Genomic DNA, 54,399 nt, shown 5'->3' with positions numbered 1-54,399 from the left:
GTGGGAGGGGGCTTGCTCCCGATGGCGGTGTATCAGCGACTCTATTTGGTGACTGACATATAGCTATCGGGAGCAAGCCCCCCTCCCACAGTTTGGATTTTCACTTGGAGATTGATTGTCACCAGATAGTGACATTTCTTCTCCCCTTCGTTACTTGCCCCTCCTGCGCCCTTGTTTAGACTCCGGTCATCCCACAAAAAACAAAAAGGGCCACCCATGACCATGCAACCACTGCCTGCCGGCAGTTGGCTGAACGCACCTGCCCATCACGCCTGGCTCGCCGCTGAAGGTCAGCGCTTGCTGACGTTTGCCAAGGCTTCGCAGTTGCCGGACGGTTTTGGCAACCTGGACGATAAAGGCCAGTTGCCCGCCGATGCCCGCGCCGAAACCATGAACACCGCCCGTATGACCCACAGCTTCGCCATGGCCCATGCCATGGGGCTGCCCGGTTATGCGGAGCTGGTGGCGCATGGCGTGATGGCCCTCAGCGGGCCGTTGCGTGACAGTGAGCACGGTGGCTGGTTCGCCGCGCCCCAGGCCCTGGACGGCAACACCGGCAAGGCAGCGTACCTGCATGCATTCGTGGCTTTGGCCGCCAGCTCTGCCGTGGTGGCGGGCGCGCCGGGCGCGCAAACCTTGTTGAACGACGCCATCCATATCATCAACCAGTTCTTCTGGAGCGAGGAGGAGGGCGCCATGCTGGAATCCTTCGCCCAGGACTGGAGTGGTGTCGAAGGCTATCGCGGTGCCAACAGCAACATGCACGCCACCGAAGCCTTCCTGGCCCTGGCCGATGTCACCGCTGACAGCCGTTGGCTGGACCGTGCGCTGCGCATCGTCGAGCGGGTGATCCACACCCATGCCGCCAGCAACCAGTTCATGGTGATCGAGCATTTTGACGCGCAGTGGAAACCTCTACTGGGCTACAACGAAGATAACCCCGCCGATGGTTTTCGCCCCTACGGCATCACCCCCGGCCATGGTTTTGAATGGGCGCGGCTGGTCCTGCACCTGGAAGCTGCGCGCCTGCAGGCCGGGTTGCAGACGCCGGATTGGTTGGTTAACGATGCCAAAGGGCTGTTCGCCAGCGCCTGCGAATATGCCTGGGCCGTGGATGGTGCGCCGGGCATTGTCTACACTTTGGATTGGAACCGGCGCCCGGTTGTACGCGAGCGCTTGCACTGGACCCACGCAGAAGCCAGCGCCGCAGCTCAGGCACTGCTCAAACGTACGGGTGAACTGCATTACGAGATCTGGTATCGACGTATCTGGGAGTTTTGCGAAACCCATTTCATCGACCGACTCCATGGCAGCTGGCACCACGAACTCAGCCCGCACAACCAACCCAGCAGCACAATCTGGGGCGGCAAACCTGATCTGTACCATGCCTGGCAAGCGGTCGTGCTGCCTGCGTTACCCTTGGCACCCAGCCTGGCCAGTGCATTGGGCAGCGGGCGCTATGTCACCAAGTGGTGACATTTGTGCGTCCCTTTGTTACCTGCACCAGGAAAATCCCTGTTTAAACTCCGTGCAGCGCAAGCTCTAGACTTGCATGCATAACAACAAAAAAGGTACTCAGATGAACGCGATTAATCGCCTCGCCGTTGCTGTTTCCATTGCCTCGATGTTTCCCCTCAGTGCATTTGCCGCCGACTCCAAAGGTACGGTGGAAGTGGTGCATTGGTGGACTTCCGGCGGTGAAAAAGCAGCTGTGGATGTGCTGAAGGCCCAAGTTGAGAAAGACGGCTTCACCTGGAAAGACGGCGCTGTTGCAGGTGGCGGTGGCGCCACTGCCATGACCGTGCTGAAAAGCCGCGCGGTTGCCGGCAACCCACCTGGGGTTGCCCAGATCAAAGGCCCCGACATCCAGGAATGGGCGTCCACTGGCCTGCTTGATACCGACGTGCTCAAAGACGTCGCCAAAGAAGAAAAGTGGGATTCCCTGCTCGACAAGAAAGTCTCCGACACCGTGAAGTACGACGGTGACTACGTAGCCGTACCGGTGAATATCCACCGCGTGAACTGGCTGTGGATCAACCCGGAAGTCTTCAAGAAAGCCGGTATCACCAAGAACCCGACCACCCTCGAAGAATTCTACGCAGCCGGCGACAAGCTCAAGGCTGCTGGCTTCATTGCGCTCGCCCACGGCGGCCAGCCTTGGCAGGACAGCACCGTTTTCGAAGCGGTAGTGCTCTCGGTCATGGGGGTTGACGGCTACAAGAAAGCCCTGGTTGACCTGGATAACGACGCCCTGACCGGTCCGCAAATGGTCAAGTCCCTCACTGAGCTGAAGAAAGTTGCGACCTATATGGACGTGGACGGCAAAGGCCAGGACTGGAACCTGGAAGCCGGCAAGGTCATCAACGGCAAGGCCGGTATGCAGATCATGGGTGACTGGGCCAAGTCCGAATGGACTGCCGCCAAGAAAGTCGCCGGCAAGGACTACGAGTGCGTAGCGTTCCCGGGCACCGACAAAGCCTTCACCTACAACATCGACTCCCTGGCGGTGTTCAAGCAGAAAGACAAAGGCACTGCCGCAGGTCAGCAGGACATCGCCAAAGTCGTGCTGGGTGAAAACTTCCAGAAAGTGTTCAGCATCAACAAGGGCTCGATCCCTGTGCGTAACGACATGCTGACCAAGATGGAGTCCTATGGCTTCGACTCCTGTGCCCAGACCGCCGCCAAGGACTTCCTGACCGACGCCAAGACCGGCGGCCTGCAGCCAAGCATGGCGCACAACATGGCCACCACCCTGGCGGTGCAAGGTGCGTTCTTCGACGTGGTGACCAACTACATCAACGACCCGAAAGCTGACCCGGCCGATACCGCCAAGAAGCTTGGCGCGGCGATCAAGTCGGCCAAGTAACGTAGCTGTCTGTAGGAGCGAGCTTGCTCGCGAAAAACTCAAGGTCACCGCGTTCATCCTGTATGCACGCGTTATCGTTGAAGTCCTTCGCGAGCAAGCTCGCTCCTACAGGGTTCGGTTCAGATGCTAGTCCTTTTTCCCTGTACTGGATTTTCCCATGAGTTCTGTTGCTGTGTTCAGCAAGGCCTCGCCGTTCGATGTGCTGCAACGCTGGCTGCCCAAACTGGTGCTGGCGCCGAGCATGTTCATCGTGCTGGTGGGCTTTTACGGCTACATCCTTTGGACGTTCGTGCTGTCGTTCACCACCTCCACGTTTCTGCCCAGCTACAAGTGGGCGGGCCTGGCTCAGTATGAGCGTTTGTTCGACAACGACCGTTGGTGGGTGGCGAGCAAGAACCTGGCGCTGTTTGGCGGGATGTTCATCGGTATCACCCTGGTGATCGGCGTGACGCTGGCGATTTTCCTCGACCAGAAAATTCGTCGCGAAGGCTTTATCCGCACCATTTACCTGTACCCGATGGCGCTCTCGATGATCGTCACCGGTACCGCCTGGAAATGGCTGCTCAACCCGGGCATGGGCCTGGACAAACTTTTGCGGGACTGGGGCTGGGAAGGCTTCCGTCTCGACTGGCTGATCGACCCCGACCGCGTGGTTTACTGCCTGGTGATCGCCGCTGTGTGGCAAGCCTCGGGCTTTATCATGGCGATGTTCCTGGCCGGCCTGCGCGGGGTTGATCAGTCGATCATCCGCGCTGCGCAGATCGACGGTGCCAGCCTGCCGCGCATTTACTGGAGCGTGGTGTTGCCCAGCCTGCGTCCGGTGTTCTTCAGTGCGGTGATGATCCTGGCGCACATCGCGATCAAGAGCTTCGACCTGGTAGCGGCGATGACCGCAGGCGGCCCGGGCTACTCGTCCGACCTGCCGGCGATGTTCATGTACTCGTTCACCTTCAGCCGTGGCCAGATGGGCATGGGCTCGGCCAGTGCAATCCTGATGCTCGGTGCGATCCTCGCGATCATCGTGCCGTACCTCTACTCCGAGCTGAGGACCAAACGTAATGACTAGTCTCGCCTCCAAACCTGCCATCAGCCTGAGTCGTATCGCGATCTATGCGGTGCTGATCCTCGCCGTGCTGCTGTACCTGGTGCCGCTGGTGGTGATGCTGCTCACCAGCTTCAAGACCCCCGAAGACATCAGCAGCGGCAACCTGCTGAGCTGGCCGACCGTGGTATCCGGTATCGGCTGGGTCAAGGCCTGGGCCACTGTGGACGGTTACTTTTGGAACTCGATCAAGATCACTGTTCCAGCCGTGCTGATTTCCACCGCCATCGGGGCCTTGAATGGCTATGTGCTGTCGTTCTGGCGCTTTCGTGGTTCGCAACTGTTCTTCGGGTTGTTGCTGTTCGGCTGCTTCCTGCCGTTCCAGACCGTGCTGCTGCCCGCGTCGTTCACCCTCGGCAAGATGGGCCTGGCGAGCACCACTACCGGCCTGGTGTTTATCCACGTGGTCTACGGCCTGGCGTTCACCACGCTGTTCTTCCGTAACTACTACGTGAGCATCCCGGATGCGCTGATCAAGGCGGCACGCCTGGACGGTGCGGGTTTCTTCACCATCTTCCGTCAGATCATTCTGCCGATGTCGACGCCGATCATCATGGTCTGCCTGATCTGGCAGTTCACGCAGATCTGGAACGACTTCCTGTTCGGCGTGGTGTTTTCCAGCGGCGACTCCCAGCCCATCACGGTGGCGCTGAACAACCTGGTCAACACCAGCACAGGGGCCAAGGAATATAACGTGGATATGGCGGCGGCGATGATCGCCGGGCTGCCGACCCTGCTGGTCTATGTGATCGCAGGCAAGTATTTCGTGCGCGGCCTTACGGCTGGCGCGGTCAAGGGGTAATCATGGCTACGCTTGAACTTCGCAATGTAAACAAAACCTACGGCGCCGGCCTGCCCGACACCTTGAAGAACATTGAACTGTCGATCAAGGAAGGCGAATTCCTGATCCTGGTCGGCCCTTCGGGGTGCGGCAAGTCCACGCTGATGAACTGCATCGCCGGCCTTGAGACCATCACCGGCGGCGCGATCATGATCGGCGACCAGGACGTCAGCGGCATGAGCCCCAAGGATCGCGACATCGCCATGGTGTTCCAGTCCTACGCGCTGTACCCGACCATGAGCGTGCGTGAGAATATCGAGTTCGGCCTGAAGATTCGCAAAATGCCGCAAGCCGACATCGACGCCGAAGTCGCCCGCGTGGCCAAGCTGCTGCAGATCGAACACCTGCTCAACCGCAAGCCGGGCCAGTTGTCCGGCGGCCAGCAACAGCGTGTGGCCATGGGCCGTGCCCTGGCGCGTCGGCCGAAGATCTACCTGTTCGACGAACCGCTGTCCAACCTCGACGCCAAGTTGCGTGTCGAGATGCGTACCGAAATGAAGCTGATGCACCAGCGTCTGAAAACCACCACCGTCTACGTCACCCACGACCAGATCGAAGCGATGACCCTGGGCGATAAAGTGGCGGTGATGAAGGACGGCATCATCCAACAATTCGGCACGCCGAAGGAAATCTATAACGACCCGGCCAACCTGTTTGTGGCAAGCTTTATCGGTTCACCACCGATGAACTTCGTTCCCATGCGCCTAAAACGCCAGAACGGCGGTTTGGTCGCGCTGCTCGACAGCGGCCAGGCGCGTTGCGAGCTGCCGTTGAGCATGAATGACGCAGGGCTTGAAGATCGCGATGTGATCCTCGGCCTGCGCCCGGAGCAGATCGTGCTGGCGGCGGGCGAGGGCAATGGCTCGTCGAGCATTCGTGCCGAAGTGCAGGTCACCGAGCCGACCGGCCCGGACACTCTGGTGTTTGTGCAGCTCAACGACACCAAGGTCTGCTGCCGTTTGGCGCCGGACGTCGCGCCGCAGGTGGGCGAGACGCTGACGCTGCAATTCGACCCGGCCAAGGTGCTGCTGTTTGACGCCAAGACCGGTGAGCGATTGGGGACTGCTGGCTCACTGGGGGCATCTGTGGGAGCCGGGCTTGCCCGCGATGGCGTCACCGCGTTGTAACTGCAGGACCGAGGCGGCTGCATCGCGGGCAAGCCCGGCTCCCACAGGAAAAAGAAGATAACTGGTTGTTTTAATTAAAAAATGTAACCCGCGTTAGATAAAAACAGTTTAATAACAATAAAGACGAGGATGTAGGGATGAAAAAGCAACACAACAACACCCGGCTGATCTGCCAACTGTCAGCAGTAGCAGCCCTGGTTTTGTCCGCCAATGCGATGGCGGATGAAGCCTTCAGTGCCGATTCCAAATGGATGACCGGCGATTGGGGCGGTGAGCGTACCAAGCTGATCGAGCAAGGTATCGACATCAAGGCCGACTACGTTGGGGAGATGGGCTACAACGCTCACGGTGGTTACAACGACGACAAGACCGGTCGCTACTCTGACCAGTTTGGTCTTGGCGTGGCACTGGACCTGCAAAAACTGTGGGGCTGGGATAACACCCAGGCCAAGATCCAGTTGACCAATCGTAATGGCGAGAACATCTCCAATGATCGTATTGGTGACCCGCGTGCCGGCACCTTGAGCTCGTCGCAGGAAGTGTATGGCCGTGGCCACATGGTGCGTCTGACCCAACTGTGGATCCAGCACCAGTTCCTCGACGGCAAGCTGGACGTAAAAGCCGGTTACTTCGGCGAAGGCGAAGACTTCAACACCTTCCCGTGCGAGTTCCAGAACCTGGCGTTCTGCGGTTCCCAAGTGGGTAACTGGGCTACCAACATCTGGTACAACTGGCCAGTCAGCCAGGCGGCTCTGCGTGTGAAATACCACATCACGCCTGAGCTGTATGCGCAAATTGGCGCATACAACCAGAACCCGTCGCAAACCGAAATGGGCAACGGCTTCAAACTCAGCGGCAGCGGCACCAAAGGCACCGTGTTGCCAGTTGAGTTGGTGTGGTCGCCGAAGGTCAATGGCCTGCCGGGCGAATACCGTGTGGGTTACTACAAGAGCACGGCTGACGCCAATGATGTGCGTGAAGACGTCAACGGCGGCGACGCTGGCGCCACCGGCGATGCCCTGCGCGTTCGCAACAGCAAAAGCGGCTACTGGGGCGTGGTGCAACAGCAACTCACCACCCACAACGGTGATGCCTCCCGTGGTCTGAACGTTGCAGCTAACGTCACCTTCCACGACAAGGACACCAACTTCATCGACAACTACCAGTCGCTGATGTTTGTGTACAAGGGCCCGTTTGATGCCCGTCCAAAAGACGACATCGGCATCGGTTTTGCCCGTATCCATGTCAACGATGACGTGAAGAAAACCGCAGAGCTGCGTAACGCGGCCGCTGGTTTCACTGACTACAGCCAGGCGGGTTACATGCCGCTGCAAGGCACTGAGTACAACTACGAAATCAACTACGGTTTCCATGTCACCAATTGGCTGACCGTACGCCCTAACCTGCAATACATCACCCACCCAGGTGGTGTGGATGAAGTCGACAACGCCTTGGTCGCCGGCCTGAAAATTCAGTCTACGTTCTAACGCTGTTGCGATAAGCTCCTCTCTCTGTGCGCATTTGCGGGTAGCCATGGCTATCCGCTTTTTTTTGGCTTGCACTGTGATATTCAGGACCTGTGCACATGCATGAGCAACCGCTGCAACGCTTTTTCAAATCCCTGCGCGAGCGGCCGGTGTTCGCCTGGGAGCGTTTTCAGATGCGCGACGTGTTGGTGATCGACCATCCGCTGTGCCAGGCGGTGTTCAGTCGCCAGGGCGCGCAATTGCTGCACTTTCAGCCCACCGGCCAAAAGCCCTGGCTGTGGTGTGCCGCCAAATGGCCGCAAGTCGGGGCGATCCGTGGTGGCATACCGGTGTGCTGGCCATGGTATGGCCGTCATCCCAGCGAAAACGCATGGCCGTCCCATGGCTGGGCGCGCTTGATCGACTGGAAGTTGCTCGACAGCAGCACCGATGACGAGGGCGTTCGCCTGCACTGGCAATTGCAGTTGTGCGACTGGCAGGTGGACTTGCACGCACACCTGGGCGAAACCCTGGAACTGCGCCTGAGCACCGAGCACCAGGACGAGCTGCCGTGCCAGCTGAGCCATGCTTTGCACGCTTACTGGCGTATTGGTCACGTTGATGAGGTAGCGCTGTCTGGGCTCGACGGCGCGCAGGGTTACGACCAACTCAATCGTCAGGTTTGCCAGCAGGAAGGCGAACTTCGAGTTGATGGCGGTTGCCAGCGAGTGTTCCAGCACGAAGGCGAACTGCAGCTCAAGGATCACGCCTGGCAGCGCGAACTGTGCATCGACACCGGTGACAGCGCCGACACCGTGGTGTGGCACCCGGGGAGCCGGCCATTATTGGGTGTGAGCTTTAACGAAGCGTCGGGGTTTGTGTGTGTGGAATCGGCTATGGCCGGGGCGAGCCTGGCGCCGGGGGAGAGGGCGCACTTGAGTTTGCAGGCCAGGGCAGGGGTTTAGCGGTGTGGCTGATGGCGCTATCGCAGGCAAGCCAGCTCCCACATTTGGAATGCATTCCCCTGTGGGAGCTGGCTTGCCTGCGATAGCGCCGGTACTGCTGGTAGAGCTGCCTGCTAGTTGAATTCATCCCCCACCGGATACCGGCTGTCATTCAGGCTCTCTTTGATCTTGCGCAAATGCGGCTGGAAATCCACCCCGCGACGCAGGGTCATACCGGTTGCCAGCACATCCAGCACCGTTAGCTGGATGATCCGCGAAGTCATCGGCATGTAAATGTCGGTATCTTCCGGCAGCGGAATATTCAGGCTCACCGTGCTGGCCTTGGCCAGCGGCGAGTTCTCGGCGGTCACGCCCAGTACCGACGCACCGTTTTCCCGGGCGATACGCGCTACTTCCACCAGCTCGCGGGTACGCCCGGTATAGGAAATGATCACGAACAGTTCGCCGGTATGGGCCACCGACGCGATCATGCGTTGCATCAGCACGTCGGCGTGAGCGGTCACCGCCAGGTTGAAGCGGAAAAACTTGTGCAGCGCATCCATCGCCACTGGCGCCGAGGCGCCCAGGCCGAAGAAGTGGATCTGCCGCGCCTGGATCAACAAATCCACGGCCTTGCTGATCAACGCCGGGTCCAGGGCCTGGCAGGCGCTGTCCAGGGACGCAATGGCGCTGCCAAAGATCTTCTGGGTGTAGGCCTCGGGGTTATCATCGGCCTCTACGGCACGGCTGACATACGCGGCGCCACTGGCCAGGCTTTGCGCCAGTTGCAATTTAAGTTCAGGGTAGCCGCTGACACCGAACGAACGGCAGAAGCGGTTGACCGTCGGTTCGCTGACCGAGGCGGCCTGGGCGAGGGCGGCGATCGAGAAGCGTGTGGCCTGCTGCGGGTTAAGCAGGATGACTTCAGCGACTTTGCGCTCGGCCTTGTTTAATTCTTCGAGGCGGTTCCGGATCTGTTCCAGAAGATTTCGCACGCGGTCCATTCAGTCTTTCCTTCGGGCGACGATGCAAATAAAGGGCGGCAACCAATCGACGACTGGCTTTTCGCGGTGGCCTATCCTACTGAGGGTAGCTGAACACCACCACTCGCAATGCGTATTTCCGGAAAATGTTGTGGTTATTACTACATTTTTCCTTGAGTGATGCCTTGAAAAAAGGTATTTGTAGCTTAACTTGATAAAAGAACAAACATCATGCCTTCGATAACCGTAGAACCCTGCACCTTTGCCCTGTTTGGCGCCTTGGGTGATCTGGCGCTGCGCAAGTTATTTCCTGCCCTCTATCAGCTCGATGGCGCCGGGCTGCTGCACGACGATACGCGCATCCTGGCCCTGGCCCGCGAAGCCGGCAGCGAGCAGCAACACCTGGCCCATATCGAAAAAGAATTGCGTAAATACGTCGGCAAGGAACTCGACGAAGCCGTGGCCGTGCGCTTCCTGGCGCGCCTGGCCTACGTGCATGTCGACTTCATGAAGGCTGACGACTACGTCGCCCTTGCCGAAAAGGTCGGCAGTGATCAACGCCTGATCGCCTACTTCGCCACCCCCGCGGCGGTGTACGGGGCGATCTGCGAGAACCTGTCCAAGGTCGGCCTGGCGGACAATACCCGCGTGGTCCTGGAAAAGCCCATCGGTTCGGACCTGGAATCCTCGCGCAAGGTCAACGACGCCGTGGCGCAGTTTTTCCCGGAAAACCGCACCTACCGCATCGACCACTACCTGGGCAAAGAGACCGTCCAGAACCTGATCGCCCTGCGTTTCGCCAACAGTTTGTTCGAAACCCAGTGGAACCAGAACTACATCTCACACGTGGAAATCACCGTGGCCGAGCAGGTCGGCATCGAAGGCCGTTGGGGTTACTTCGACAAGGCCGGCCAGCTGCGCGACATGATCCAAAACCACCTGCTGCAGCTGCTGTGCCTGATCGCCATGGACCCGCCGGCCGACCTGTCCGCCGATAGCATCCGTGACGAGAAGGTCAAGGTGCTCAAGGCCCTGGCGCCGATCAGCCCCGAGGGCCTGACCACCCAGGTGGTACGTGGCCAATACATCGCCGGCTACAGCGCTGGCAAAGCGGTGCCGGGTTATCTGGAGGAAGACAATTCCAACACCCAGAGCGACACCGAAACCTTCGTCGCCCTGCGTGCAGATATCCGCAACTGGCGTTGGGCCGGGGTGCCGTTCTACCTGCGTACCGGCAAACGTATGCCGCAAAAGCTGTCGCAGATCGTCATCCACTTCAAGGAACCGTCCCACTACATTTTCGCCCCCGAGCAGCGCTTGCAGATCAGCAACAAACTGATCATCCGCCTGCAACCGGACGAAGGTATTTCCTTGCGCGTGATGACCAAGGAGCAGGGCCTGGACAAGGGCATGCAACTGCGCAGCGGCCCACTGCAACTGAATTTTTCCGACACCTATCGCAGCGCACGCATCCCGGATGCCTACGAGCGGTTGTTGTTGGAAGTGATGCGCGGCAATCAGAACCTGTTTGTTCGCAAAGATGAAATCGAAGCCGCGTGGAAGTGGTGCGACCAGTTGATCGCCGGCTGGAAAAAGTCCGGTGATGCGCCCAAGCCGTATGCGGCGGGGTCCTGGGGGCCGATGAGCTCGATTGCACTGATTACGCGGGATGGGAGGTCGTGGTATGGCGATATCTGAATTGAAACTGCCTCAGGGCGTCACTGCCCATGAGTACCGTACGCCCACGCTGCTGGCCGATGGCCTGGCCAATGACGTGGCCGAGCAACTGCGTGCTGCCATCAGCGCCCGTGGCGAGGCGACCCTGGTGGTCTCCGGTGGCCGCAGCCCCGTGGCGTTCTTCCAGAACCTGGCCAAGCAGGGCCTGGACTGGTCCAGGGTCACCATCACCCTGGCCGATGAACGCTGGGTGCCGGTCGAACATGCCGACAGCAATGCTGGCCTGTTGAAGCAACACTTGCTGCAAGGCCCGGCGGCCAAGGCGAAGTTCTTGAGCCTGTACAGCCCCGCTGCCAACCTTGAAGACGCTGCCGAGCAGGCCGATCGCCTGCTGGCCGAACTGCCTCGCATTGATGTGCTGGTGCTGGGCATGGGCGATGACGGTCACACCGCCTCGCTGTTCCCCAACAGCCCCAACCTGGCTGAAGCCCTGAAGACCGACGGTACCCGCCGTTGCTGGCCGATGCTGGCGCCGACCGTACCGCACCAGCGCCTGACCATGAGTCGTGCGCTGCTGGCCACGGCCAACTACACCGTGCTGTCGATTTCCGGCAGTTCGAAATTGACCACCTTGAGCGCCGCCCTGGCCAGCGACGATGTTGCTGTCATGCCGATTCGCGCGTTTTTGCAACCTACTCTCGAGATTTACTGGTGCCCATGAGCCAAGGATCAGCCGCTATGAAAAGCCCTCAACCGACCGTGTCCATGGCGGATAAAGTTGCCTTGATCGACAGCCTCTGCGCCAAGGCGCGGATCCTGCCGGTGATCACCATCGCTCGCGAGCAGGACATCCTGCCGCTGGCCGATGCCCTGGCAGCCGGCGGTTTGACCGCGTTGGAAGTGACCCTGCGTTCCGAGTTCGGCCTCAAGGCCATTCAGGTTTTGCGCGAGCAGCGTCCTGAGCTGTGCACCGGTGCCGGTACCGTGCTTGATCGTCACATGCTTGAAGCGGCCGAAGTGGCGGGCTCGCAATTTATCGTCACCCCTGGCATCACCCGCGACCTGTTGGAAGCCTCGGTGCACAGCCCGATCCCGCTGCTGCCGGGCATCAGCAACGCCTCCGGCATCATGGAAGGCTATGGCCTGGGTTATCGCCGCTTCAAGTTGTTCCCGGCCGAAGTGAGCGGCGGCGTCGCGGCCATCAAGGCGCTGGGCGGCCCGTTTGGCGAAGTGAAATTCTGCCCGACCGGCGGCGTTGGCCCGGCCAATATCAAAAGCTACATGGCGTTGAAAAACGTGATGTGCGTGGGCGGCAGCTGGATGCTTGATCCCGAGTGGGTCAAGAACGGCGACTGGGCACGCATCCAGGAAGTCACCGCACAGGCGCTGGCGCTGCTGGACTGAGCTGATTTATCGAATCGTTGTTGCTGTGCTTAACGGCATTTTTGCGGCGCACTTGGTCGGTGCGCCGCTTTTTTTTGCCTGTAAAAAACCTCAAGCACATCGCCGCTTTGAAGGTGGGAGCTGGCTTGCCTGCGATAGCTATTTATCAGTTAGCCCATCTTTGGCTGATACACCGTTATCGCAGCATAGGTATCTACACAACTTCGGCGCGACGCTAAATCTGTGGCGAGGGAGCTTGCTCCCGTGACGGCCTGGCAGCCGACACAGATATAACTGATGCCCCGCGATCCAATGTGGGAGCTGGCTTGCCTGCGAAGACGGCCTGACAGTCAACACAGTTGGACCGTGTACATATCCATTCCTGCGGTAACGGCCACTTAGGGTTCCGCTCTGACAGCGGGTCACTTTGGAAAAGAGCCGGAATGCCGGCCCAGCCCAAAGTAACCAAAGGGCTCTTGCCCCACCACTCGGCACCTCGCTTAGGCTCGGTGTGCCCGTAATCCGCCATGGATTTGGGGGGGGCGCCTAAGATCAAGATCAAAAGCAGATCAAGAGCGGCTCGCTTCGCATCGTGGTTTGTGTAGATACCTATGGTTATCGCAGGCAAGCCAGCTCCCACAGTTTTACACGGTGTTTAGTTGGGTAATCGCGTGGACCAGCGCATTGATGTCCGCCGCTGAGGTCACCAGCCCCGGCGTCACCCGAATGCAGGTGCCAAATGCCGCCCCCGTGCGCGTGGTGGTGAACAGGTCGTGCTCCTTGAGCAGCCTGTCTACCATCGACTGCTGATCGCGCCCGATGAACTTGAATGCAGTAATGCCGCAATACAAGCGCGGATCATCCGACGTCAGCACTTCAATCCCCGCCAATGGCCTGACCTGGCTTACCCACAGATCGCGCAGGTAATTGACCCGTGCGCCCTTGGCTGCCGCGCCACCCAGGTCTCGATGCTCTTCAAAGACCAGCGGCAAGGTCATCAGCGCCGGGAAGTTGGGTGTGCTGTAGGACGTACGAGCACGCACGTCAGTGGCCGGGTAGTGAAACTCGCCCATGTCCGGGTCGATAGCGGCCAGGCGCTCCGGGGCGATATACATAAAGCCCAGCGTCAGCGGCGCGCCAATCCATTTGTGCAGGTTGAACCCCGCAAATTGAATGCCCAGTTCGGCGAGGTTGAACTCAATTTGTCCGAGGGCGTGAGCGCCGTCGAGGATCACGTCGATTCCCTGTTCCCGCGCAGCCAGGGCGATGGCGGCAACGGGCATCACCAGGCCGGTGCGGTGAGTGACGTGGGTCAGGGCCATCAGTTTAAGGCGCGGATACTGCGCGAACGTCTCGGTATACGTCTGCACCAGGCTGTCGAAACTGGCCGGGTGGCTGTGCGACACCTCGATCACCTCCACGCCGCGAACATCGGCTAGCCAACGCATGGCGCCCTTGACCGTGTCGTATTCCAAATCGCTGATCAGCACCTGGTCGCCCGGTTGCAGGCGGTTGTAGTTGCGGATCAGTGACTGCAAGGCTTCGGTGGCGTTGCGAGTGAAGGCGATCGACTCGGGGTCAACGTCCATCAGCGCAGCCAGGGCGCGGCGAATCTCGATGTTTTCACCTTGTTCAAAACGCTGGCGCACATGCACCGAGTTGCTGCGGTTGATAAAGCTGATGTGCTCAAGGTACTGCGCCTGCACCGCACGGCTCATGCGCCCGAAGTAGCCGTTTTCCAGGTTGATCGGCCCGGGTTGCAGGTCATAGCGCTGAGCGATGGCGTGCCAGTGGGATTCGTTATCGGCATTCCTTGGCATGGCAAATCTCTCAATGGCGAGGGGCAGGTTTACCGTGTTTAACGCGCAGCGGTTCGAGCAGTTCGGACAGGCCGTTGTGGTCAATTTCCTGCATCAAGGCCAGTAAACCGCCCAGCTCACCGTGAGGGAAACCTTCACGAGCGAACCAGTTCAGGTAGGGGCCGGGCAGGTCGGCGATGATCCGACCCTTGTATTTGCCGAAGGGCATTTGGCGGGTGATCAGCAGTTCGAGCTTTTCAGGATTCATGAGCTTCGTGGGATTGAGGCGAGGTCTTCGAAAATACAGGCATTCTGCATGAAGGCCAAATGACAGATCATGCAAATAACGCACATACAGATGGTTCAATATTTCGTAACTTATTGAGTTTAAAAGATAAATTAATTTTTAAAACCTGGCACGGGCGCTGCAATAACCAAGTCAACCTTCTAACCCGTACAAGGAATTGAAAAATGACTGACATCAATAAAGAATCGATCTCCGTACTGAACGACCTGATCGAGACCAGCATCGACGGCCAAAAGGGTTTCAAGGAGTGCGCTGAAGATATCAAGCATCCTGAGCTCAAGGCACTGTTTGCCAAGCGTGCTGTTGATTGCGGTACGGCTGCCGAAGAGCTGAAAACCGCTGTACGTGCTTTGGGTGGCGACCCTGAAGATTCCGGCAGTATGGCCGGCGCGCTGCACCGTGGCTGGGTCGACGTTAAGTCGATGGTCACCGGCAAGGATGAAGAAGCAGTATTGAACGAAGCCGAGCGCGGTGAAGACCACGCGTTAAAGGCTTACAAGGAAGCGATCGAGAAGATCAACAAGCACAACCTGCTGGGTATTCGTGATCTGGTGGAGCGTCAGTACCACGGCGTACAGCGCAACCACGACCAGGTAAAAGCCCTGCGTAACCAGGCTCGCGCTCAGTCGTAAGACCTGCACAGTAACAATTGTGGGAGGGGGCTTGCTCCCGATAGCGGTAAGTCAGTTGACACTATTGAGTGACTGACTCACCGCTATCGGGGGCAAGCTCCCTCCCACATTTGTATTGTGTAAATGCAGAGATTGCAGTCAGCCTCAGCCAATGCTGATCGGCGGCAACTCGGTCAAGGTCACCACCTGCTGCTTACGCGGCGCCAGAATCTCTGCCTCGCCATCCACTACCAACTCATCACGCTGGTTGAATACGCGTGTCGCGATGCGTACGCGAAACTTCGGCAGCTTCTCGAGAATTTCCAGGCGCACCGTAAGGGTGTCGCCAATCTTGACCGGCTTCTGAAAGGTCATCTGCTGGCCGATGTAGATAGTGCCCGGCCCAGGCAGCTCGCAGGCCACGGCAGCGCTGATCAGCGCACCGCTGAACATGCCGTGGGCGATGCGCTCCTTGAACATGGTCGCCTTGGCGTATTCGGCATCCAGGTGCACCGGGTTGTGGTCGCCGGACATGGCGGCGAACAACTGGATATCACGCTCTTCGACGGTTTTGCTGAAGCTGGCGGTCTGGCCCACTTCGAGCGCCTCGTACGGGGTGTTGGTTACCTGGGTCATCTAAAGGTGCATCCTGTGGCTTATCGATAATTTAATTGGCTGATTTTAAAGCAAAAACTATTCGCAGCGGGTTGGTCTGCGCAACGCCAGCGCTTGTTCCAGCCAGCTCAGAAGGTCGGCGGTGACTTCATCACGGTTGGTTTCGTTGAACACTTCATGCCGCGCCTGCGGATAGAGGTTCAATTGCACGTTCTGGCAGCCGGCCTCACGCAGTGCATGGGACAGGTCCTTGAGACGCTTGCCTTCGCTCACCGGATCACATTCGCCGCCCATCACCAGGATCGGCAAGCCCGGGTCGATCTGCGCGAGATTGGACGCTTTGCTGATTTGCTGCAAGCCGCCCAGCAGGTCGATCCACAACTGGTTGGTGCAACGAAAACCGCAGAGCGGGTCGTTGATGTACTTGTCGACTTCGTCCGGGTCGCGGCTCAGCCAGTCGAAGGCGGTGCGGGTGGGTTTGAACGCTTTGTTGAACGAGCCGAATGACAGGAACTCAATCAAAGCACTGCGACCGCGCAACCCCTGGCGCAGGCGTTCGATACGCGCGATCAGCCGTGCCGCGCTATACAACGCCACCGGCTGGAAATTCGAACCGCTGAGAATCGCGCCATGCAGGCTGGCGCTGTGGTGCAGCAAATAACCCTGGGCGATGTAGCTGCCCATGCTGTGGCCGAGCAAAATAATCGGCAGGTCCGGTTGCTGCTGGCCGATATGCTGGTTGAGGCTGGCCAGGTCGCCGACTACTTTGTTCCAGCCATCCTTTTCAGCGTACAGCCCCAGGGTGCCCTCATCGGCCGTACGCCCATGGCCGCGCTGGTCCAACGCATACACGCCGTAGCCGGCGCCGCACAACGCGTCGGCCAGGCGAGCATAACGACCACTGTGCTCGGCCATGCCGTGGGAGAGCATCACTACCGCCCTGGGCGCGCTGTCTGGCAGCCATTGGTTGACGTACAGGCGGCTGTGGTCATTCGTGGTCAGCCAGAAGGTGCTGTGGTTCATGGCGGCTTCCTTTGCTCAGATCGTTGCAGTGTATCGCTCATCTGCATATTGGCGAGGCATCTACCTACACGTTAGGCGCAAGATTCATACAATCAATGACACGATTTAGCGTATTTGCGTGTTTGCTTATAGCTGCTAACGTCGCCAAAGCTCCGCTTTTTATAAACGCTTAAAGCGGCCGGACACACTCAGGTAAGAGGACAAGAATAATGCAACCTGATTTCTGGAATGACAAACGCGCGGCGGGCGTTCCCAATGACATCGACCTCACCACCTACAAGTCTGTGATCGAGGTTTTCGAACGCTCCTGCAAGACCTTTGCCGACCGTCCGGCGTTCAGCAACATGGGCATCACCCTGACCTACGCCGAGCTTGAACGCCAAAGTGCCGCGTTCGCCGGTTACCTGCAACAGCACACCGACCTCAAGCCCGGCGAGCGCATCGCGGTACAGATGCCCAACGTGCTGCATTATCCCGTCGCGGTATTCGGTGCACTGCGTGCCGGACTGATCGTGGTCAATACCAACCCGCTGTACACCCCGCGCGAGATGCGCCACCAGTTCAAGGACGCGGGCGTGCGTGCGCTGGTGTACCTCAACCTGTTCGGTTCGCGGGTGCAGGAGGTTTGTACCGACACCGAGATCGACTACTTGATCGAAGCCAGGATGGGCGACTTCATGCCCGCCGCCAAGGGCTGGCTGGTCAACACGGTGGTCGACAAAGTGAAGAAGATGGTTCCGGCCTACCACCTGCCACGAGCCGTGTCGTTCAAGCGTGCGTTGCGCATGGGCGCGGGCCTTGGGGTGACGCGCCATCCGGTAACCCTGGACGATATCGCCGTGCTGCAATACACCGGCGGCACCACCGGCCTGGCCAAGGGCGCGATGCTCACCCACGGCAACCTGGTGGCGAACATGCAGCAGGTGCGGGCGTGCATGTCGCAACTGGGTGAAGACGGCCACCCGCTGATCAAGGAAGGGCAGGAGGTCATGATCGCGCCGCTGCCGCTGTACCATATCTATGCATTCACGGCCAACTGCATGTGCATGATGGTGTCCGGCAACCACAACGTATTGATCACCAATCCACGGGACATCGCCGGGTTTATCAAAGAGCTCAAACAGTGGCGCTTCACCGGATTGCTGGGGCTCAATACGCTGTTCGTGGCGCTGCTGGATCACCCGGATTTCAAGAGCCTGGATTTCTCCCATCTGAAAATCACCAACTCCGGCGGCACCGCTCTGGTCAAGGCCACGGCAGAACGCTGGAAGGCGCTGACCGGTTGCTCTATCGGCGAAGGCTACGGCCTCACCGAAACCTCGCCGGTGGCCAGCACCAACCCGTACGGCGGGCTGTCACGCCTGGGCACCGTGGGCATCCCGGTGCCGGGCACGGCCATGAAAGTGGTTGATGATCAAGGGCTCGAACTGCCGTTGGGTGAGCGCGGCGAGTTATGCATCCAGGGCCCGCAGGTAATGAAGGGCTATTGGCAGCAACCGGTCGCCACCGCCGAGACCCTGGACGCCGAAGGCTGGTTGAAGACCGGTGACATTGCGGTGATCGACACCGACGGTTATGTCAGCATTGTTGATCGCAAGAAAGACCTGATTATCGTCTCCGGCTTCAACGTCTATCCCAACGAAATCGAAGATGTGGTGATGGCCCACCCGGCCGTAGCCAACTGCGCGGTGATCGGCGTGCCGGACGAGCGCACGGGGGAGGCGGTGAAGCTATTTGTGGTAGCGCGGGCCCAAGGCGTGAGCCTTGAAGAACTGAAGGCGTACTGCAAGGCCAACTTCACCGGGTACAAGGTGCCCAAGCACATTGTATTGAGGGAGTCTTTGCCGATGACGCCGGTGGGCAAAATTCTGCGGCGCGAGCTTCGCGACATCGCCTGAATTGAAATAGGGTACAAAACTGTGGGACCCGACAAGCCAGCTCCCACAGTGTATTTTCGCCCTTGAGAGCTTGTTCCAGAGCCATTTCTGGCGTTATAGAATTTTTGCTCTAAAAGTGACCACTGGATATTCTTGAGTCATGTTTATGACTGTAGGGCCCTCTTTTGGCTCTAGGCGGCCCTTGGCAAAGCTGCTACTCTCGGCGCGCTTTGTGACGTCTCGGCCTGCTTGAAAGCGCCAGATTCACCTAAAAACATACACCAATAATAATCGCATCAAATGCGATGATGAATTCGCGTCGCTGAGGAGTGGGCTTCCATGAATGAAGACTTTTGGAAGGATAAGTACCCCGCCGGGATTGCTGCACAGATCAATCCAGACGAGTATCCGAATATTCAGGCGGTACTGAAGCAGTCCTGCCAGCGCTTCGCCAACAAACCGGCTTTCAGCAACCTGGGCAAGACCATCACCTACGGTGAACTGTACGAATTGTCCGGGGCATTCGCCGCGTATCTGCAACAGCATACCGACTTGAAGCCCGGCGATCGAATCGCCGTGCAACTGCCCAACGTTCTGCAATATCCGGTCGCCGTGTTCGGCGCCATTCGTGCCGGCCTGATCGTGGTCAACACCAACCCGCTGTACACCGCGCGGGAAATGGAACATCAATTCAATGATTCCGGGGCCAAGGCCCTGGTTTGCCTGGCCAATATGGCGCACCTGGCTGAAAAAGTCGTGCCCAAGACCGCCGTCAAACATGTGATCGTCACTGAAGTCGCCGACCTGCTGTCGCCGTTCAAGCGCCTGCTGATCAATAGCGTAATCAAGTACGTGAAGAAGATGGTTCCGGCGTATCACTTGCCCAAGGCCATCAAGTTCAATGACGTGCTCGCCAAGGGTCATGGCCAGCCGGTCAATGATGTCAGCCCGGCCAGCGGCGATGTGGCGGTGCTGCAATACACCGGCGGTACCACCGGCGTGGCCAAGGGCGCGATGCTGACCCACCGCAACCTCGTCGCCAACATGCTGCAATGCAAGGCGCTGATGGGCTCCAACCTCAATGAAGGCTGCGAGATCCTGATCACACCGCTGCCGCTGTATCACATCTATGCCTTCACCTTTCATTGCATGGCGATGATGCTGATCGGCAACCACAACATCCTGATCAGCAACCCGCGCGATCTGCCGGCAATGGTCAAGGAACTGTCGAAGTGGAAGTTCAGCGGGTTCGTTGGCCTGAACACCCTGTTCGTGGCGTTGTGCAACAACGAAGCCTTCCGCAAGCTCGACTTCTCCGCGCTCAAAGTCACCCTGTCGGGCGGCATGGCCCTGCAACTGGCGGCCGCCGAGCGTTGGAAGGCCGTGACCGGCTGTGGCATCTGCGAAGGCTACGGCATGACCGAAACCAGCCCGGTGGCCACGGTGAACCCGATCCAGCATATCCAGATCGGCACCATTGGCATTCCGGTGCCTTCCACCGCGTGTAAAGTCATCGCCGACGACGGCACTGAGCTTGCACTGGGCGAAACTGGCGAGCTGTGTGTGAAAGGTCCGCAAGTGATGAAGGGCTACTGGCAGCGCCAGGAAGCTACCGACGAGATGCTCGACAGCGAGGGCTGGCTGAAGACCGGCGACATCGCGATCATTCAGCCAGACGGCTACATGCGCATTGTCGACCGCAAGAAGGACATGATTCTGGTCTCCGGTTTCAACGTCTACCCCAACGAACTGGAAGACGTGCTGGCAGGCTTGCCGGGCGTATTGCAGTGCGCAGCCATCGGCGTGCCGGACGAGAAGTCCGGAGAGCACATCAAGCTCTTCATCGTGGTCAAGCCCGGCGCTACCCTGACCAAGGACCAGGTGATGGAACACATGCGTGCCAATGTCACTGGCTACAAGGTGCCCAAGGCCGTTGAGTTCCGGGATGCGTTGCCAACCACTAACGTGGGCAAGATCCTGCGACGTGAATTGCGTGATGAAGAACTGAAGAAACTCGGCCTGAAAAAATAAGCAGGCAATGGTTTTATTCAAACCCGTACTTACTGAAGTACGGGTTTTTTTTATCTGTTATTTCTTGAATTCAGTGATTTCATATCGCTACTAGTGCGGAAAAATTCTATAAATAAGTACGCTTTCGTTGGGCGAATAATGGAGCAGGTCGGCAGTTTAAATGCCCATGTTCATTGGCGATGAAGGCACTGTCGAAAAAATTAGCGCTGTGGCACTACAAAATCTTGTAGTTGAGTGTGATCGCGCAGTGCTCTAAAACTCTTCTTGCTGTTTCAGGGACGACACAATGTCGCATGGTTAATAAATGCGCCACGCCCCTGAAAAGTGATAGCCGATAACGGCATTCAGTTATTCAAGGAGAACACCATGAACGCAACTAATGAAACCTTCGCACTTGACGCCTCTGCTGTAGAAGCCTTTGCCGATATTCTGAATGACGAAGGCCAAATGCGCGCCGGGTTTGTTATTCACGAATCCAATAACAATATCTCCGCTGATATTGAAGACGCCGGCAAGTAATACAGCGCGTGCTATTCGAGTGTTCGAATAGCACGCACTTATTGATCAGGATTTCAGCAGGCAATTACATGTATCGCATGACCTCTAGTTTGCGCAAGGCATCACTGTCCGACACACTGGCCCATGCCAGAGAACTTGCCGTGCAATTGGGTATCACGCGGGTCACCAATACCACTTGGCTGGACAAGATCGGTATTCCGGTATTTGCCAGTATCCGTCCCGATGCGGTGGAAGGCTCGCTCTGTGTGAGTGCCGGCAAGGGTATGCGCGCCGAAGAGGCCCAGGTCGGTGCCTACATGGAGGCCATCGAGTTTGCCGTCGCCGAATACCGTAATCGCAACATTGACGTGTTCATTTCCACGCCACGCAAAGTCGCGGCACAAGCTGGCTTTGCCCACGATTTCGTTGATTTTTGCCCGATACTCGGCGCACCGATCGACCCCGATGGCCCCTTGGTGTGCGTGCATGCGCAGGACATCGCCACCGGGCAACAGTTTGCAGTGCCTGCCGAGCTGATTTTTTCGCCCTTTAGCGAAAACCAGGGGCAGCGCATTTTCGGCACCAGCACCAATGGCCTCAGCTCAGGCAATAGCGTGGACGAAGCCAGCGTGCATGGCATTGCCGAAATCGTCGAGCGCGACGTGCAAGCCTTTAACTTCATGAAAGACACCTCGCGCCTGATGTTGCGCGATTGCCCGGTCGACACTCTGGACCCCTTGTTCAACCGCGTCGAAGCCGCCGGGTTGAGCGCAGTGGTGCGCTACACCCCTAGCGTGATCGGGTTGCCCTACGTCCAAGGGTTCATCATGGAGCCTTCCGACGACGCGCCTATCGCCATCTCCTGTGGCTCCGGCCTGCATCTGTGCCGCGATATTGCGTCAGTCAGGGGCCTGGCCGAGGCGGCGCAATCAAGGCTGTCTTATATCCATGGTGGCCGGGATGATTTGATTGAGCGCTTCAAGTACTTCTCCGCCAGCGATCGCCAGGCGGAACTCGACGCCGTTGCGCGCTTGCGCAGTCATGTCAACGACCCAACTGAGGCTATCGCCTACTCCACGATCGAGGATGCCAATGCGCAGATCAACAGCATTGACTCTGCTCTTGAGTGTTTGCTCGGGCGCTTGCGTGAGCAGGGATTCGGCCAGGTCTTGCGGGTGGTGTTGAGCAAAAACGACTCACCGTTGGCGGTGGTCAAAATAGTTATTCCAGGCATGGAGTCGTTCCAGCCGGCACTCAAGCGCGCAGGTCCTCGCCTGTCCCGCTATATCGCACGCTAGGTAGGAGCACGCATGAAGCTGCATTTATTCGTAGGGCCGACGGCCGCAGGGATGGAGCCGGGGTTGCTGGAGCAGTCCGATGTGGTCGTGCACGCCCCTGCGCGACGCGGCGATATACAAACGCTGGTCGAGCAGCATGCACAACCGGGCTGCATCGCGATTGTCGACGGCACGTTTCACAGCTTCCCCTCCGTGGGTCATATCGAGATCCGTCGCGCTATCGACCAGGGTTGGAAGATCTGGGGCCTGGCGTCCATGGGGGCGATCCGCGCCAGTGAAATGCGCTTTCTCGGCATGCAAGGTTACGGGGTTGTCTATGGGCATTACCGCGACGATCCGGAGTTCGATGACGACGAGGTCACGCTGGTACATGAGATCGACGCGCCATATCGAGCCATGTCCGAGCCGCTGATCCATTTGCGAGGCTTTGTTGGCGCGTTACAGGACCAGCAGAGGATTTCTGCGCACGTCGCCCAAGGGATTATCCGCGACCTCAAGGAACGCTGGTACGCCGAACGGACCTTGTCGCGCTTGAAGAAATTGCTGCAAGCCAGCGGTGAGATGGCGCAGCACGAGGTAGACGAGGCCATGGCAGGTTTCAAGGCGTTTCGCATCAAGCGCCTGGACCTTGAAGGCTTCCTCGCTTCGCGTTGCTGGCTCAGCGGATCAGAGGGCTGATTGGCTATGAGCCCTAACGCGTTTTTCAACACTGTCGGCGGCTTGCCGTTTATCGATGAAGGCGTGCGACCGGCCACGTTATTGGCCGCAGTGGCGTGCAGCCGTCGCAACGCTGACCCCCAGGCCCATGCCGCGTTGACCGATTACCTGGAGCCATCCAACGCGCGAGCCCTGTTCAAGCGCCTGGCCACCAGCCAGGTCGAGGAGTTCGAGTCCATGGACTGTTCGGACGCCGAGCAGCAGCAGATCCGCAGGGCCACGGCCGCTGTGTGTCAGGCGAAGCCGTCCTGGGATAGTTTTTTCAGTATTCCCGTTCGGTACCGCAGGCTTGTGCAGCCCATGAGCAGCTCGACCAGTGCATTGATTCCCCAGACCATTTACCTGGGGGGCAGGGCGTTTGATTCGCCTATCCCTTTGGAAGAAACCCTGGTGCATGAACATGCCCACATCTGGTTGAACTTCGTCATGGAGGTCTACGACCTGCAAACGTCCGAAGCGCCCAGGGATTACGTGCTGCCCTCGGGCACACGTGGCAAGACCCTGCGAGGGGTAATGGCGGCTGCGCACTTTGCCGCGGCGGCCCTGACGTACTACCGCCAGCTCCCCAGTCCTGCGGCTGGCCCGGAGCGCCAGTTGTACTTGCACAAGTATTTGGCCGGCTGCCTGGATACAGCCGCCCAGCGCCCATTTTTTACGGCGATGGGCAGCCTGGTGTTCGCTGCACTGCAAGACTGCCATGAGCAACTTATCAAGCGCCCGCAAGGAAACTGACCATGCCCCAAATCATTATCGCCAGCCAATTCGCGGACCTGACCAATGGTCGCAAAACCTGGGCGTTGCCCTGTACCACTGCCTTACAGCTGATGGATGGCCTGCGTGTTGACGAGCCGCTGTTGTACAGCGCCATTGTCGAAGGCGATTACTGCCTCAAGCCATTTATCAGCCTGGTGATCGACGACATTCCCTATGCCGATCAGGAACCCTGGAACGAAATTACCCTGCGCCCGGACTCCACGGCACTGATCATCAGCGCCGTGGCGGGAGGCTGATATGGCTGATGAACGCTTCAGTCAGCAGGAGCACGCCCACTACGCCCGGCATTTCCTGGTCAAGGGGTTTGGCCCTGAAGGCCAGGCCCGGCTCAAGGCGGGCAAGGTGCTGGTGGTGGGGGCGGGTGGATTGGGCTGCCCCGCCTTGATGTATCTGGCTGCCGCTGGCGTCGGCCATATTGGCATTGTCGAGGATGACACCGTCGACATCAGCAACCTGCACCGTCAGCTCCTGTTCGGAGTCGGTGATGTGGGCTCGCCAAAAGGCGCCGTGGCCCGGCAAAAACTGCTCGATAACAACCCGCATATCGACATCCGGCATTTCGCCGATCGGCTCGACGAAAGCAACGTCATGGCTTACGTACACGACTACGACGTGATCCTCGACGCCACGGATAACTTCACCACCAAGTACCTGCTCAACGATGCGTGCTATCTGGGCGGCAAGCCGTTGGTGTATGCCTCGATCAGCCAGTTCGAGGGGCAGGTAGCGGTATTCAACCTGCCGGACGCGCACGGGCAATGCTCTACCAACCTGCGCGATATTTTCCCCGAGCCACCGCCGGCCGGGCTGGCACAGAATTGTGGCGAAGCCGGTGTGCTGGGGGTGTTGCCGGGCATTGTCGGTTCAATCCAGGCGTTGGAAGCGATCAAGATCCTGAGCGCAGTGGGAGAACCCTCGATCAACCGATTGATGCTCTTTGATGCCTTGAGCCTGCAACTTCGCCAAGTGTCGGTCCGCCACCGCGCCAGCAACCCGCTCAGTGGGGAGCAGCCGCGGATCCGGCAGCCTCAGGCCATCGAGGCCAATTGCGCGGTGGCGGTTGGCGCGCAGTACGCTATTTCGCCCCAGGCACTGGAACAACGCCTGCTCAGCGACACTGTGCTGCAACTGATTGATGTGCGGGACGGTCACGAGCACCTGACGATGTCCCTGGGCGGGATCAACATTCCTTTGAGCGAGTTGCCTCAACGCCTGGCCCAGACAGTGGCTGGCGTTGAGACGGTGATTTACTGCAAAAGCGGCGTGCGCAGCTTGAAAGCCTTGCATGCCATCAGCGCCGCCGTCGGCGAAGGCCGTTGCCGCAGTTTGACCGGCGGGCTGGACGCCTACGTTGCAGCCGGTTGCCTGGAGCGCCTGCGCCGCGCCGAGGGGGTGCAATGAGTAATCCGTCCCTGGGGGGGCTGGGGCGGGATTTCTACCTGATCCAACTGGCAGCGTTTCTGAACGCGGTGGGCACGCGTTGTGGTCAATTTGCAATCGCCTGGTGGGTGCTGGGAAAAACCGCAGACCCCGTTGCGTTTGCAGGCTTTGTCGCGGTGGCTACCTTGGCGGATGTGCTGGCACGCGCCGTGTTTGGCTGGCTGGGCGATCAGTATGACAGGCACCGCTTGCTCGTAGGCTGCTACGCCATCAGCGCGACGATGACCCTGGTATTGGCTGGCCTGGGCACCCTGGACCTCTACCTGCCCTGGTTGATTGCGGGCTGCCTGGCCATTTCCGGGGTCGCCATCGGCATTCGCGACCCGATCCAGATGAGCCTGACACCCATGCTGGTTGCCACCCATAGGGTCAGCGATGCGGTGCGCCTGAGAAGCATCGTCGGTTCCTCATCTGCGCTGATGGGGCCTCTGGCGGCGGGCATTCTGCTGGGCCCACTGGGCGTGTTGGGCACCCTTTGGCTCAACTCAGTGGCGGTTCTGGTCGCATTGGCGCTGATCGTGCTGGTCAGGGCACCGGCTGCCGGTCCTAAACCTGGCGCTCGGCAACTGTCCTATCTGGCGACGTGGTACACCCGTACCCGTGAGGGCTTTACCGCGCTCTACCGGGTCAAGCCGGAATGGAACCTCAGCCTGCTGGCGTTCATTGTCAACTTCTCGTTGTATCCACTGTTCGCCGTGCTGTTCCCGGTGTTGATCAATGGCTATTTCCCCCAGGACTTGTGGTTGATCGCCGTCACCGAAGGCGCCTTCGCGGTGGGCCTGCTGGCCGGCAGCCTGTTCCTGGTCAGACGCGCCAATGAGCGTTGGGGCCGGCCCGGTGTGGTATTTGGCGGCTTTCTGCTGGTGGGGCTGGCGATGGTGGGTTGTGGGCTTTTCAGCCAGTTCTTTCACGCCAGGCCCGGTTGGTTCGCCGGGGTAACGGTGCCCTTGTTGTTTATCGCAGGCATTGGCCTGGTCATGGTGACCGTCAATACCTCAACCGTGCGAATGCTGGCTACCCCCGACAATTACCGCAACCGGATCGGGTCAGCGACCTCGTTTGTGTCCGGCATGGTCATCCCTTTCGGGGCGCTGGTCGGTGGCGCGTTCGCTGAAACGCTAGGCGTGGGTTACGCCATGGCTACCTTGGGTTTGCTCATCGTTCTGGCAGCCCTGCCGTGCATGTTCAGTGGGGTACTGGTGCGTGTCCTGGGCATGGGCGATGAACAGATCAAGAACATCTACAAGGATTTTTACCCTGATGCTTTCCCGGATTGAAGGTGAATCATGATGACTGCCACGACCTGCGCCCCTGTGTTCGACGCAAACAATACACCCACCGTGCCGCCGGCTTTCTGGGAGCATTTTGTCAGCCTCTCCCATGACAAGACGCAGCCGGTGGTGCTTGAGCAGGGCGCACTGATAGAGCCACTGCTGAGCCTGGAGGACGCCTTCGACCTGGCCCGAAATGTTGTCGAGTCGGGTGACATGACGGTCAACGCAGATGGGCAGATGCTCAAGCAACCAGCCGTCCCGGGGTTCCCTCACGCCTTTGACGGGTTTGAGCAGTTTGTGCGCGACTTTGCTGCACTCAATCATGCCGATGGCATTACGTTCACCCGTGATTATTGCTTAAAGCACTCCGGTACCGTTGCGACGAAACTGCGCGCGTTTACCCATGGCTACAGCGAGCGCTACGGCATGCCTTACCCGGGTGCCAACGCCGTATTTATCGGCGGCCGATACCGGTCGACCTGGATCGGCCTGCATAACGACTCATGCGATACCTTCCTGTTTCCGTTGTATGGGCGCAAACGCATGATGATCTGGCCTCCGGCGTATTTCGATGAAATGGCCCTGGAGAAAAAGTCTGCGCTCAATGGGGTGTGCTTCGGGCATATCGATGTCACGCCCTACGCCGCCGATGCCACCATTTACGAAGTCGGGCCAGGGGAGATTTTCTTCATTCCCGCCGGGTGGTGGCACTACAACAAGCTTGATGAGCTGGAAACCACGCTCACCGTGTCGGTTGGCATGTTCAGTCATGGCACGGCACAGGGCTTCTGTGAAAACCCGATCAAGGCCGCAATGGTGTCCAGGGCCGGTACTGCGCTGACGGGCGCGATTGCCCAGGTGCCAGGCGGGGTATTCGAATCGTTGGCCGACGTGGCACTGCCATTGCCAGTGGCGCAGTTCGTCGATTCGATTCGCGACAACAGCAAAATCCAGATGCTGCTCAAGTTGTCCGCCAACGGCATTATTCGCGACCGCACCTTGGGGCGCCCCGGCGGGGCCGAGTGCTGGCAGCGGGTGGTCCGGGCGAGGGCTGACAGCCCGTTGTACTTGCTGGCGCTGGATCAAGAGGCGGGGTTGCTGTTTGCGGGGGGCGCGATGTTGCGTGTTCAGCCGTTACCGGCTGTGCGTGCGCTGATCAATGTATTGCAGGGCGGGGCGCCAATAACCCTGGCTGAGGCGCTGCCGGAACAGGCCGGCAATGAACACCTGCACTCAGTGGTGCGCTGGTTGTATGAGCAAGCCGCGATCGACGTGTTTACCTGAGCGTGTGCTGGCGTAGCGGTCATGGCCGCTACGCCTCGCGCATCAGATATGGCCTTGGGCTACGGCATAAGTTACGGCTTGAACTCGATTACAGGCGCCAATCTTTTTTTGGATATTGCGCAGATGAAAGTTCACTGCGTCGGCAGTCACATTCAATATGCGGCCAATCTCTTCTGAAGTTTTTCCGTCTGCCGTCCAGCGCAGGACTTCTTTTTCTTTATGGCCGAACTCAATATCGAGGGTCTGAGTCAGTGCATCTTCCAATTCGAAGATGTGGTAGCCGACGGTCTCGGCGAATGCTTTGAGCAGCGGTTTCAGGCTGTCCAGTTCCACCTCTTCAATGCTCCTGGTCTGGCGTGAAAGAGACAGGAGGGCGATATAGCCGCGGGTATTGAACGACGGTTGTGCAATGCCAACATTAAGTTGATGTGCCTTGGCATCTGACCAGAATTGCGGGCACTCTTCAAACAGCGCGTCAGACCAGCAAACAGGCTCGGAAGAGACCTTGCAATGACGGACGGTGGGGTCGATAACGGCGTAGTTCTGCTCTTTGTAGCGTTGAATCCATTGGCTTGGATAGTTGCCATAAAGATGGATTTTTGGCCGCGTGAAGGGCGTTGTTTCGCATACGGCGTAAGCGAAAAAGTCAAAGCCTATGGTGTGGGTAAATACGCGGGCCGATTCGATAAAGTCAGTCAGCGGCTGTGAGGTTGCGCAGTGTTGATTGAGTTGTCTTATCCATGACGTATAACGCTCCATATACTGGGCTCCATTTTATAAAAATGCAGTTCAGTATAGTTACATTTTGAAATATATGTAAATGTGAAGATTCGCGACTGCACTTTGCAGTCGCAATATCAATGACTTATTACTTGTGTGCCCAAGCCCTGCGCGGATGGGTTACACGGCGAACGTTGCAAAGCTCACGCCCGCACCGGCCGGACGTACATCCTTGAGGAACGAATCCTTGTCCGCGCTCAGCTCCAGGGTAATTTCCGGCTTGCGCTTGCCTGCATTGCGTACCACCAACCCTTCCAGCTTTTCACGCAGGAACACAGTCGGCACCTTCAGGTGCAACAACTGGTCAGTCTCGGCGTTGTGCATCAGCAGATGAATCCACTCGTACTGGCCCACGGCAATCCGCGCCACGGGCAGATCGAACCACCAGATGTTGCGCTTGTGGTCCAGGTCGGTGAAATGGCAGTTGTTGACGCCGAGTACGGCACCGCCCAGTTCCTGGTTTCTGCGGGCGATAGCCTGTGCTTTATTGAGTTTCATAACCTTCCTACGGATCTGTTATTCAGCGTTGTAGCCTGAATCTGCCGGGCATTCTCGTGGGTTGGGCACAAAACATAAAGCCAAACCTGTGGTGGGCGATGAAATGCCCCGAAAATAAATGAAACTCTGCCGCTTCGCTTCGAGTCAACCGCTACGTAATGACCAAAACCCTCGATTGTTCCAGGAGAAATACCATGAGCAGCACATCGGATAAGGCAAAAGGTTTGGCGAACGAAGCAGTCGGCAACATCAAGCAGGGTATCGGCAAAGTCACGGACAACGACAAGCTGCGTGCTGAAGGCGTGATCCAAGAGAAAAAAGGTGAAGCGCAGCAGGCAGTCGGCAAGACCAAAGACGCGGTGAAAAAAGCCACCGAGTAAGGCGTTCTGCTGGTTTTACCCAGCAGTCTGGCGGCCATCTACGGATGGCCGTTTTTGTGTGAACGGTTGCAACTAAACTTTGGAAATTGTTTCAAAGTCGCCAAATGGGCTACTTTGATGTAGAAAACGGCCCCTGAGTCGCCCACGAACTCAACCTCTTTGCGGCGAAAGGAGACGCTATGATTTTTCCGGTACTCGATGGTCTCAAGCTGCACAAGGTGCTGATGCGCACCGTCACTGAATTTATCGATGACGAGATGCCGACTTACGCTTCGGCACTGGCCTATCAGATGCTGTTCTCGTTGTTCCCCTTCCTGCTGTTTCTGATCGCCCTGATCGGTTTTCTGCATCTGCCGGACTTCTTCACCTGGCTGCGCCTGCAGTCGGAACTGGTGTTGCCGCCCCAGGCGCTGGAGCAGGTCAACCCGGTGATTGACCAGTTGCAGCAGTCCAAGGGTGGCTTACTTTCGGTCGGTATCGTGATTGCGTTGTGGACAGCCTCTGCGGGCGTGCGCCTGATGATGAGCGCGATGAACGCCGCCTACGACGTCGTTGAAGGCCGGCCGATCTGGAAGCGTTTTCCGCTGTCGATTTTCTACACCGTCGGCATCGCCGGCATGTTGCTGGCCGCTGCCGCGCTGATGGTGCTGGGCCCGCAGGTCATGGAGTGGCTGGCCGGGCAGATCGGCATGCAGGAATTCGTCGTCACCCTGTGGACCATCCTGCGCTGGCCATTGATCGTGATCCTGCTGATGTTCGCCGTGGCACTTATGTACTACGTGATGCCTGATGTTGAACAGAAATTTCGGTTCATCACCCCCGGTTCGGTATTGGCGGTGGTGGTGTGGATCGTTGCGTCCCTGGGCTTTGGCTACTACGTCAAAACCTTTGCCGACTACAACGCCATGTATGGCAGTATCGGTGCGATCATTGTCCTGCTCCTGTACTTCTATATTTCCGCCGCGGTGTTGTTGCTGGGTGCGGAAATGAATGCCGTGATCGAACATATGTCGGCCGAAGGCAAGGACCCGGGTGAAAAGGAATTCGACGAGCCGGGCCATGCCGGTGAAAAACAGCACGTCTCTGGCCTCGGCCGCGACCACTCCAAGCCCACTACTGATGAAGTCTGATCAATGATCCGTGAAATCCTGAAAATGGGCGATGAGCGCCTGCTGCGTATCGCCCCGCCGGTGCCGCCGGAAATGTTCGACAGCCCCGAGTTGTGGCAACTGATCGACGACATGTTCCAGACCATGGAGCACGTGGGCGGTGTTGGCCTGGCTGCACCGCAGATTGGTGTCGACCTGCAATTGGTGATCTTTGGTTTCGAGGCCAGCGAACGCTACCCTGAAGCGCCGCCGGTGCCGCAGACCATTCTGATCAACCCGCTGATTACGCCGCTGAGCCCGGTGCTGGAAGAGGGCTTCGAAGGCTGTCTGTCCGTGCCCGGTTTGCGCGGCGCCGTAAACCGTTACCAACAGATCCGCTACGAAGGTTTCGATCCCAAGGGCGAGCCGATTGTGCGTTTTGCCGATGGCTTTCATGCACGGGTGGTGCAGCATGAATGCGACCATCTGATCGGTCGGTTGTATCCGTCGCGGATCACCGACTTCAGCAAGTTCGGGTTTATCGACGTGATGTTCCCGGAGTTGGACCCAACGGCTGACGAATAACTCTGGCCATAACGCCGCTCCCACATGGGATCAGTGTTTATTCAGGACTGGGGCATTGAGCCCCATCGCAATCATCGGCTTATTGCGCTTGTAACGCACCAGCCGTTCACTCAGCGATTGCGGCAAAACCGTTTCCTGGCTGAACCCCATGCCCCGATACAACCCTTCCAGGTCCGGATGGCACAGCAACCAGACCGTTTCCTCACAACCTGCCACGGCCTCTTCAATCAGTCGCGCCGCCAGCCCCTGGCCACGATAAGTCGGCGCCACAAACACCCCCGTGAGCCACTGCCCACCCACCACCGGGCTCAAGCACAAGCCGGCCACGATCTCGCCCTCCCGCGCTACCCACAAACGGCCGCCCTTGAGCGCCTTCATCGATGAATTGTGGCTACGGTAAAACTTGTTCAGCAGTGGCCACAGAGGCTCTGCCAGCAGTTCAATGTGCAATGGGTGCATGGCGTTCAGGCAAGCGTTATTCAGGGCCGGGGATTATAAGCGCCTTCTGCCCGGCAATAGGTGGTATACCCAGTGCTACATTCCCTGTTAGCGGAGTACGCATCATGGCCAAAGGTATGGATTCAAAGAAAGCCGCGAAGAAAAAGCCGGCAAAGACCGCGGATGAAAAACGCGCCGACAAGAAGACCAAGAAATCCGAAGCAGGCCTGTTCGGTCACTGAGTTACAAGCTTAGAACCAAACGATCTGCAAGATTTTCCCGCGCCATTGCACAGAGCAGGAAACACCTGCTCTGAGCTGCCGATGACCCACTACCTTGATCTGACCCAACGCCGGGAAATCGAAGCCCTGGCGACGACCTTTGCCGCAAGAACCGAATGGCCGACCTGGTTGCTGTTGATCGGTGTATATGCCGGTTGGTTCGCCGTGATCCTTGGCAGCCAGTGGCTGGGCCTGTGGCTGAGCACATTGTTGCTGATCCCGATCGTGACGCTGTGGCTGTCGGTGCAACACGAACTGCTCCACGGCCACCCAACCCGCTCGTTGTTGCTCAACAAACTCCTCGGCTACGCGCCTTTTGCGGTGTGGTATCCCTACACGCTGTACCGCGACAGCCACCTGTTGCACCACAACGACGACGACCTGACCCTGCCGGGCATCGACCCGGAAAGCCGCTACCTTAATCAGCAGCAATGGGATAACAGCTCGCTGTTCGAACGTGGCGTGCATTGGCTGACCAAGACCGTGCTTGGCCGCTTCCTGCTGGCTGCGCCGTTGGCCATTGGCCGGTTGGCCCGTCATGAGTTTCAACGCCTGCCCCAGGTATGGCCGATGTGGCTGGCCCACGGCGCCGTCACTGGGCTGATGCTGAGTTTCATCGCCGACTACAGTGCGCTTGCGGTGTGGCATTACTTGCTGCTGGTCAGTGTGCCGGCCTTGTCCCTGGCGTCGATCCGTTCCTACTATGAACACCGCCCACACCTGCAACCGGAGCAGCGCACCGTACTCAACGAAGCGTCCTGGCCATGGACCTGGTTGTTTCTCAACAACAACTTGCACCTGGTGCACCACGACCTGCCGAAACTGCCCTGGTACCTGCTGCCCACGGTCTACCGCGCCCGGCGCGAGCAATGGCTGATGCGTAGCGGCGGCTTCCTGGTGCAAGGCTACGGCCAGTTGATCAGCCGTCATGGCCTCAAGGCCATCGACAGCCCCCGGCATCCTTTTGCGTGAGAGATGTTCATGAGTGATCACTACGCCGAACTGCTGATGTATGCCGCGCCCGAACCGGTCCAGCAGGCCAACCGGCAGTGGCTGACGCGCATCCTCGAACACTTGGGCGTGCGGCGTCTTAACGCCGATCACCTCGACTTGCCCAGCCTGTGGCTCGCGCCCGAGTTGCTCATGACCCAAACCTGTGGCTATCCGCTGATGACCCAACTGCGCGGCCAGGTCCGCGTGATCGGCCGCCCGCGCTATGAGCTGCCCCACAGCAGCCACGGCGAACATTGCAGCCTGTTGCTGACTCGCGACGACAACCCACGCCAGACCCTGGCGCAGTTCTACAACAGCCGCGGCGTGATCAACGGCCACGATTCCAACAGTGGCATGAACCTGTTGCGTGAACGCCTGGCGCCATTGCAGCAAGCGGGGCGTTTCTTCGCCAGCGTCGGCATCAGTGGCGCACACCGCGAGAGCCTGCGCTGGCTGCGCGAAGACCGTGCCGACCTCGCGGCCATTGACAGCGTCACCTACGACTACCTCGCCCGTTATGCCCCACAGGAAGTGGCGGGGCTGCGCATCATCACTCGCAGCGCGCCGAACCCGACCTTGCCTTACATCGGCCCGCTGGGCATGAGTGACAGGCACGCGGCCCAGATTCGCCAGGCAATGAATCAGGCGTTGCTGGATTTACCGCAGATTGCCCACACACTCGGCGTACACACCGTGCTGCCGGCCAGCGAAGACGACTACCAAGTGCTGCTGGATTACCAGCAACAGGCTGCGAACGCGGGCTACGTGAAACTTTATTAGGTTATATAAAAATACCTTTTAAATATTATTAAAGAATAAGCCGCCTTGCTAGGATCGCTGCACCGGAACACCGGACATAACGCGCAACCTACTTAAGAAGGAGCCACTATGTCCGGCGCCGACACAGCTCACCGCGACTATGTGGGCGCATTATTCCGCAGTCATTACGCCTGGCTATGCAGCCGTTTGCACCGTCACCTCAACTCCCGTGCGCACGCCGAAGACATCGCCGCCGATACATTTGCCCAGCTCCTTGGGGTATCCGGCGTAGCGCCGATCCGTCAGCCCCGCGCCTTGCTGACCACCATTGCCCAGCGCCTGATGTACCAGTTTTGGCGTCGCCGTGACCTGGAGCGCGCCTATCTCGACGGCCTGGATTTCGACGAAACCGCCAGCACGCTCTCTGCGCAAGACCTTGCGCAACAGCTCGAAGCCTTGCAGGCCATCGAGCAATTTCTCGACCGCCTGCCGGCCAAGGTCAAGGCGACCTTTTTACTCGCCCGCCTGCATGGCCTGACTTACCCCGAGATCGCCGTCGAATTGGGGATATCCCAGCGTTCGGTCAGTGACTACATGGCTCGCGCCTTGAGCCGATTTTGAAGACTGCATCCATCACGTGTTGTGAACCGACTGACCAAGAGGCAAGCGATGAAAAAACTGAAAAACCTGCTGGGTTCGCTGTTGGTACTCACCGCCCTGGCCCAAACGGCCGTGGCCACCGAAGCCGGTAAACCCATCCACTTCGGCGATATCACCTGGGAGAGCGGCAGCCTGATCACCGAGTTGCTGCGCCTGATCGTCGAGAAGGGCTACGATCTGCCCACCGACACCTTGCCCGGCAGTACCGTGAGCCTGGAGGCGGCCTTGGCCAAGGACGATATCCAGGTGATCGGCGAAGAATGGGCCGGGCGCAGTCCTGCGTGGGTCAAGGCCGAGAGTGAAGGCAAAGTGTTCGGTCTGGGTGACACCGTCAAAGGTGCCACCGAAGGCTGGTGGGTGCCCGAATACGTGATCAAGGGCGACGCCGAGCGCGGTATCAAGCCATTGGCGCCAGAGCTCAAGTCGGTGGCGGATCTGGCCCGCTACAAGGACGTCTTTCGCGACCCTGAAGACCCAAGCCGTGGGCGCTTCCTCAACAGCCCCACCGGCTGGACCTCGGAGATCGTCAACAGTCAGAAACTCAAGGCCTATGGCCTGACCGACAGCTTCGTCAACTTCCGCACCGGCTCCGGCGCGGCGCTGGATGCCGAGGTGGCGTCGTCGATCCGGCGCGGCAAACCCGTTTTGTTTTATTACTGGTCGCCCACGCCGCTGCTGGGCCGCTTCAAGCTGGTCAAACTGGAGGAGCCCGCGTTCAACGCTGACGCCTGGAAAACCCTGGCTGACGCCAACCACCCACACCCCGTTGGCACGCGTTCGTTGCCGGCGCACCTGGCCATTGGCGTGTCGGCACCGTTCAAGGCGCAGTACCCGCAACTGGTCGCGTTCTTTGAACAAGTCGACTTGCCGATTGACCTGCTCAACAGCACGCTGGCGCAGATGAGCGAGAAGCGTCTGGCGCCGCGCCAGGTGGCGCTGGCGTTCCTCAAGGAACAGCCGCAGGTCTGGGAGCCATGGGTGCCGGTGCCGGTCGCCGCCAAGGTAAAGGCTGGTCTGTAAGCAAGTTCTGCGCTGCCAGCGTCCTGCTGGCAATGCTGGCTGATTGATGGCCTTGCATAGCGCCAAGCCCTGTCTATGCTCACTCAGAACCGTTAATGACGCTGGCATGTGAAGCGTTTGAATGGTTGTGTCCCCATGAAAGTTTGTCAGCACTATCCAACTCAAGAATGGAATGCGCCTACAGGCGCCGGGACTCAAGGGTGATCTGACCATGTTTAACCGCCAGCACAAATCCGACCTGCAACAAATCCAGCACTTTTCCTGTGCGCTCACCGAAGCCAACGCCAAGCTCGCCGCCATCAGCCGTTCCATGGCGATGATCGAGTTCGACCGCACGGGCGTGATCCTCGATGCCAACGAGAATTTCTGCAAAACCATGGGCTACAGCGTCGAGGAAATCCGTGGTCAACATCACCGCCTCTTTTGCGAGGATGCCTACACCCATACCGACGAATACAGCAAGTTATGGCGCGACCTGGCGCGGGGCGAAGCGCTCAGCGGCACCTTCATGCGTTTGAACAAGCGTGGCGAGCAAGTGTGGCTCGAAGCCAGTTACATGCCGGTGCTGGACAGCGACAACCAGGTACGCAGTGTGATCAAGGTCGCGTCGGATATTTCTGCACGGGTGCACCATGAACACGAAAACCAGAGCCTGATCGACGCCATCAGCCGCTCCATGGCCGTGATCGAGTTCACCCCGCAGGGTCAGATCCTCAATGCCAACGACAATTTCCTGCGCACCGTGCAGTATTCACGCGAGGAAATCATCGGTCAGCACCACAGCATGTTCTGTCATCGCAATGAAGTGGAGTCGCCAGCCTACAAAGCTTTTTGGGCTTCGCTCAATCGCGGCGAATACCATTCCCATCGCTTCGAGCGCAAAAACAAATTCGGCAAAACCTTGTTTCTGGAGGCGTCCTACAACCCGATCTTCGATACCAACGGGCGCCTGTACAAAGTGGTGAAATTTGCCAGCGACATCACCGACCAGGTCACCACCCTGCGCACCGCCGCCGATTCGGCCCACGCCACCTCCGTACAAAACGACGCCTGCGCCCGCAAGGGCTCGCAGGTGGTGCAGCAAACGGTACAGATCATCGAGGCCATCTCCAGCGACCTGAACCAGGCCGCCCACAGCATCGACGCGGTCAACAAACAGTCCGACATCATCGGTGCCATCGTGCAGACCATTCGCAGCATCGCCGAACAAACCAACATGCTGGCGCTCAACGCCGCGATTGAAGCGGCACGAGCCGGCGAGCATGGACGCGGGTTCGCAGTGGTGGCCGATGAAGTGCGCAGCCTCGCAGCACGCACCAGCCAGGCCACGATCGAAATAGTGGATGTGGTGCGCAAGAACCACGACCTGTCATTGAGTGCGGTGACGAGTATGCAGGCGAGCTTGAGCCGCACGGGGCTCGGCGTGGAACTGGCCAATGAAGCGGGGCAGGTGATCCTGGAGATCCAGGAAGGCTCGCGGCATGTGGTGGACGCGATCAGTCAGTTCAATTCGACGCTGCAACTGCAATAGCAATAGCTGCAAAGCCGTCTGTAGGCGCGAGTTTGCTCGCGAAAAACTCAAGGACGCCGCGTTCATTCTGGATGTGCGCGTCATCGTTGACGACCTTCGCGAGCAAGCTCGCTCCTACAGGGGATGGCCTTAGATCGCAGCCAGGGTTTCTTTCACCGCCTGCGCCTGAGGGTCAGTCGTTTTCGCTGCTACCTGCTGCGCTTGCTGCTGCTTGAAGCGCTCGGACACTTCCTTGGCAAATGCCTGCTGTTGCTCGGCTGGCATGGCGTTCAGCTCTTCCAGGGTCAGGCCCCGTTCTTTGAGCAATTGATCACGGATGCGTTCGGCCGGCGTTTTAGTCATGTAGTCGGTGAACTCACTGCGTGCTGAACCGGCCTGCATCTGCACGCGGGTCTTGGCGAAGGCCTCGTCGATACGGTCGCTGTTGTTGTCCAGTGCCTTCTGCGCCGCCGGTAGCGTGACGCTTTGCTGCGCAACTTGCAGGGCACCGCTGTACAGCGCGCTGGCGGCGGCGTTAGCGGGGTCCATGTCGGGGCGCTTGAGTTGCTGGACGGTCGATAGGGCTTGGGCGTTGTTGTTAACCAGCATGATGGGGCACCTATGAAAGTGTTCGGTGCGACGGTTCCAGCAAGTTACATGCCGGTTGCACTATCCCCTTGTTTACGGGGGGATGGCGTGGCCGTTGGGGCGAAAGCGCTGCCGCTGGCGGCCAATTGTTGCCGTTAATGGCACATGTTTTTCAGTACAGGAGTACTCGCTCGCATAGCGCGGACACGGACGGCGGGCTCAGTAAGTAATCGCAATTTCAAATGCTTGAAAGGCATCATCCTGCGGATGGTAGCCCAACACCCGCGTGGTTTCGCTCAGATCCAGACGCTTGAAGCGATTATTGGAAATGCCATGGGCGATCAAATGCTTCACGCCCTCGACCTCGACCGAGCGTTGCAACAACTGCACCGCATCCCGCGGGCTGAGCCAGGCGCTGAGGTCGCGGGCGTTGTTCAGCTCGTGGGTTTCGGGGAATTCAAAGGCGCCGATACGCAGGGCGATGGTCGACAGCGGCGTCTTGGCTGCGTAGTAGCCACACAGTGCCTCGCCGTAGCATTTGCTCACGCCATACAGGTTGGCGGGCATCACCGGCATACCCGCAGTGATCTGGCGATCCACCGGGTAGCCTTCGATGGTTTGCGCGCTGCTGGCCAATACCAGGCGCTGCACGCCGGCAACCACGGCGGCTTCGAACAGGTAGGTGGTGGCGAGGATGTTATTGGGCAGCAGTTCGTCGAACGAGGCGCTGGCATGGGGGATGCCCGACAGGTGCACGATCACGTCGATGCCTTCGAGCAGGGTAGCGAGGCTGGATTTATCGCTGAGGTCGGCGTGTACGAAGCGGTGTTCACCCAGGTCGAAGTCCGGCGCGAGGCGGTCGGTAAGCGTGAAGCGGTAACGATCCTTTGATGCTTGGAAAAATGTCTTGCCGATTCTGCCGCAGGCGCCGGTGAGTAGTACGTTGAGTCCGTTCACGGTGTAGTCCCTGTTTAGTTGTGGCCGTCGAGGGCGAAGGTGTGGAAACCTGCGTGCTGGCCGAGCCGCTGATAGTAAGCAGCAATGGCGGGGTAGGGTGGACGCTGCATCGGCGTCACCTGCCAGCGGTGTACCGAGAGGCCGATGAGGATGTCGGCGAGGGTGAACTCATCGCCGGCTACATACGCGCCGGTTTTGGCCAACTGTTGTTCGAGAATGCCCATCCTGTCGTTCCACCGCTGCACGGCGGTGGCAATCTGCGCAGCGTCCAGGCGATCCGGGTTGTTGCGCACCAGTGCGGTGAACGCGTCGCCCCAGGCGCGGTTGAGTTCGACGGCTTGCCAGTCAATCCATTGCTCGACGCGCGCTCGTGGCGCGGGTTCGACGGGCAGCAGGTCGCTGCGTTGATAGAGGCCGACCAGGTAGCGGCAGATGGTGTTGGATTCCCATAGCGCGCCATGGTCGTCGATCAAGACGGGGATTTGGGCGTTGGGGTTCAAGGCAAGGAATTCGGCGGACTGCGTGGGCTTGAAGCCGATGCCCCAGTCTTCACGCACGTAGTCGATGCCCAGTTCCTGGCAGGTCCACAACACTTTGCGCACGTTGATGGAGGACGTGCGGCCCAAGATTTTCAGTGAATGTCCCATGGTGCTTCCCTGGCGATGGAAAGTGGTCAATCTAGCAGGGGTAAAGTGGGCACGGTTAAAAAATGTGGGAGGGAGCAAGCCCCCTCCCACATCTGGACCGAGTAAGGTCTCAGCAGCGCGGGGTGTGCTGGTCCATGGCTTTGCCTACCAGCAATACGCTCAGCTCGCTCAGTTGATGAATGGCCAGGGCCACATCACGGTGTTTGCCGGTGAGGTCATCGGACAGGTCGAGCAGCAAGGTGCTGACGGAGCAGACGGTTTCGTAGCTGTTGATCAGCAGGGTTTCGGTCGGGGTATCGGGGACGACGGTAAAAAGGGTCGTTGGCGGACTGGTTGTAACCTTGCTCATAAAAGGTGTTCCTTAATGTGGCTACACCTCGTCGCTACTAAACGAAGGGGTGGCAGCTGTACGCAGGTTAGTAGACCGGTGAACACCCAAAGCCGGCGCACCCGGAGGTGCCCTACGCACAGCCGCCATCGAACATAGGAGAGGCTCGTGCACTTAGGATGCTCAAATTCAGGCTACTAAACCCGATCACCGAGAAATTCAGCGACCGGCAAACCTTAAAGACCGCCACCCAGGCGCACAAGCCGGCGGATTCTGACGTAAGCGTAGGTAATGGAGCAAGGCACTTGCCGCGATGTCAGCCGCTTCCTACAGCCGTCCTACGTGCTCTCCCGCACCTGCAACTCAAACCCCATATCCACCACCGGCTTGGCAATCTTGTTGCCCGCCATGATCGTCAGCAAATGCTCCGCAGCCCGTCGGCCAATCGCCTCACGCGGCGTGCTGATGCTGCTCAGGCGCGGCACCATGAATGACGACGCGGGCAAGTCGTTGAAGCCCAGCACCGCCACCCGCTCTGGCACCTTGATGCCGTGACGCATGGCTTCAAGCAAGGCGCCCTGGGCCAGGTCATCGTTGCCAAAGAAGATCGCATCCACATCCGGATGTGCTGCCAGCAATTGCAGAAAAAGTTCGCCGCCCAGGCCCACGGAGGAGGGGCGTGGCGTCAGCAGTTCCAGTGCCGGGTCGTACATGCCCGCCTGTTGCAAGGCGCGGCGGAAGCCTTCACCGCGCAACAACGTGCGCTGATCCAGTTGCGCGCCGATGTAGGCCAGACGCTTGCGCCCACGGGAGAGTAAATGTGCCGCCGCTGTTTCACCGGCAGCCAGTTGCGAGAAGCCCACGCAGTTCACGCCGGCGTTGGGGTCCAGGTCCATCATGTACACGCAGGGCACATTGCTGGCTTCGACCATCCGTCGGGCGCTTTCGGTGCGATCGAACCCGGTCAACAACAATCCCCGCGGCTGGTAGGCCATGTAGTTACGCAGCAGGTTCTCTTCCTCATCGCGCGAATAATGGGAGTTGCCGATCAGCACTTCAAAGCCCTTGGGCCGCAGCACCTGGTGGATGGCCTCCAGGGTTTCGATAAACAACAGGTTGGACAGCGACGGCACCAGCACCACCACCGAATGGCTCTGGGCCGACGCCAGGGCGCGGGCGGCGGGGTTGACCACGTAGCTGAGTTCAGCGGCGGCCTGTTGGACTTTTTCCACCAGGTCGGTGGCCACCGTGCTGATGCCGCGCAGGGCGCGGGAGGCCGTGATCGGGCTGACCCCGGCCAGGCGTGCAACTTCATTAAGGGTAGGGCGACCCGTCGTGCGGGTATTTTTATCGTTCTTGGAGGTCATCAGGCGGCTTGCCAAACAAAAATCGAGGCACTAAGGTAGCGCTGTCTCCAAAGGGCTGCAAATTATTGAATCCAGGGTTGCCTGATCCGGTTCGAATGATTGGAGCAGATGCACGCGTCACTCCATAAAAATGACAAGTCGGCGCGGGAAAAGCCTGTTTTTGCACTAGCCTTATGCTGTGCAAAGGTAGCGCTATCTGCGTCCTGAGGTGTTTCATGAGTCAACCTGTTACCGCCCTGGTCATCATGGGTGTTTCCGGCTGTGGCAAGTCCAGCGTCAGCGAAGCCCTGTGCCGCCTGAACGGCGCCACGGCCATTGAAGGCGACAGCTTTCACCCCGCCGCGAACATCGACAAGATGAGCGCCGGCCACCCCCTCAACGACGACGACCGCGCCGGCTGGCTCGACATCCTGTGCGATGAACTGCGCCGCTCGCTCAAGGCCGGCGAGCATCCGGTGCTCACCTGTTCGGCCCTGAAAAAGAAATACCGCGACCACCTGCGCGAAGCTGCGCCGGGCCTGGGCTTTGTGTTTCTGGAGCTGACCCGCGAGGTGGCCGCCGACCGCGTGTCCCATCGTCCCGGCCATTTTATGCCGGCAAGCCTGATCGACAGCCAGTTCGCCACCCTTGAATCGCCCAAGGGCGAGCCGCTGACCCTGGCCCTCAACGCCAGTGAAGACAGCGTCGAGGAACTGGCCGAGCAGACCAATACCTGGTGGCTCAAGCACGGCTTTGAACCTACTCATTAATTTTTTGCCGGAAAAGATAGCGCTATCCCCGGCAGAAAATTCAACACCCGCTTTAATAACAACAACAAACAGGAGAGACCCCCCATGTTTGGCATGTCCCACGAGTCTTACCTGCTGCTAGATGCAGTAGTCACTATCATCGGGTTGATCGTACTGATCACCAAGTTCAAGGTGCACCCGTTCATTGCACTGATCATCGCGGCCGGTTTCCTCGGCCTGACCTCGGGCATGCCCGTGGACAAGATCATCAAGGCGTTCCAGGACGGTTTCGGCGGCGTGCTCGGCTTTGTCGGCATTATCCTCGCGCTGGGCACGATGCTCGGCAAGATGATGGCCGAATCCGGCGGTGCCGATCAGATCGCCCAAACCCTGATCCGCGCCTTTGGCAAAGAGAAGGTCCAGTGGGCGATGATGTTCGCCGCGTTCCTGGTGGGCATCCCGCTGTTCTTCGAAATCGGCTTTGTGCTGCTGATCCCGTTGGTGTTCATCGTGGCGCGGCGTACCGGTGTGTCGCTGATCAAGATCGGCATCCCGCTGCTGGCCGGCCTGTCGGCGGTACACGGCCTGGTGCCACCGCACCCGGGCCCGTTGCTGGCCATCGGCGTGTTTGGCGCAGACATCGGCAAGACCATTCTGTACGGCCTGATCGTCGCACTGCCGACCGCCATCATCGCCGGCCCGATCTTCGGTACGTTTATCGCCAAGTACATCCCCGGCAATCCGTCTCAGGAGCTGGTGGACCAACTGGCCCGCGAAACCGATAACAAATCGTTGCCCAGCTTCAGCATCACCCTGATCACCGTGCTCTTGCCGGTATTCCTGATGCTGCTCAAAACCTTCGCCGACATCGCCTTTGCCGAAGGCAACGTGGTGCGCAACTGGATGGACATGATCGGCCACCCGATCACCGCACTGCTGCTGGCGTTGCTGTTGTCGCTGTACACCTTTGGCCATCGCCAGGGCATCCATTCCAAGCAGATCCTCAAGTTGCTCGACGCCAGCCTGGCGCCGACCGCTGCGATTATTCTGATCATCGGTGCCGGTGGTGGCTTCAAGCAGATGCTGGTGACCAGCGGCGTGGGTGATGTGATCGGCCATATGGCAGTCAACGCACAGATCAACCCGATCCTGCTGGCGTGGCTGGTGGCGGCGGTGATTCGGATTGCCACCGGTTCAGCGACGGTGGCGACCATTACCGGTGCAGGCATTGTGGTGCCGGTGGTCGGCATGATCCCTGGGGTTAACCGCGAGTTGCTGGTACTGGCGACGGGCGCAGGTTCGTTGATCCTGTCTCACGTCAACGATGCGGGGTTCTGGCTGGTCAAGCAGTACTTCAACATGACCGTGGCCGAGACGTTCAAGACCTGGACGGCGATGGAGACCATCCTGTCGATCGTGGCGCTGATCTTCATCATGTTGCTGTCGTTGGTGGTGTAAGCCACACCCCAAAGCAAGAGTGGGAACTGATCAAGTGTGGAAGCTGGCTTGCCTGCGATGACGGCCTGCCAGCCCACGCCAATCTACCTGACACTCAGCGATCCAACTGTGGGAGCTGGCTTGCCTGCGATGACGGCCTGCCAGCCCACGCCAATCTACCTGACACCCCGCAATCAAACTGTGGGAGCGGGCTTGCTCGCGAAGGCGGCCTCGCAGTCAACACAGTTGGACCGTGTACATATCCATTCCTGCGGTAACGGCCACCTAGGGTTCCGCTCTGACAGCGGCTCACTTTTGAAAAAAAGCGCAAAAGTAAGCAAAACGCTCTTGCCCCACCACTCGGCACCTCGCCTAGGCTCGGTGTGCCCGAACGCAGGCTTGAATTCGTGCGTAACCCGGCGTCCTGCCGGGTTACCCACGAATTCAAGCCTGCGTTCGGCCAGCGTGGTTTAACGGGGCGCCTGAGATCAAGATCAAAAGCAGATCAAGATCAACAGCGACTCGCTTCGCATCGTGGTTACCGTTGAGCGCTACAGAGTTGTGTAGATACCTATGCTGCGATAGCGGTAGTGAATCCAACACTGCCATCGCAGGCAAGCCAGCTCCCACATTGATTGGGTTTCTTCAGGTGGATCAGGTCAGGCCTTGCTGACCAACCCATCCGCCCTGAACATCCCGCGAATCCCGCGCACGGCCTGGCGAATGCGGTCCTGGTTCTCGATCAGCGCAAAGCGCACATGATCATCGCCATACTCGCCAAAGCCGATCCCCGGCGACACACACACCTTCGCTTCCAGCAGCAGCTTCTTGGCAAACTCCAGCGAGCCCATGGCGGCGTACTGTTCGGGAATCTTGGCCCAGACGTACATCGACGCCTTGGGGTTCTCCACCATCCAGCCCAGCTCATGCAGGCCCTTGACCAGCACATTGCGGCGCTGGCGGTACTGCTCGGCGATGTCCTTGACGCACTGCTGATCACCTTCCAGCGCCGCAATCGCCGCGACTTGCAGCGGTGTGAAGGTGCCGTAGTCGTGGTAGCTCTTGATCCGCGCCAAGGCGTTGACCAGTTCCGGGTTGCCTACCATGAAGCCGATGCGCCAGCCGGCCATGTTGTAGCTTTTGGACAGAGTGAAAAACTCCACCGCGATGTCCTTGGCGCCGGGCACCTGCATGATCGAGGGGGCTTTCCAGCCGTCGTAGACGATGTCGGCGTAGGCCAGGTCGTGCACCACCAGCACATCGTATTGCTTGGCCAGAGCGATCACTCGCTCGAAGAAATCCAGCTCCACGCACTGTGCGGTGGGGTTGGACGGGAAGCCCAGAATCATCATCTTTGGCTTGGGGATCGAACCGCGAATCGCCCGTTCCAGCTCGGCGAAAAAGTCCACGCCCGGCACCAGCGGCACCGAACGCACCTGGGCACCGGCAATCACCGCACCGTAGATATGAATCGGGTAGCTGGGGTTGGGCACCAGCACGGTGTCGCCCTGGTCCAGGGTGGCCAGCATCAGGTGCGCCAGGCCCTCTTTGGAACCGATGGTGACGATGGCTTCGGACTCAGGGTCGATATCCACTTCATAGCGGTCCTTGTACCAGCGCGAAATCGCCCGGCGCAGGCGCGGAATGCCTTTGGAGGTGGAGTAGCCGTGGGTGTCTTCGCGTTGGGCGACGGTGACCATTTTTTCCACAATATGCGGTGGCGTGGCGCCGTCGGGGTTACCCATGCTCAAGTCGATGATGTCTTCGCCGCGCCGACGCGCAGCCATCTTCAGCTCGGCAGTGATATTGAAAACGTAAGGGGGGAGTCGATCTATGCGCGCAAAGCGGCGCGGCGAACCTTGGTCTGCCATTGTTGCCTCGAGGTACGTAAGCGCCCGGAACCGTCCGAGCGACGTCGGCCACTGCGGTGGCCTGCGAGGCAGACAATACGAGTGATGATGGCAAGTTGTCCAGATGTGTAGGAAAAATTTCTACATGGAGTACGGCGCGGATATGCCCCTATACTCGATGCGGGTTTGTTCCCTCATAAGAAGGAGACTGTTCGTATGGATCAGCAGACAAAACAACCGTTGGAGCCACGCATGGAAGCCGGCAAAGCGCTGGTGATCGCCGGTGTGCAAGGGCGGTATTCGAAGGCCACAGTGGGTGATATCCCACGCTTGTGGGAGTTGTTCGACACCTGCATCAAGGACATCAAGAAGCGTGTGGGCGGGGTGACCTATGGGGTATGCCACAACCCGCATCATGGTGAATTCGATTACCTGGCGGGGGTTGAAGTCCCGGCCAAGGGCGATGTGCCGAGCAACTTCGAGTTCATCGAAATCCCGCCGCTCAACTATGCCGTGTTCGCGCATTACGGGCCGGTGCAGGCGCTTGAGCAAACCTACGAGCGCATCATGTTCGAATGGCTGCCGCATTCGGGCTACAAGGTAATGGGCGCGGATTTCGAGCGCTATAGCGCAGATTTCGACGCGAGGAAGGGCACGGGGACGGTGGAAATCTGGCTGCCGGTTGGAGAGCGGGGCTGACTGCGCATTTGATGTCACGTAAACACGACAGGCACGCCTCAAAGTCATGTTTACGTGACATTACCGTTATGGGCTGAATACCCAGCGCAACCGGCGCTCATACCCAACCCGTCCCTTGTAGGCCTCGCCGCTGTCCGCCCATCCCGCCCCCAGATACAGCCCCATCGCCGCCACATTGTCCGTGTCCACTGACAGCTCCAACCCGTTGATCTGCGGCCACGCTTCAAGCGCCATGGCCGGCAGCGCCTGCAAACACGCCTTGCCGAACCCGCGTCCTTGCTGATGTCGATCCACCTGCAACGCGTGCAGTGTGGCGCTGTGTTCATCGGCCCAATGGGGCAGGCACGGGGGGCGTTTGAGCAGGAGGAAGGCGACGGCAATGTCGTCGGCCAGCAGCGCGAAGCCTTTGACCCCAGGGCTTGGGTTGGCCAGCAAGGTATTGAGGGCGCAGTACATATCCCCGCTAAACGGCAGTTGTTCAGGATGAACTTCGATGGCGCCCACTTGCTGTCGTTGCACAGCATTGAGCGCCTCGTAGGCAACAAGGCGGGTTTGCATCGGGCTATCCGAACGGCTGCAAAGAAGGGCGCAGTCTATCGGGTTTGACCGGTGGGAAATTATTTTTCCGTGGTGTGTCGATTTGCTCAAAGGCCATTCGACTAAGGGTGTCTTACGTGATTTTCCATCCCAAGGAGTCATCGCCATGAGCACCGCAATCAACAGCCTGATCGAGCAATGGAAGCAAGCCGTCGTCAGTCGCGACATCGACAAAATTGTCAGCTTTTACGCCGACGATATCGTCTCGTTCGATGCCGTAACCGCTTTGCAATTCAAAGGCAGGGCGGCCTACCGCGCGCACTGGGCAGCGTGCATGGAGCACTGCCCCGGCCCCGGTATCTTCGAGTTTCATGAACTGCACATTGTCGAAGCGCCAGACAGCGCGTTCGCTCACTGGCTGGCCCATTGCGGCGGTGCCGGGCCCGATGGTGAGGTGAAAGCCTGCTGGATGCGCGTGACCGCCGGGTACCAGCGTATCAATGGTCACTGGAAGGTGGTGCACGAACACTGGTCGGCGCCGTTCGATATGCAAAGCGGCACGGCGCTGTTTGACCTGAAACCCTGAGCGTCGCGAACTATAGTCAGTAGTCCGACAACGGAGAACATCATGAAATACCTGTGCCTGATCTACAGCGACGAACAGGTGTTGCACACCTCGCCCGACAGCCCCCATGACTCGGAGTGTTTCGCCTACGCCGAGGCCATCCAGGCCAGCGGGCGGATGCTGGCCGCCGAGCCGCTGGAGCCGGTGAGTACCGCCACCACCGTGCGTATGCGCAATGGCAAGGTGTCGATCACCGACGGGCCGTTTGCCGAGACCAAAGAGCAACTCGCTGGCTTCTATCTGATCGACGCCCGTGACCTTAACGAAGCGCTCCAGGTCGCCGGTGGCATTCCGGCGGCCCGGGTCGGCAGTGTGGAAGTGCGCCCGGTACGCGAACTGAACCTGCCGCAATGACGCTCAGTGGCCAGGTCGAAGCCATCTACCGCAGCGAGTCACGCCGCGTTCTCGCGACGCTGATTCGCGTGCTGGGTGATTTCGACCTGGCCGAGGAGGCGTTGCACGAGGCGTTTTTTGTCGCCGTGCAGCGCTGGCCCGAGGACGGCATACCGGATAATCCACGGACCTGGCTGGTATCGACCGGCCGCTTCAAAGCCATCGACCGCCTGCGTCGGCAGGCGCGGTTTACCCCGTTGCTGCAAGAGCAGGCCGATACGCTGCAAGCAGCTGACTGGAGCGATGACGACGTGGAAGATGACCGCCTGCGGCTGATCTTCACCTGCTGCCACCCCGCGCTGGCGGCCGATGCCCAGGCCGCGCTGACCCTGCGCGAGATCTGCGACCTCAGCACCGAGCAAATCGCCCACGCTTTCCTGGCCACACCTGCCACCATCGCTCAGCGCATCGTGCGCGCCAAGGGCAAGATCCGCGACGCGAAAATTCCTTACCAAGTGCCGTCCCGAGCCGAGTTGCCCGAGCGATTGGACAGCGTGTTGCGCGTGATTTACCTGGTGTTCAACGAGGGCTACACAGCCTCCACAGGAGCGGACCTCACCCGCGAAGACTTGACCCTGGAGGCCATTCGCCTGGGCCGTTTGCTGATGCAATTACTGCCGGAACCGGAGGTGATGGGCTTGCTGGCGTTGATGCTGTTGCATGAGTCGCGAAGGCCCGCCCGCACGTCGGCCACCGGCGAACTGGTGCTGCTGGATGCTCAGGACCGTGGGCTGTGGGATAAGTCTTTGATGGCTGAAGGCTGCGCCCTGGTGGAGCAGGCGCTGACCACCCGGCGCTTCGGGCCCTATTGCTTGCAGGCGGCGATTGCGGCCGTGCACGCCGAGGCAGCCTGCGCCGGGGAAACCGATTGGCGGCAGATTGTCGGGCTCTACGATGTATTGCTCCGGGCTGTGCCGTCGCCGGTGATCGAGTTGAACCGTGCGGTAGCGGTGGCGATGGAGCAGGGGCCGTTGGCGGGGTTGGTGCTGGTAGACAACCTTTTGCAGCGCGGTGAGTTGCAGGACTACCACTTGGCGCATTCGGCGCGTGGGGAGTTTTGCCGGCAGTTGGGGCGGTTTGCCGAAGCCCGCAGCGCGTACGAAAAAGCCTTGTCCCTGACCCAACAGGCGCCAGAAAAACGCTTCATCACGCGACGCCTCGCCGAACTCAAATAGCCAAAACACTGTTATGACGCCCCGCGATCCAATGTGGGAGCTGGCTTGCCTGCGATGACGGCCTGACAGCCAACGTCTCTCTAACTGCCCCCTCTACATTGCACTGCGTTCACTCCAGCATCTTGCCCAGCAACCAGCTCCCCGCAGGCCCCGGCGGCTGTTGCCGAGACCACAGCGCATCGACCGCCACCGAACGCGGCCAACTGCGAACCTTGAGTTCGACCAACTGGTTGCCGCCAAAGCGTTCCACCAGCCAGCGCGGAATGGGTGCCCAACCAAAACCCAGTTGTGCCATCTCCATCAACATCAGGTAACTCGGTGCTGACCATACACGCTGCGTACCGCGGTTTTCATTGGGGTTGATGATGCTCGCCAAGCGCAGCTCACGGTGTTGTTGCAGGGTGTGCGCAGGGACGCTTTTCAGGCTTGCCAACGGATGTTCAGGCGAGACGAACAGCGCGATTTCCGTACGTTCCTCAACGCAGGAGAAGGTTAGATCCGGCGGGTAAACCTCTTGTTTTTCGATAAACGCGATCTGTGCCCGGCCGCTTTGCACCAGCGCGATCAAGTCTTCGCATTCGGCAATCAGGCATTCCAGCTCAAGGTCCGGGTAGCGTTGCTCAAAGGCGGTGAGGGCAATTTCGAATCGGTCCGACTGGTAAGTATCGGACATGGCGATACTCAACCTCGGCTCCAACCCCTGGGATAACTGACTGGCGGCCAGCTCCAGGCGGCTGCTGGCCTCCAGCACCTGTTCGGCCCGTTGCAGCAGAACTTGCCCCGCCGGGGTCAGGGTGGGTTTGCGGCTGCTGCGATCAAACAGCACGACGTCCAGGTCGATCTCAAGGCTGGCCACCGCCGCGCTGACAGTCGACTGGCTTTTGCCGAGCTTGCGCGCTGCGCCAGAAAACGAGCCTTGGGTCGCGGCCTGGACAAATGCCTGGAGCACTTCATGGGAAGCCATACTATCGCCTTGGTCGATGGTTACTGGTTATGAAGTATCGAGACAAAGGCTGATCATGGCAATCATCGTCACTCACGGAGCCGGGTCATGAACCCTACCAAGTCGATTACTGAACGTGTTTTCCAAGCCCTGGGTTTTGAAGGGTTGGCCTTGTTGATCTGTACGCCGCTGTTGGTGTGGATCACCGGCAGACCGGCGCTGGAGATGGGCGCTGTGACCCTGGGCATCAGCCTGTTGGCCCTGAGCTGGAACGTGGTGTTCAACAGCCTGTTCGACCGCCTCAAAACCCACCTGCAACTGGCCAACAGCGGTTGGACCCGAGTGCTGCACGCGCTGCTGTTCGAAGGCGGGCTGATCCTCTTGGCGGTGCCGCTGATTGCCGCCCTGATGAAGATCAGCCTGTTGGAAGCCTTCATCCTCGACATTGGCGTGTTGCTGTTCTTCCTGCCGTACACCTACGTGTACCACTGGGGTTACGACGTGTTGCGCGAGAAATTCGTCGGTAAAACCCCAGTTACCCTGTAGGAGCGAGCTTGCTCGCGAAGATCGCTGACGATAACGCGGGACCTCTGGAAACACGCGGCGCTCTTGAGTATTTCGCGAGCAAGCTCGCTCCTACAGGGGGGCGTCGTTTAGAGGAACATCCCGCCCGACGCTTCGATCCGCTGGCCGGTGATCCAGTGGCTGCCATCGGCCAGCAAGGTCGAAATCGCCCCGCCAATATCGTCCGGCAAACCGGCGCGGCCCAGGGCCGTATTGCTGGCGATCATTGCATTCACCTCGGTGTTGTCACGCACCGCGCCGCCGCCGAAGTCGGTGGCAATCGCGCCCGGCGCCAGGGTGTTCACGGTAATGCCGCGTGGGCCCAGCTCTTTGGCCTGATAACGCGACAGCACTTCGACCGCGCCCTTCATCGCCGCATAGGCCGCGTACCCCGGCAGGCTGAAGCGCGCCAGGCCGCTGGAGATATTGATGATGCGCCCGCCGTCGTTGATCAACGGCAGCAGTTTTTGCGTGAGAAAAAACGGCGCCTTTACGTGGATTGCCACCAACTGGTCAAACTGGGCTTCGGTGGTCTCGACAAAGCTTGCGTGGGTGCCGACTCCGGCATTGTTGATCAGGAAATCGAAGCGATCCACGGCGAACACATCCTTGAGCAACTTACCGATCTGGCCAATGAACGCATCGAAGCTCGCGCTCTGGCTCACGTCCAGTTGCAGCATGGCGGCGCGGCCACCCAATGCCTCTACCTGGGCAACCACGGCTTGGGCTTCGCCCGCGGCGCTGTGGTAGGTGCCGATAATGTCTACGCCTTGGGCAGCCAGGTGCAGCGCAGCGCTTTTGCCCAGGCCACGGCTGGCGCCGGTGATGAGTGCGATTTTACGGGTCATGGTGCAGTCCTCAGCGGTAGTTAGTGGGACTGAGTGTATTTGTCCGCCTATAACGTGATAAACAGCACTATTGCGGAATCACTGGCCGGATAAAGCGAACAATCCCATGAACAAGCTTGAGCTGCTGCGTACCTTCGTGCGCGTGACTGAATTGTCGAGTTTCACCCAGGCGGGTGAAAGCCTCGGCCTGCCGCGCTCCACCGTGTCCGAGCATGTGCAGGCACTGGAAGAACTGCTCGGGGCGCGCTTGCTGCAACGCACCACGCGCAAAGTGCAGGCGACCCAGGATGGCCGTGTGCTGTACGAGCGCAGCAAGGATCTGCTGGCCCACATGGAGGAGCTGGAAGGCCTGTTTCGCCAGGACGAAACCCAACTGGCGGGGCGCATACGGGTGGACATGCCCAACGTCATGGCACGGGCAGTGATTTTGCCGAACTTGCCCACGTTCATGGCGCGCCACCCGTTGATCGACATGCAGATCAGTTGCTCGGACCGCCAAGTGGACCTGATCGCCGAAGGCTTCGATTGCGTGGTGCGTGTCGGCGCCCAGCCTGATCAAACCGTGGTAGCGCGACGGGTGTGCAGCATGCCGATGGTCAACTGCGCGAGTGCGGCGTACCTGCAACGGTATGGCGTGCCCGAAACCTTGGCAGACCTGGCGCATCACCAGTTGGTGCATTACGTGCGGCCACTGGGCGCACGCTCGGCCGGGTTCGAGTACTTGGTGGGCAACAAGGTGCAGCGGTTACCGATGGCAGGCCGGGTGACGGTCAACAGCACCGATGCCTATCAGTCGGCGTGCCTGGGCGGGTTTGGCATCACCCAGGTGCCGCAACTCGGCATACGCGACTTGTTGGCCAGCGGCGAGTTGGTGGCGGTGTTGCCCGACTACCAGGCGCCGCCCCTGGATGTGTCGTTGCTGTACGCCGGCCAGCGGCATTTGCCATTACGGGTGCGGGTGTTCATGGACTGGTTGACCGCCACCCTGCAAGCCCATCTTTAGCGGCGTGCCGACAACTGCTGCGGCGCCAGGAATGCATCGTGGAAGTAATCCCGGAAGGCTTGCATCGCCGGGGTAAACGCGCGCTCGCGGTGCCAGGCCAGGCCCACGCTCATGGGCGTGACCGGGTCGGTCACGGTCAGCGTCTCGATGCGCTTGCCTTCCAGGGACCAGGGCCGGTGCACCAGGTCGGACAGAATCGCCACGCCGCTGCCGTTGGCAACCATGCTGCGCACCGCCTCCACCGAGCTGGTGCGCAGCCGCACCTTGGGCGTTTGCCCGGCCTGTTCCCAGTAGCGCATGGCACTGTGTTCGGCTTCATCGACGGTGAGCAAAATGTAGGGCTCTTGGGCCACGTCCGCCAGGCTCACGGCGCCGCGTTCGCACAACGGGTGATGGCTGGGCAGCCACAGGCGGCGTTCGGAGTTGAATAGAATTTCCGAGACGATATCCGCGTGGGTGAGGTTGGCGGTGAGCACCACGGCCATGTCGAACTGGCCATCGAGCAGGCCCTGTTCGATGGCCTGGCGTTCCTGCTCGAACACCTCAATGGTCACGTCCGGATGCCAATGTTCCATGCGCTGCAAATGGTGCGGCAGGAAATAACCCAACACGGTGTAACTGGCCGCCACCCGCAGCACGCCGCTGGCGCGGTAGTCCGGCAGCGGGCTGTTCAGGGCATCCTCCACGCTGCGCACAATCACATAGGCGCGGTTGAGAAAATGCCGACCGGCGTCGGTGAGGTTCATGCCCTGGGCCGAGCGCACGAACAACTGCACGCCGAGCATGGCTTCCAGCTCCTTGATCGCCGTGGTCACCGCCGATTGGGAGATGTTCAGGTGAATCGCCGCCTGAGAAATCTGGCCGATTTCAGCGGTGGCGACGAAGTAGCGAACCTGGCGCAAGGTTAGGGACATGGCTGGTATCTGATTTTCAGAAGATGGGCCATCTGATAATAGATCTTCCCAAGGGGTCAAGCCCCGGCCTACTTTTCTGGCATCCCTTATGGCGGAGCAACCTTGATGCAGGCAGTGGATTTGAATTCAGACATGGGCGAAAGCTTCGGGCCCTGGACCATCGGCGACGGCGTCGACGCCGAGCTGATGGCGTATATCAGCTCGGCCAATATCGCCACCGGCTTTCACGCTGGCGACCCCGGCACCATGCGCCGCACCGTCGAGCGCGCCAGGCAATTGGGTGTGGCCATCGGCGCTCACCCGGGCTTTCGCGACCTGGTGGGCTTTGGTCGCCGGCATATCAATGCACCGGCCCAGGAGCTGGTGGACGATATGCTCTACCAGCTTGGCGCGCTGCGTGAAATGGCCCGCGCCCAGGGCGTGACCCTGCAACATATCAAGCCTCACGGCGCGCTCTACATGCACCTGGCCCGCGATGAAGAGGCCGCCCGGCTGTTGGTGCAGAACCTGCAGATCATCGAGCCCACGCTGATGCTGTATTGCATGCCCAACTCGGTGATCTGGCGCATTGCCAAGGAACTGGGGCAGCCGGTCGTGCGCGAGTTCTATGCCGACCGTGAGTACGATCTGAGCGGCTCAATCGTATTTACCCGCAATGTACGCGCACTGGAGCCTGCCAACGTTGCAGCGCGTGTCCTGCGCGCTTGTCAGACGGGGCTGGTACGTACCGTAGAAGGCGAAGACCTGATGATCGAATTCGATTCCATCTGCCTGCACAGCGATACCCCTGGCGCCCTGGACCTGGTGCAAGCCACCCGTGAGGCGTTGGACCAGGCAGGGATCGAAGTTCGCCGCCCTCAATAAACGCCTTACCTCACTTTTTGCCTGCCTTTCTACAATGATTCCAAGAGGAACAGACATGGCTGAAACGTCCCCCATCCGCTACAGCTTCGGCGGTGATGAACACCTGTTTGCCGAGGTCAGCGACAGCATGTCCCTGGAGGCCTTTTTCAAAGGCATGGCGGTGACCCGCGCCGTGGAGCGCCTGGCGCTGGAAGGCGTGCTGGATGTGTGCCTGGCCAATGCGTCGTTCCAGATCCGCTTCGACCCCGACCGTATAGCGCCCCATGTGCTGCTCGACGCCGTGCAAAGTGCCGAAGCCCAGGCGGTGGCCGAGCGCACGTTGCACACGCGCATTATCGAAATCCCGGTGCTCTATAACGACCCCTGGACCCACGAAACCTTGATGCGTTTTCGTGACCGCCACCAAGACCCCAGCGGCACCGACCTGGAATACGCCGCACGCATCAATGGCTTGGCCGATGTGGACGCGTTTATCGCCGCTCACAGCGGCGCGCCGTGGTTTGTGTCGATGGTCGGGTTTGTCGCGGGGTTGCCGTTCATGTTCCAGATGGTCGAGCGCGAACGGCAATTGCAGGTACCCAAATACCTGCGGCCACGTACCGACACGCCAAAACTGACCCTGGGCCATGGCGGCTGTTTTGGGTGTATCTATTCGGTTCGCGGCGCTGGCGGTTACCAGATGTTCGGCGTGACCCCGGCACCGATCTACGACCCGCAGCAGCAGTTGGCGTACCTCAAGGAGCACATGGTGTTCTTCCGCCCTGGCGATATCGTGCAGTTCAAACCGATGGACCGGGAGGCTTACGACCTGGCCGTCGCCGACGTGGACGCCGGGCGTTTCGACTTGCGCATTCGCCCGGTGGAATTCTCTCTGGATGCCTTTCTCGCCGACCCTATTGGCTATCCGAAAACTCTGCAGGAGGCGCTGGCATGATCAAGGTGCTCAAACCCGGCCTCGCCACCTCCGTGCAGGACCTGGGCCGCGAAGGCTATTACCACCTGG

Annotated in this window: 58 protein-coding genes and 1 pseudogene (1 of these 59 running past the window's edge); 41 read left to right on the top strand and 18 right to left on the bottom strand. The window is 59.4% G+C overall.

Annotation, left to right across the window (positions count from 1 at the left end):
• The first annotated feature begins 216 nt into the window (after positions 1 to 216).
• From TX23_RS23455 to TX23_RS23425, 7 genes are all read left to right on the top strand, one after another.
• On the top strand, positions 217 to 1,476 hold the full coding sequence (locus TX23_RS23455; protein WP_057704247.1) for a D-mannose isomerase: 1,260 nt from the start codon (positions 217 to 219) through the stop codon (positions 1,474 to 1,476).
• 103 nt (positions 1,477 to 1,579) lie between these two features.
• Positions 1,580 to 2,866, top strand: a complete 1,287-nt coding sequence (locus TX23_RS23450) for an ABC transporter substrate-binding protein (protein ID WP_057704246.1) — start codon at positions 1,580 to 1,582, stop codon at positions 2,864 to 2,866.
• A 157-nt stretch (positions 2,867 to 3,023) separates the two neighbouring features.
• The gene (locus TX23_RS23445; protein ID WP_005790780.1) at positions 3,024 to 3,932 is read left to right on the top strand and encodes a carbohydrate ABC transporter permease; all 909 of its coding nucleotides are present in this window, start codon (positions 3,024 to 3,026) and stop codon (positions 3,930 to 3,932) included.
• Entirely contained in the window at positions 3,925 to 4,770 is an 846-nt protein-coding gene (locus TX23_RS23440; protein ID WP_005790778.1) for a carbohydrate ABC transporter permease, read from the top strand. The genes TX23_RS23445 and TX23_RS23440 overlap by 8 nt, the downstream gene beginning before the upstream one ends.
• 2 nt (positions 4,771 to 4,772) lie before the next feature.
• Complete coding sequence (locus TX23_RS23435) at positions 4,773 to 5,936, top strand: ABC transporter ATP-binding protein (RefSeq protein ID WP_057704245.1); 1,164 nt, start codon at positions 4,773 to 4,775, stop codon at positions 5,934 to 5,936.
• A gap of 137 nt (positions 5,937 to 6,073) precedes the next feature.
• Positions 6,074 to 7,423 carry a carbohydrate porin gene (locus TX23_RS23430; protein ID WP_057704244.1) on the top strand — a complete coding sequence of 450 codons (1,350 nt, stop codon included), beginning with the start codon at positions 6,074 to 6,076 and terminating at the stop codon, positions 7,421 to 7,423.
• 98 nt (positions 7,424 to 7,521) lie between these two features.
• A complete protein-coding gene (locus TX23_RS23425; RefSeq protein ID WP_057704243.1) occupies positions 7,522 to 8,367 on the top strand; it encodes a D-hexose-6-phosphate mutarotase in 846 nt (281 codons plus the stop codon).
• Between the two features lie 113 nt (positions 8,368 to 8,480).
• On the opposite strand, the gene TX23_RS23420 is transcribed toward TX23_RS23425, so the two are convergent.
• Entirely contained in the window at positions 8,481 to 9,341 is an 861-nt protein-coding gene (locus tag TX23_RS23420; RefSeq protein WP_169856377.1) for a MurR/RpiR family transcriptional regulator, read from the bottom strand.
• Between the two features lie 219 nt (positions 9,342 to 9,560).
• Between TX23_RS23420 and zwf the strand changes: the two genes are divergently transcribed.
• Genes zwf through TX23_RS23405 form a run of 3 tightly spaced genes read left to right on the top strand, consistent with a single transcriptional unit; the run spans position 9,561 to position 12,410 of the window.
• On the top strand, positions 9,561 to 11,027 hold the full coding sequence (gene zwf / locus TX23_RS23415; RefSeq protein ID WP_057704242.1) for a glucose-6-phosphate dehydrogenase: 1,467 nt from the start codon (positions 9,561 to 9,563) through the stop codon (positions 11,025 to 11,027).
• Positions 11,014 to 11,727, top strand: a complete 714-nt coding sequence (pgl, locus tag TX23_RS23410) for a 6-phosphogluconolactonase (RefSeq protein ID WP_057704241.1) — start codon at positions 11,014 to 11,016, stop codon at positions 11,725 to 11,727. Before zwf ends, pgl begins: the two co-directional genes overlap by 14 nt.
• Before the next feature lie 17 nt (positions 11,728 to 11,744).
• Positions 11,745 to 12,410: a bifunctional 4-hydroxy-2-oxoglutarate aldolase/2-dehydro-3-deoxy-phosphogluconate aldolase gene (locus tag TX23_RS23405; RefSeq protein WP_026067364.1), complete on the top strand. Its 666-nt coding sequence runs from the start codon at positions 11,745 to 11,747 to the stop codon at positions 12,408 to 12,410.
• A gap of 623 nt (positions 12,411 to 13,033) precedes the next feature.
• Here TX23_RS23405 and TX23_RS23400 read toward each other — a convergent pair.
• Complete coding sequence (locus TX23_RS23400; RefSeq protein WP_057704240.1) at positions 13,034 to 14,209, bottom strand: aminotransferase class V-fold PLP-dependent enzyme; 1,176 nt, start codon at positions 14,207 to 14,209, stop codon at positions 13,034 to 13,036.
• A gap of 10 nt (positions 14,210 to 14,219) precedes the next feature.
• A complete protein-coding gene (locus tag TX23_RS23395) occupies positions 14,220 to 14,456 on the bottom strand; it encodes a DUF3820 family protein (protein WP_057704239.1) in 237 nt (78 codons plus the stop codon).
• 203 nt (positions 14,457 to 14,659) lie between these two features.
• Between TX23_RS23395 and TX23_RS23390 the strand changes: the two genes are divergently transcribed.
• Positions 14,660 to 15,127 (top strand): ferritin-like domain-containing protein, encoded by a 468-nt coding sequence (locus TX23_RS23390; RefSeq protein ID WP_057704238.1) that lies wholly within the window; start codon positions 14,660 to 14,662, stop codon positions 15,125 to 15,127.
• 144 nt (positions 15,128 to 15,271) lie between these two features.
• Here the strand turns inward: TX23_RS23390 and TX23_RS23385 are convergent, their stop codons facing one another.
• Together TX23_RS23385 and TX23_RS23380 are read right to left on the bottom strand one after the other, a co-directional pair.
• Positions 15,272 to 15,742: a MaoC family dehydratase gene (locus TX23_RS23385; RefSeq protein ID WP_003193747.1), complete on the bottom strand. Its 471-nt coding sequence runs from the start codon at positions 15,740 to 15,742 to the stop codon at positions 15,272 to 15,274.
• 57 nt (positions 15,743 to 15,799) lie between these two features.
• Positions 15,800 to 16,744 carry an alpha/beta hydrolase gene (locus tag TX23_RS23380; protein ID WP_057704237.1) on the bottom strand — a complete coding sequence of 315 codons (945 nt, stop codon included), beginning with the start codon at positions 16,742 to 16,744 and terminating at the stop codon, positions 15,800 to 15,802.
• A gap of 209 nt (positions 16,745 to 16,953) precedes the next feature.
• On the opposite strand from TX23_RS23380, the gene fadD2 reads away from it, so the two are divergent.
• The 10 genes from fadD2 to TX23_RS23335 all read left to right on the top strand — a co-directional run bounded on the left by fadD2 (position 16,954) and on the right by TX23_RS23335 (position 27,937).
• Positions 16,954 to 18,642 carry a long-chain-fatty-acid--CoA ligase FadD2 gene (gene fadD2, locus TX23_RS23375; protein ID WP_057704236.1) on the top strand — a complete coding sequence of 563 codons (1,689 nt, stop codon included), beginning with the start codon at positions 16,954 to 16,956 and terminating at the stop codon, positions 18,640 to 18,642.
• A gap of 318 nt (positions 18,643 to 18,960) precedes the next feature.
• On the top strand, positions 18,961 to 20,652 hold the full coding sequence (fadD1, locus tag TX23_RS23370) for a long-chain-fatty-acid--CoA ligase FadD1 (protein ID WP_057704235.1): 1,692 nt from the start codon (positions 18,961 to 18,963) through the stop codon (positions 20,650 to 20,652).
• Between the two features lie 366 nt (positions 20,653 to 21,018).
• Positions 21,019 to 21,171 (top strand): hypothetical protein, encoded by a 153-nt coding sequence (locus TX23_RS28065; RefSeq protein WP_157243946.1) that lies wholly within the window; start codon positions 21,019 to 21,021, stop codon positions 21,169 to 21,171.
• Between the two features lie 77 nt (positions 21,172 to 21,248).
• Entirely contained in the window at positions 21,249 to 22,448 is a 1,200-nt protein-coding gene (locus TX23_RS23365) for a YcaO-like family protein (protein ID WP_186563035.1), read from the top strand.
• Positions 22,449 to 22,460: 12 nt separating this feature from the next.
• Positions 22,461 to 23,126 carry a TfuA-like protein gene (locus TX23_RS23360; RefSeq protein WP_057704234.1) on the top strand — a complete coding sequence of 222 codons (666 nt, stop codon included), beginning with the start codon at positions 22,461 to 22,463 and terminating at the stop codon, positions 23,124 to 23,126.
• A 6-nt stretch (positions 23,127 to 23,132) separates the two neighbouring features.
• Complete coding sequence (locus TX23_RS23355) at positions 23,133 to 23,897, top strand: aKG-HExxH-type peptide beta-hydroxylase (protein ID WP_057704233.1); 765 nt, start codon at positions 23,133 to 23,135, stop codon at positions 23,895 to 23,897.
• A gap of 2 nt (positions 23,898 to 23,899) precedes the next feature.
• Positions 23,900 to 24,175, top strand: a complete 276-nt coding sequence (locus tag TX23_RS23350) for a MoaD/ThiS family protein (RefSeq protein ID WP_057704232.1) — start codon at positions 23,900 to 23,902, stop codon at positions 24,173 to 24,175.
• Position 24,176: 1 nt separating this feature from the next.
• Positions 24,177 to 25,340, top strand: a complete 1,164-nt coding sequence (locus TX23_RS23345; RefSeq protein ID WP_057704231.1) for a ThiF family adenylyltransferase — start codon at positions 24,177 to 24,179, stop codon at positions 25,338 to 25,340.
• Positions 25,337 to 26,656, top strand: coding sequence for an MFS transporter (locus TX23_RS23340; RefSeq protein ID WP_057704230.1), 1,320 nt, complete (start codon positions 25,337 to 25,339; stop codon positions 26,654 to 26,656). Before TX23_RS23345 ends, TX23_RS23340 begins: the two co-directional genes overlap by 4 nt.
• A gap of 12 nt (positions 26,657 to 26,668) precedes the next feature.
• The gene (locus TX23_RS23335) at positions 26,669 to 27,937 is read left to right on the top strand and encodes a cupin-like domain-containing protein (protein ID WP_157243945.1); all 1,269 of its coding nucleotides are present in this window, start codon (positions 26,669 to 26,671) and stop codon (positions 27,935 to 27,937) included.
• 42 nt (positions 27,938 to 27,979) lie between these two features.
• Here TX23_RS23335 and TX23_RS23330 read toward each other — a convergent pair whose 3' ends face one another.
• Positions 27,980 to 28,696 (bottom strand): autoinducer binding domain-containing protein, encoded by a 717-nt coding sequence (locus TX23_RS23330; RefSeq protein WP_082629703.1) that lies wholly within the window; start codon positions 28,694 to 28,696, stop codon positions 27,980 to 27,982.
• Between the two features lie 141 nt (positions 28,697 to 28,837).
• Complete coding sequence (locus TX23_RS23325; RefSeq protein WP_057704228.1) at positions 28,838 to 29,215, bottom strand: hypothetical protein; 378 nt, start codon at positions 29,213 to 29,215, stop codon at positions 28,838 to 28,840.
• Between the two features lie 194 nt (positions 29,216 to 29,409).
• On the opposite strand from TX23_RS23325, the gene TX23_RS23320 reads away from it, so the two are divergent.
• The 3 genes from TX23_RS23320 to def all read left to right on the top strand — a co-directional run bounded on the left by TX23_RS23320 (position 29,410) and on the right by def (position 31,268).
• Positions 29,410 to 29,595 carry a CsbD family protein gene (locus TX23_RS23320; RefSeq protein WP_005790739.1) on the top strand — a complete coding sequence of 62 codons (186 nt, stop codon included), beginning with the start codon at positions 29,410 to 29,412 and terminating at the stop codon, positions 29,593 to 29,595.
• 179 nt (positions 29,596 to 29,774) lie between these two features.
• A complete protein-coding gene (locus TX23_RS23315; protein WP_057704227.1) occupies positions 29,775 to 30,725 on the top strand; it encodes a YihY/virulence factor BrkB family protein in 951 nt (316 codons plus the stop codon).
• 3 nt (positions 30,726 to 30,728) lie between these two features.
• Positions 30,729 to 31,268, top strand: coding sequence for a peptide deformylase (gene def, locus TX23_RS23310; RefSeq protein WP_057704226.1), 540 nt, complete (start codon positions 30,729 to 30,731; stop codon positions 31,266 to 31,268).
• Between the two features lie 30 nt (positions 31,269 to 31,298).
• Here def and TX23_RS23305 read toward each other — a convergent pair whose 3' ends face one another.
• Entirely contained in the window at positions 31,299 to 31,727 is a 429-nt protein-coding gene (locus tag TX23_RS23305) for a GNAT family N-acetyltransferase (RefSeq protein WP_057704225.1), read from the bottom strand.
• A 302-nt stretch (positions 31,728 to 32,029) separates the two neighbouring features.
• On the opposite strand from TX23_RS23305, the gene TX23_RS23300 reads away from it, so the two are divergent.
• From TX23_RS23300 to TX23_RS28860, 6 genes and pseudogenes are all read left to right on the top strand, one after another.
• Positions 32,030 to 32,959 (top strand): fatty acid desaturase, encoded by a 930-nt coding sequence (locus TX23_RS23300; protein ID WP_057704224.1) that lies wholly within the window; start codon positions 32,030 to 32,032, stop codon positions 32,957 to 32,959.
• 9 nt (positions 32,960 to 32,968) lie between these two features.
• Entirely contained in the window at positions 32,969 to 33,760 is a 792-nt protein-coding gene (locus TX23_RS23295; protein ID WP_057704223.1) for a phosphate/phosphite/phosphonate ABC transporter substrate-binding protein, read from the top strand.
• Positions 33,761 to 33,868: 108 nt separating this feature from the next.
• Positions 33,869 to 34,360: a sigma-70 family RNA polymerase sigma factor gene (locus tag TX23_RS23290; RefSeq protein ID WP_057704222.1), complete on the top strand. Its 492-nt coding sequence runs from the start codon at positions 33,869 to 33,871 to the stop codon at positions 34,358 to 34,360.
• A gap of 48 nt (positions 34,361 to 34,408) precedes the next feature.
• The gene (locus TX23_RS23285) at positions 34,409 to 35,419 is read left to right on the top strand and encodes an ABC transporter substrate-binding protein (RefSeq protein WP_057704221.1); all 1,011 of its coding nucleotides are present in this window, start codon (positions 34,409 to 34,411) and stop codon (positions 35,417 to 35,419) included.
• Positions 35,420 to 35,591: 172 nt separating this feature from the next.
• Positions 35,592 to 36,359: pseudogene (locus tag TX23_RS28865) on the top strand (PAS domain-containing protein); the annotation flags it as partial.
• Between the two features lie 18 nt (positions 36,360 to 36,377).
• The gene (locus TX23_RS28860) at positions 36,378 to 36,950 is read left to right on the top strand and encodes a methyl-accepting chemotaxis protein (RefSeq protein WP_407071392.1); all 573 of its coding nucleotides are present in this window, start codon (positions 36,378 to 36,380) and stop codon (positions 36,948 to 36,950) included.
• A gap of 129 nt (positions 36,951 to 37,079) precedes the next feature.
• Here the strand turns inward: TX23_RS28860 and TX23_RS23275 are convergent, their stop codons facing one another.
• The 5 genes from TX23_RS23275 to gntR all read right to left on the bottom strand — a co-directional run bounded on the left by TX23_RS23275 (position 37,080) and on the right by gntR (position 40,819).
• A complete protein-coding gene (locus tag TX23_RS23275; protein ID WP_057704220.1) occupies positions 37,080 to 37,538 on the bottom strand; it encodes a hypothetical protein in 459 nt (152 codons plus the stop codon).
• Between the two features lie 198 nt (positions 37,539 to 37,736).
• Positions 37,737 to 38,474 carry an NAD-dependent epimerase/dehydratase family protein gene (locus tag TX23_RS23270; RefSeq protein WP_057704219.1) on the bottom strand — a complete coding sequence of 246 codons (738 nt, stop codon included), beginning with the start codon at positions 38,472 to 38,474 and terminating at the stop codon, positions 37,737 to 37,739.
• Between the two features lie 14 nt (positions 38,475 to 38,488).
• Positions 38,489 to 39,121, bottom strand: a complete 633-nt coding sequence (locus TX23_RS23265; RefSeq protein ID WP_057704218.1) for a glutathione S-transferase family protein — start codon at positions 39,119 to 39,121, stop codon at positions 38,489 to 38,491.
• Positions 39,122 to 39,230: 109 nt separating this feature from the next.
• Complete coding sequence (locus TX23_RS23260) at positions 39,231 to 39,470, bottom strand: DUF6124 family protein (protein WP_057704217.1); 240 nt, start codon at positions 39,468 to 39,470, stop codon at positions 39,231 to 39,233.
• 317 nt (positions 39,471 to 39,787) lie between these two features.
• Entirely contained in the window at positions 39,788 to 40,819 is a 1,032-nt protein-coding gene (gene gntR, locus TX23_RS23255) for an HTH-type transcriptional regulator GntR (protein ID WP_167346952.1), read from the bottom strand.
• A 212-nt stretch (positions 40,820 to 41,031) separates the two neighbouring features.
• Here gntR and TX23_RS23250 point away from each other — a divergent pair, with 212 nt between their 5' ends.
• Together TX23_RS23250 and TX23_RS23245 are read left to right on the top strand one after the other, a co-directional pair.
• Complete coding sequence (locus tag TX23_RS23250; RefSeq protein WP_057704215.1) at positions 41,032 to 41,565, top strand: gluconokinase; 534 nt, start codon at positions 41,032 to 41,034, stop codon at positions 41,563 to 41,565.
• 84 nt (positions 41,566 to 41,649) lie between these two features.
• The gene (locus TX23_RS23245) at positions 41,650 to 43,002 is read left to right on the top strand and encodes a GntP family permease (RefSeq protein WP_032895592.1); all 1,353 of its coding nucleotides are present in this window, start codon (positions 41,650 to 41,652) and stop codon (positions 43,000 to 43,002) included.
• 638 nt (positions 43,003 to 43,640) lie between these two features.
• Here TX23_RS23245 and alaC read toward each other — a convergent pair.
• Positions 43,641 to 44,852, bottom strand: coding sequence for an alanine transaminase (gene alaC / locus TX23_RS23240; RefSeq protein ID WP_005790706.1), 1,212 nt, complete (start codon positions 44,850 to 44,852; stop codon positions 43,641 to 43,643).
• Between the two features lie 195 nt (positions 44,853 to 45,047).
• On the opposite strand from alaC, the gene TX23_RS23235 reads away from it, so the two are divergent.
• Positions 45,048 to 45,530 (top strand): GyrI-like domain-containing protein, encoded by a 483-nt coding sequence (locus TX23_RS23235; protein WP_057704214.1) that lies wholly within the window; start codon positions 45,048 to 45,050, stop codon positions 45,528 to 45,530.
• 66 nt (positions 45,531 to 45,596) lie between these two features.
• Here the strand turns inward: TX23_RS23235 and TX23_RS23230 are convergent, their stop codons facing one another.
• Positions 45,597 to 46,088 carry a GNAT family N-acetyltransferase gene (locus tag TX23_RS23230; protein ID WP_057704213.1) on the bottom strand — a complete coding sequence of 164 codons (492 nt, stop codon included), beginning with the start codon at positions 46,086 to 46,088 and terminating at the stop codon, positions 45,597 to 45,599.
• A 145-nt stretch (positions 46,089 to 46,233) separates the two neighbouring features.
• Between TX23_RS23230 and TX23_RS23225 the strand changes: the two genes are divergently transcribed.
• From TX23_RS23225 to TX23_RS23215, 3 genes are read left to right on the top strand one after another with little or no spacing between them, the layout of a single operon-like run.
• Entirely contained in the window at positions 46,234 to 46,653 is a 420-nt protein-coding gene (locus TX23_RS23225) for a YybH family protein (protein WP_057704212.1), read from the top strand.
• Between the two features lie 42 nt (positions 46,654 to 46,695).
• Complete coding sequence (locus TX23_RS23220) at positions 46,696 to 47,046, top strand: YciI family protein (protein WP_057704211.1); 351 nt, start codon at positions 46,696 to 46,698, stop codon at positions 47,044 to 47,046.
• Positions 47,043 to 48,260: an RNA polymerase sigma factor gene (locus tag TX23_RS23215; RefSeq protein WP_057704210.1), complete on the top strand. Its 1,218-nt coding sequence runs from the start codon at positions 47,043 to 47,045 to the stop codon at positions 48,258 to 48,260. Before TX23_RS23220 ends, TX23_RS23215 begins: the two co-directional genes overlap by 4 nt.
• Before the next feature lie 109 nt (positions 48,261 to 48,369).
• On the opposite strand, the gene TX23_RS23210 is transcribed toward TX23_RS23215, so the two are convergent.
• The gene (locus TX23_RS23210) at positions 48,370 to 49,224 is read right to left on the bottom strand and encodes a LysR family transcriptional regulator (protein WP_057704209.1); all 855 of its coding nucleotides are present in this window, start codon (positions 49,222 to 49,224) and stop codon (positions 48,370 to 48,372) included.
• Positions 49,225 to 49,311: 87 nt separating this feature from the next.
• Here TX23_RS23210 and TX23_RS23205 point away from each other — a divergent pair, with 87 nt between their 5' ends.
• A complete protein-coding gene (locus TX23_RS23205) occupies positions 49,312 to 49,749 on the top strand; it encodes a multidrug/biocide efflux PACE transporter (protein ID WP_057704208.1) in 438 nt (145 codons plus the stop codon).
• 107 nt (positions 49,750 to 49,856) lie between these two features.
• Here the strand turns inward: TX23_RS23205 and TX23_RS23200 are convergent, their stop codons facing one another.
• Positions 49,857 to 50,615, bottom strand: a complete 759-nt coding sequence (locus TX23_RS23200; protein WP_057704207.1) for an SDR family NAD(P)-dependent oxidoreductase — start codon at positions 50,613 to 50,615, stop codon at positions 49,857 to 49,859.
• Positions 50,616 to 50,721: 106 nt separating this feature from the next.
• On the opposite strand from TX23_RS23200, the gene TX23_RS23195 reads away from it, so the two are divergent.
• Positions 50,722 to 51,618 carry a LysR family transcriptional regulator gene (locus TX23_RS23195; protein ID WP_057704206.1) on the top strand — a complete coding sequence of 299 codons (897 nt, stop codon included), beginning with the start codon at positions 50,722 to 50,724 and terminating at the stop codon, positions 51,616 to 51,618.
• On the opposite strand, the gene TX23_RS23190 is transcribed toward TX23_RS23195, so the two are convergent.
• Positions 51,615 to 52,532 (bottom strand): LysR family transcriptional regulator, encoded by a 918-nt coding sequence (locus tag TX23_RS23190; RefSeq protein ID WP_014719628.1) that lies wholly within the window; start codon positions 52,530 to 52,532, stop codon positions 51,615 to 51,617. The genes TX23_RS23195 and TX23_RS23190 overlap by 4 nt on opposite strands.
• A gap of 105 nt (positions 52,533 to 52,637) precedes the next feature.
• Here TX23_RS23190 and TX23_RS23185 point away from each other — a divergent pair, with 105 nt between their 5' ends.
• The 3 genes in view from TX23_RS23185 to TX23_RS23175 are tightly spaced (at most 55 nt apart) and all read left to right on the top strand, a layout consistent with a single transcriptional unit that may run on beyond the window.
• Positions 52,638 to 53,396, top strand: coding sequence for a 5-oxoprolinase subunit PxpA (locus TX23_RS23185; protein WP_057704205.1), 759 nt, complete (start codon positions 52,638 to 52,640; stop codon positions 53,394 to 53,396).
• Positions 53,397 to 53,451: 55 nt separating this feature from the next.
• A complete protein-coding gene (locus TX23_RS23180) occupies positions 53,452 to 54,330 on the top strand; it encodes a 5-oxoprolinase subunit B family protein (protein ID WP_057704204.1) in 879 nt (292 codons plus the stop codon).
• On the top strand, positions 54,327 to 54,399 hold the 5' end (the start) of the coding sequence (locus TX23_RS23175; protein WP_057704203.1) for a 5-oxoprolinase subunit C family protein. The gene runs 902 nt beyond the window's last position; 73 of the gene's 975 nt are visible here — the first part of the coding sequence; its start codon is at positions 54,327 to 54,329; the stop codon falls past the right edge of the window. The genes TX23_RS23180 and TX23_RS23175 overlap by 4 nt, the downstream gene beginning before the upstream one ends.

It is taken from the genome of Pseudomonas paralactis, from assembly GCF_001439735.1.
Lineage (GTDB): Bacteria > Pseudomonadota > Gammaproteobacteria > Pseudomonadales > Pseudomonadaceae > Aquipseudomonas > Aquipseudomonas paralactis.
Note: the sequence above shows the minus strand (reverse complement) of the source record. Positions and strands in the feature narration are given on the sequence as shown.

What these genes read in the sequence shown, in the direction of transcription:
- def (WP_057704226.1), top strand. Translation starts at nt 30,729, where the DNA reads ATGATCCGTGAAATCCTGAAAATGGGCGATGAGCGCCTGCTGCGTATC.
- TX23_RS23210 (WP_057704209.1), bottom strand. Translation starts at nt 49,224, where the DNA reads ATGGCTTCCCATGAAGTGCTCCAGGCATTTGTCCAGGCCGCGACCCAA.
- TX23_RS23345 (WP_057704231.1), top strand. Translation starts at nt 24,177, where the DNA reads ATGGCTGATGAACGCTTCAGTCAGCAGGAGCACGCCCACTACGCCCGG.
- TX23_RS28065 (WP_157243946.1), top strand. Translation starts at nt 21,019, where the DNA reads ATGAACGCAACTAATGAAACCTTCGCACTTGACGCCTCTGCTGTAGAA.
- TX23_RS23350 (WP_057704232.1), top strand. Translation starts at nt 23,900, where the DNA reads ATGCCCCAAATCATTATCGCCAGCCAATTCGCGGACCTGACCAATGGT.
- TX23_RS23360 (WP_057704234.1), top strand. Translation starts at nt 22,461, where the DNA reads ATGAAGCTGCATTTATTCGTAGGGCCGACGGCCGCAGGGATGGAGCCG.
- TX23_RS23275 (WP_057704220.1), bottom strand. Translation starts at nt 37,538, where the DNA reads ATGCTGGTTAACAACAACGCCCAAGCCCTATCGACCGTCCAGCAACTC.
- TX23_RS23295 (WP_057704223.1), top strand. Translation starts at nt 32,969, where the DNA reads ATGAGTGATCACTACGCCGAACTGCTGATGTATGCCGCGCCCGAACCG.
- TX23_RS23225 (WP_057704212.1), top strand. Translation starts at nt 46,234, where the DNA reads ATGAGCACCGCAATCAACAGCCTGATCGAGCAATGGAAGCAAGCCGTC.
- TX23_RS23285 (WP_057704221.1), top strand. Translation starts at nt 34,409, where the DNA reads ATGAAAAAACTGAAAAACCTGCTGGGTTCGCTGTTGGTACTCACCGCC.
- TX23_RS23215 (WP_057704210.1), top strand. Translation starts at nt 47,043, where the DNA reads ATGACGCTCAGTGGCCAGGTCGAAGCCATCTACCGCAGCGAGTCACGC.
- TX23_RS23400 (WP_057704240.1), bottom strand. Translation starts at nt 14,209, where the DNA reads ATGCCAAGGAATGCCGATAACGAATCCCACTGGCACGCCATCGCTCAG.
- TX23_RS23455 (WP_057704247.1), top strand. Translation starts at nt 217, where the DNA reads ATGACCATGCAACCACTGCCTGCCGGCAGTTGGCTGAACGCACCTGCC.
- TX23_RS23435 (WP_057704245.1), top strand. Translation starts at nt 4,773, where the DNA reads ATGGCTACGCTTGAACTTCGCAATGTAAACAAAACCTACGGCGCCGGC.
- TX23_RS23195 (WP_057704206.1), top strand. Translation starts at nt 50,722, where the DNA reads ATGAACAAGCTTGAGCTGCTGCGTACCTTCGTGCGCGTGACTGAATTG.
- TX23_RS23450 (WP_057704246.1), top strand. Translation starts at nt 1,580, where the DNA reads ATGAACGCGATTAATCGCCTCGCCGTTGCTGTTTCCATTGCCTCGATG.
- TX23_RS23305 (WP_057704225.1), bottom strand. Translation starts at nt 31,727, where the DNA reads ATGCACCCATTGCACATTGAACTGCTGGCAGAGCCTCTGTGGCCACTG.
- TX23_RS23385 (WP_003193747.1), bottom strand. Translation starts at nt 15,742, where the DNA reads ATGACCCAGGTAACCAACACCCCGTACGAGGCGCTCGAAGTGGGCCAG.
- TX23_RS23315 (WP_057704227.1), top strand. Translation starts at nt 29,775, where the DNA reads ATGATTTTTCCGGTACTCGATGGTCTCAAGCTGCACAAGGTGCTGATG.
- TX23_RS23320 (WP_005790739.1), top strand. Translation starts at nt 29,410, where the DNA reads ATGAGCAGCACATCGGATAAGGCAAAAGGTTTGGCGAACGAAGCAGTC.
- TX23_RS23230 (WP_057704213.1), bottom strand. Translation starts at nt 46,088, where the DNA reads ATGCAAACCCGCCTTGTTGCCTACGAGGCGCTCAATGCTGTGCAACGA.
- TX23_RS23190 (WP_014719628.1), bottom strand. Translation starts at nt 52,532, where the DNA reads ATGTCCCTAACCTTGCGCCAGGTTCGCTACTTCGTCGCCACCGCTGAA.
- fadD1 (WP_057704235.1), top strand. Translation starts at nt 18,961, where the DNA reads ATGAATGAAGACTTTTGGAAGGATAAGTACCCCGCCGGGATTGCTGCA.
- TX23_RS23340 (WP_057704230.1), top strand. Translation starts at nt 25,337, where the DNA reads ATGAGTAATCCGTCCCTGGGGGGGCTGGGGCGGGATTTCTACCTGATC.
- TX23_RS23205 (WP_057704208.1), top strand. Translation starts at nt 49,312, where the DNA reads ATGAACCCTACCAAGTCGATTACTGAACGTGTTTTCCAAGCCCTGGGT.
- TX23_RS23200 (WP_057704207.1), bottom strand. Translation starts at nt 50,615, where the DNA reads ATGACCCGTAAAATCGCACTCATCACCGGCGCCAGCCGTGGCCTGGGC.
- TX23_RS23390 (WP_057704238.1), top strand. Translation starts at nt 14,660, where the DNA reads ATGACTGACATCAATAAAGAATCGATCTCCGTACTGAACGACCTGATC.
- TX23_RS23325 (WP_057704228.1), bottom strand. Translation starts at nt 29,215, where the DNA reads ATGAAACTCAATAAAGCACAGGCTATCGCCCGCAGAAACCAGGAACTG.
- TX23_RS23395 (WP_057704239.1), bottom strand. Translation starts at nt 14,456, where the DNA reads ATGAATCCTGAAAAGCTCGAACTGCTGATCACCCGCCAAATGCCCTTC.
- TX23_RS23355 (WP_057704233.1), top strand. Translation starts at nt 23,133, where the DNA reads ATGAGCCCTAACGCGTTTTTCAACACTGTCGGCGGCTTGCCGTTTATC.
- TX23_RS23335 (WP_157243945.1), top strand. Translation starts at nt 26,669, where the DNA reads ATGACTGCCACGACCTGCGCCCCTGTGTTCGACGCAAACAATACACCC.
- TX23_RS23300 (WP_057704224.1), top strand. Translation starts at nt 32,030, where the DNA reads ATGACCCACTACCTTGATCTGACCCAACGCCGGGAAATCGAAGCCCTG.
- TX23_RS23430 (WP_057704244.1), top strand. Translation starts at nt 6,074, where the DNA reads ATGAAAAAGCAACACAACAACACCCGGCTGATCTGCCAACTGTCAGCA.
- fadD2 (WP_057704236.1), top strand. Translation starts at nt 16,954, where the DNA reads ATGCAACCTGATTTCTGGAATGACAAACGCGCGGCGGGCGTTCCCAAT.
- TX23_RS23445 (WP_005790780.1), top strand. Translation starts at nt 3,024, where the DNA reads ATGAGTTCTGTTGCTGTGTTCAGCAAGGCCTCGCCGTTCGATGTGCTG.
- TX23_RS23290 (WP_057704222.1), top strand. Translation starts at nt 33,869, where the DNA reads ATGTCCGGCGCCGACACAGCTCACCGCGACTATGTGGGCGCATTATTC.
- TX23_RS23185 (WP_057704205.1), top strand. Translation starts at nt 52,638, where the DNA reads ATGCAGGCAGTGGATTTGAATTCAGACATGGGCGAAAGCTTCGGGCCC.
- alaC (WP_005790706.1), bottom strand. Translation starts at nt 44,852, where the DNA reads ATGGCAGACCAAGGTTCGCCGCGCCGCTTTGCGCGCATAGATCGACTC.
- TX23_RS23365 (WP_186563035.1), top strand. Translation starts at nt 21,249, where the DNA reads ATGACCTCTAGTTTGCGCAAGGCATCACTGTCCGACACACTGGCCCAT.
- TX23_RS23250 (WP_057704215.1), top strand. Translation starts at nt 41,032, where the DNA reads ATGAGTCAACCTGTTACCGCCCTGGTCATCATGGGTGTTTCCGGCTGT.
- TX23_RS23260 (WP_057704217.1), bottom strand. Translation starts at nt 39,470, where the DNA reads ATGAGCAAGGTTACAACCAGTCCGCCAACGACCCTTTTTACCGTCGTC.
- pgl (WP_057704241.1), top strand. Translation starts at nt 11,014, where the DNA reads ATGGCGATATCTGAATTGAAACTGCCTCAGGGCGTCACTGCCCATGAG.
- TX23_RS23265 (WP_057704218.1), bottom strand. Translation starts at nt 39,121, where the DNA reads ATGGGACATTCACTGAAAATCTTGGGCCGCACGTCCTCCATCAACGTG.
- TX23_RS23180 (WP_057704204.1), top strand. Translation starts at nt 53,452, where the DNA reads ATGGCTGAAACGTCCCCCATCCGCTACAGCTTCGGCGGTGATGAACAC.
- zwf (WP_057704242.1), top strand. Translation starts at nt 9,561, where the DNA reads ATGCCTTCGATAACCGTAGAACCCTGCACCTTTGCCCTGTTTGGCGCC.
- TX23_RS23245 (WP_032895592.1), top strand. Translation starts at nt 41,650, where the DNA reads ATGTTTGGCATGTCCCACGAGTCTTACCTGCTGCTAGATGCAGTAGTC.
- TX23_RS23425 (WP_057704243.1), top strand. Translation starts at nt 7,522, where the DNA reads ATGCATGAGCAACCGCTGCAACGCTTTTTCAAATCCCTGCGCGAGCGG.
- TX23_RS23235 (WP_057704214.1), top strand. Translation starts at nt 45,048, where the DNA reads ATGGATCAGCAGACAAAACAACCGTTGGAGCCACGCATGGAAGCCGGC.
- TX23_RS23405 (WP_026067364.1), top strand. Translation starts at nt 11,745, where the DNA reads ATGAAAAGCCCTCAACCGACCGTGTCCATGGCGGATAAAGTTGCCTTG.
- TX23_RS23220 (WP_057704211.1), top strand. Translation starts at nt 46,696, where the DNA reads ATGAAATACCTGTGCCTGATCTACAGCGACGAACAGGTGTTGCACACC.
- TX23_RS23330 (WP_082629703.1), bottom strand. Translation starts at nt 28,696, where the DNA reads ATGGAGCGTTATACGTCATGGATAAGACAACTCAATCAACACTGCGCA.
- TX23_RS23440 (WP_005790778.1), top strand. Translation starts at nt 3,925, where the DNA reads ATGACTAGTCTCGCCTCCAAACCTGCCATCAGCCTGAGTCGTATCGCG.
- TX23_RS23380 (WP_057704237.1), bottom strand. Translation starts at nt 16,744, where the DNA reads ATGAACCACAGCACCTTCTGGCTGACCACGAATGACCACAGCCGCCTG.